Origin of the sequence: Streptomyces sp. 4F14, from assembly GCF_048159485.1 — a bacterium.
In the GTDB taxonomy this organism is placed as follows: Bacteria; Actinomycetota; Actinomycetes; order Streptomycetales; family Streptomycetaceae; genus Streptomyces.
Window position 1 is genome coordinate 1 of the sequence record NZ_JBLRVY010000051.1, and the last position, 52,779, is coordinate 52,779.

General features: G+C 70.4%; 77 protein-coding genes. 71 read left to right on the top strand and 6 right to left on the bottom strand.

The window, feature by feature from the left end; translation table 11 throughout:
• Positions 1-188: 188 nt before the first annotated feature.
• The 3 genes from ACLZOT_RS47875 to ACLZOT_RS47885 form a co-directional block, all read right to left on the bottom strand.
• Positions 189-1,400, bottom strand: coding sequence for a tyrosine-type recombinase/integrase (locus ACLZOT_RS47875; RefSeq protein ID WP_416975601.1), 1,212 nt, complete (start codon positions 1,398-1,400; stop codon positions 189-191).
• A 272-nt stretch (positions 1,401-1,672) separates the two neighbouring features.
• Positions 1,673-1,921 carry a hypothetical protein gene (locus tag ACLZOT_RS47880; protein WP_416975602.1) on the bottom strand — a complete coding sequence of 83 codons (249 nt, stop codon included), beginning with the start codon at positions 1,919-1,921 and terminating at the stop codon, positions 1,673-1,675.
• A gap of 193 nt (positions 1,922-2,114) precedes the next feature.
• A complete protein-coding gene (locus ACLZOT_RS47885; protein WP_416975603.1) occupies positions 2,115-2,480 on the bottom strand; it encodes a helix-turn-helix domain-containing protein in 366 nt (121 codons plus the stop codon).
• A 558-nt stretch (positions 2,481-3,038) separates the two neighbouring features.
• On the opposite strand from ACLZOT_RS47885, the gene ACLZOT_RS47890 reads away from it, so the two are divergent.
• From ACLZOT_RS47890 to ACLZOT_RS48050, 33 genes are all read left to right on the top strand, one after another.
• The gene (locus ACLZOT_RS47890) at positions 3,039-3,266 is read left to right on the top strand and encodes a hypothetical protein (RefSeq protein WP_416975604.1); all 228 of its coding nucleotides are present in this window, start codon (positions 3,039-3,041) and stop codon (positions 3,264-3,266) included.
• Positions 3,267-3,353: 87 nt separating this feature from the next.
• Positions 3,354-3,566 carry a hypothetical protein gene (locus tag ACLZOT_RS47895; protein WP_416975605.1) on the top strand — a complete coding sequence of 71 codons (213 nt, stop codon included), beginning with the start codon at positions 3,354-3,356 and terminating at the stop codon, positions 3,564-3,566.
• Complete coding sequence (locus tag ACLZOT_RS47900) at positions 3,563-4,042, top strand: hypothetical protein (protein WP_416975606.1); 480 nt, start codon at positions 3,563-3,565, stop codon at positions 4,040-4,042. Before ACLZOT_RS47895 ends, ACLZOT_RS47900 begins: the two co-directional genes overlap by 4 nt.
• Positions 4,039-4,965 carry a hypothetical protein gene (locus tag ACLZOT_RS47905; RefSeq protein WP_416975607.1) on the top strand — a complete coding sequence of 309 codons (927 nt, stop codon included), beginning with the start codon at positions 4,039-4,041 and terminating at the stop codon, positions 4,963-4,965. Before ACLZOT_RS47900 ends, ACLZOT_RS47905 begins: the two co-directional genes overlap by 4 nt.
• 76 nt (positions 4,966-5,041) lie before the next feature.
• Complete coding sequence (locus tag ACLZOT_RS47910) at positions 5,042-5,557, top strand: hypothetical protein (RefSeq protein ID WP_416975608.1); 516 nt, start codon at positions 5,042-5,044, stop codon at positions 5,555-5,557.
• A complete protein-coding gene (locus tag ACLZOT_RS47915; RefSeq protein WP_416975609.1) occupies positions 5,554-5,925 on the top strand; it encodes a hypothetical protein in 372 nt (123 codons plus the stop codon). The genes ACLZOT_RS47910 and ACLZOT_RS47915 overlap by 4 nt, the downstream gene beginning before the upstream one ends.
• A complete protein-coding gene (locus ACLZOT_RS47920) occupies positions 5,922-6,971 on the top strand; it encodes a YqaJ viral recombinase family protein (protein WP_416975610.1) in 1,050 nt (349 codons plus the stop codon). The genes ACLZOT_RS47915 and ACLZOT_RS47920 overlap by 4 nt, the downstream gene beginning before the upstream one ends.
• The gene (locus tag ACLZOT_RS47925; RefSeq protein ID WP_416975611.1) at positions 6,968-7,753 is read left to right on the top strand and encodes an ERF family protein; all 786 of its coding nucleotides are present in this window, start codon (positions 6,968-6,970) and stop codon (positions 7,751-7,753) included. Before ACLZOT_RS47920 ends, ACLZOT_RS47925 begins: the two co-directional genes overlap by 4 nt.
• Entirely contained in the window at positions 7,750-8,592 is an 843-nt protein-coding gene (locus tag ACLZOT_RS47930; RefSeq protein WP_416975612.1) for an exonuclease domain-containing protein, read from the top strand. Before ACLZOT_RS47925 ends, ACLZOT_RS47930 begins: the two co-directional genes overlap by 4 nt.
• Entirely contained in the window at positions 8,589-9,014 is a 426-nt protein-coding gene (locus tag ACLZOT_RS47935) for a hypothetical protein (RefSeq protein ID WP_416975613.1), read from the top strand. The genes ACLZOT_RS47930 and ACLZOT_RS47935 overlap by 4 nt, the downstream gene beginning before the upstream one ends.
• On the top strand, positions 9,011-9,277 hold the full coding sequence (locus tag ACLZOT_RS47940; RefSeq protein WP_416975614.1) for a hypothetical protein: 267 nt from the start codon (positions 9,011-9,013) through the stop codon (positions 9,275-9,277). Before ACLZOT_RS47935 ends, ACLZOT_RS47940 begins: the two co-directional genes overlap by 4 nt.
• On the top strand, positions 9,274-9,897 hold the full coding sequence (locus ACLZOT_RS47945; RefSeq protein WP_416975615.1) for a hypothetical protein: 624 nt from the start codon (positions 9,274-9,276) through the stop codon (positions 9,895-9,897). Before ACLZOT_RS47940 ends, ACLZOT_RS47945 begins: the two co-directional genes overlap by 4 nt.
• Entirely contained in the window at positions 9,894-10,535 is a 642-nt protein-coding gene (locus ACLZOT_RS47950; RefSeq protein WP_416975616.1) for an HNH endonuclease signature motif containing protein, read from the top strand. The genes ACLZOT_RS47945 and ACLZOT_RS47950 overlap by 4 nt, the downstream gene beginning before the upstream one ends.
• A 20-nt stretch (positions 10,536-10,555) precedes the next feature.
• Positions 10,556-10,969: a hypothetical protein gene (locus ACLZOT_RS47955; RefSeq protein WP_416975617.1), complete on the top strand. Its 414-nt coding sequence runs from the start codon at positions 10,556-10,558 to the stop codon at positions 10,967-10,969.
• The gene (locus ACLZOT_RS47960) at positions 10,966-11,205 is read left to right on the top strand and encodes a hypothetical protein (protein ID WP_416975618.1); all 240 of its coding nucleotides are present in this window, start codon (positions 10,966-10,968) and stop codon (positions 11,203-11,205) included. The genes ACLZOT_RS47955 and ACLZOT_RS47960 overlap by 4 nt, the downstream gene beginning before the upstream one ends.
• Before the next feature lie 121 nt (positions 11,206-11,326).
• Complete coding sequence (locus ACLZOT_RS47965) at positions 11,327-11,722, top strand: hypothetical protein (RefSeq protein ID WP_416975619.1); 396 nt, start codon at positions 11,327-11,329, stop codon at positions 11,720-11,722.
• Between the two features lie 3 nt (positions 11,723-11,725).
• Complete coding sequence (locus ACLZOT_RS47970; protein WP_416975620.1) at positions 11,726-12,535, top strand: DUF2303 family protein; 810 nt, start codon at positions 11,726-11,728, stop codon at positions 12,533-12,535.
• Entirely contained in the window at positions 12,535-12,849 is a 315-nt protein-coding gene (locus tag ACLZOT_RS47975) for a hypothetical protein (protein WP_416975621.1), read from the top strand. The genes ACLZOT_RS47970 and ACLZOT_RS47975 overlap by 1 nt, the downstream gene beginning before the upstream one ends.
• Positions 12,850-12,881: 32 nt before the next feature.
• Entirely contained in the window at positions 12,882-14,687 is a 1,806-nt protein-coding gene (locus ACLZOT_RS47980; RefSeq protein WP_416975622.1) for an AAA family ATPase, read from the top strand.
• Positions 14,684-15,463 carry a DNA-methyltransferase gene (locus tag ACLZOT_RS47985; protein ID WP_416975623.1) on the top strand — a complete coding sequence of 260 codons (780 nt, stop codon included), beginning with the start codon at positions 14,684-14,686 and terminating at the stop codon, positions 15,461-15,463. Before ACLZOT_RS47980 ends, ACLZOT_RS47985 begins: the two co-directional genes overlap by 4 nt.
• 64 nt (positions 15,464-15,527) lie before the next feature.
• Positions 15,528-16,025 carry a hypothetical protein gene (locus ACLZOT_RS47990; protein WP_416975624.1) on the top strand — a complete coding sequence of 166 codons (498 nt, stop codon included), beginning with the start codon at positions 15,528-15,530 and terminating at the stop codon, positions 16,023-16,025.
• Positions 16,026-16,103: 78 nt separating this feature from the next.
• Complete coding sequence (locus ACLZOT_RS47995) at positions 16,104-16,433, top strand: hypothetical protein (protein WP_416975625.1); 330 nt, start codon at positions 16,104-16,106, stop codon at positions 16,431-16,433.
• Positions 16,430-17,350 carry a hypothetical protein gene (locus tag ACLZOT_RS48000; protein WP_416975626.1) on the top strand — a complete coding sequence of 307 codons (921 nt, stop codon included), beginning with the start codon at positions 16,430-16,432 and terminating at the stop codon, positions 17,348-17,350. Before ACLZOT_RS47995 ends, ACLZOT_RS48000 begins: the two co-directional genes overlap by 4 nt.
• Positions 17,343-17,852, top strand: coding sequence for a hypothetical protein (locus ACLZOT_RS48005; RefSeq protein ID WP_416975627.1), 510 nt, complete (start codon positions 17,343-17,345; stop codon positions 17,850-17,852). The genes ACLZOT_RS48000 and ACLZOT_RS48005 overlap by 8 nt, the downstream gene beginning before the upstream one ends.
• Positions 17,849-18,106: a hypothetical protein gene (locus ACLZOT_RS48010; RefSeq protein WP_416975628.1), complete on the top strand. Its 258-nt coding sequence runs from the start codon at positions 17,849-17,851 to the stop codon at positions 18,104-18,106. The genes ACLZOT_RS48005 and ACLZOT_RS48010 overlap by 4 nt, the downstream gene beginning before the upstream one ends.
• 117 nt (positions 18,107-18,223) lie before the next feature.
• Positions 18,224-18,664 (top strand): hypothetical protein, encoded by a 441-nt coding sequence (locus ACLZOT_RS48015; protein WP_416975629.1) that lies wholly within the window; start codon positions 18,224-18,226, stop codon positions 18,662-18,664.
• A complete protein-coding gene (locus tag ACLZOT_RS48020) occupies positions 18,661-19,026 on the top strand; it encodes a hypothetical protein (protein ID WP_416975630.1) in 366 nt (121 codons plus the stop codon). The genes ACLZOT_RS48015 and ACLZOT_RS48020 overlap by 4 nt, the downstream gene beginning before the upstream one ends.
• A 166-nt stretch (positions 19,027-19,192) precedes the next feature.
• On the top strand, positions 19,193-19,669 hold the full coding sequence (locus ACLZOT_RS48025; protein WP_416975631.1) for a hypothetical protein: 477 nt from the start codon (positions 19,193-19,195) through the stop codon (positions 19,667-19,669).
• A gap of 3 nt (positions 19,670-19,672) precedes the next feature.
• Positions 19,673-20,113, top strand: a complete 441-nt coding sequence (locus ACLZOT_RS48030) for a hypothetical protein (protein ID WP_416975632.1) — start codon at positions 19,673-19,675, stop codon at positions 20,111-20,113.
• Complete coding sequence (locus ACLZOT_RS48035) at positions 20,113-20,268, top strand: hypothetical protein (protein WP_416975633.1); 156 nt, start codon at positions 20,113-20,115, stop codon at positions 20,266-20,268. Before ACLZOT_RS48030 ends, ACLZOT_RS48035 begins: the two co-directional genes overlap by 1 nt.
• A 53-nt stretch (positions 20,269-20,321) precedes the next feature.
• Entirely contained in the window at positions 20,322-20,594 is a 273-nt protein-coding gene (locus ACLZOT_RS48040; RefSeq protein WP_416975634.1) for a hypothetical protein, read from the top strand.
• A gap of 89 nt (positions 20,595-20,683) precedes the next feature.
• Positions 20,684-21,433 (top strand): hypothetical protein, encoded by a 750-nt coding sequence (locus ACLZOT_RS48045; RefSeq protein ID WP_416975635.1) that lies wholly within the window; start codon positions 20,684-20,686, stop codon positions 21,431-21,433.
• Complete coding sequence (locus ACLZOT_RS48050; protein ID WP_416975636.1) at positions 21,430-21,579, top strand: hypothetical protein; 150 nt, start codon at positions 21,430-21,432, stop codon at positions 21,577-21,579. The genes ACLZOT_RS48045 and ACLZOT_RS48050 overlap by 4 nt, the downstream gene beginning before the upstream one ends.
• 226 nt (positions 21,580-21,805) lie before the next feature.
• Here ACLZOT_RS48050 and ACLZOT_RS48055 read toward each other — a convergent pair whose 3' ends face one another.
• Positions 21,806-22,447, bottom strand: a complete 642-nt coding sequence (locus ACLZOT_RS48055; protein ID WP_416975637.1) for a hypothetical protein — start codon at positions 22,445-22,447, stop codon at positions 21,806-21,808.
• Positions 22,448-22,585: 138 nt separating this feature from the next.
• Here ACLZOT_RS48055 and ACLZOT_RS48060 point away from each other — a divergent pair, with 138 nt between their 5' ends.
• The 35 genes from ACLZOT_RS48060 to ACLZOT_RS48230 all read left to right on the top strand — a co-directional run bounded on the left by ACLZOT_RS48060 (position 22,586) and on the right by ACLZOT_RS48230 (position 48,804).
• Positions 22,586-23,128: a hypothetical protein gene (locus ACLZOT_RS48060; protein WP_416975638.1), complete on the top strand. Its 543-nt coding sequence runs from the start codon at positions 22,586-22,588 to the stop codon at positions 23,126-23,128.
• Positions 23,125-23,280: a hypothetical protein gene (locus ACLZOT_RS48065; protein WP_416975639.1), complete on the top strand. Its 156-nt coding sequence runs from the start codon at positions 23,125-23,127 to the stop codon at positions 23,278-23,280. Before ACLZOT_RS48060 ends, ACLZOT_RS48065 begins: the two co-directional genes overlap by 4 nt.
• A complete protein-coding gene (locus ACLZOT_RS48070) occupies positions 23,280-23,465 on the top strand; it encodes a hypothetical protein (protein WP_416975640.1) in 186 nt (61 codons plus the stop codon). Before ACLZOT_RS48065 ends, ACLZOT_RS48070 begins: the two co-directional genes overlap by 1 nt.
• A 10-nt stretch (positions 23,466-23,475) precedes the next feature.
• Complete coding sequence (locus ACLZOT_RS48075) at positions 23,476-23,664, top strand: hypothetical protein (RefSeq protein WP_416975641.1); 189 nt, start codon at positions 23,476-23,478, stop codon at positions 23,662-23,664.
• Between the two features lie 82 nt (positions 23,665-23,746).
• Complete coding sequence (locus ACLZOT_RS48080) at positions 23,747-24,595, top strand: protein transporter Sec31 (RefSeq protein ID WP_416975642.1); 849 nt, start codon at positions 23,747-23,749, stop codon at positions 24,593-24,595.
• Positions 24,595-25,239 carry a hypothetical protein gene (locus ACLZOT_RS48085; RefSeq protein WP_416975643.1) on the top strand — a complete coding sequence of 215 codons (645 nt, stop codon included), beginning with the start codon at positions 24,595-24,597 and terminating at the stop codon, positions 25,237-25,239. The genes ACLZOT_RS48080 and ACLZOT_RS48085 overlap by 1 nt, the downstream gene beginning before the upstream one ends.
• The gene (locus ACLZOT_RS48090) at positions 25,236-25,748 is read left to right on the top strand and encodes a hypothetical protein (RefSeq protein ID WP_416975644.1); all 513 of its coding nucleotides are present in this window, start codon (positions 25,236-25,238) and stop codon (positions 25,746-25,748) included. The genes ACLZOT_RS48085 and ACLZOT_RS48090 overlap by 4 nt, the downstream gene beginning before the upstream one ends.
• Complete coding sequence (locus tag ACLZOT_RS48095; protein ID WP_416975645.1) at positions 25,745-26,326, top strand: hypothetical protein; 582 nt, start codon at positions 25,745-25,747, stop codon at positions 26,324-26,326. Before ACLZOT_RS48090 ends, ACLZOT_RS48095 begins: the two co-directional genes overlap by 4 nt.
• A gap of 131 nt (positions 26,327-26,457) precedes the next feature.
• The gene (locus ACLZOT_RS48100) at positions 26,458-26,619 is read left to right on the top strand and encodes a hypothetical protein (protein ID WP_416975646.1); all 162 of its coding nucleotides are present in this window, start codon (positions 26,458-26,460) and stop codon (positions 26,617-26,619) included.
• Between the two features lie 196 nt (positions 26,620-26,815).
• On the top strand, positions 26,816-27,166 hold the full coding sequence (locus ACLZOT_RS48105) for a hypothetical protein (protein ID WP_416975647.1): 351 nt from the start codon (positions 26,816-26,818) through the stop codon (positions 27,164-27,166).
• Positions 27,167-27,237: 71 nt separating this feature from the next.
• Positions 27,238-27,756: a GcrA family cell cycle regulator gene (locus ACLZOT_RS48110; protein WP_416975648.1), complete on the top strand. Its 519-nt coding sequence runs from the start codon at positions 27,238-27,240 to the stop codon at positions 27,754-27,756.
• Positions 27,746-29,023: a PBSX family phage terminase large subunit gene (locus ACLZOT_RS48115; RefSeq protein ID WP_416975649.1), complete on the top strand. Its 1,278-nt coding sequence runs from the start codon at positions 27,746-27,748 to the stop codon at positions 29,021-29,023. The genes ACLZOT_RS48110 and ACLZOT_RS48115 overlap by 11 nt, the downstream gene beginning before the upstream one ends.
• Positions 29,020-29,232 (top strand): hypothetical protein, encoded by a 213-nt coding sequence (locus ACLZOT_RS48120; RefSeq protein WP_416975650.1) that lies wholly within the window; start codon positions 29,020-29,022, stop codon positions 29,230-29,232. The genes ACLZOT_RS48115 and ACLZOT_RS48120 overlap by 4 nt, the downstream gene beginning before the upstream one ends.
• On the top strand, positions 29,219-30,799 hold the full coding sequence (locus tag ACLZOT_RS48125) for a capsid protein (protein WP_416975651.1): 1,581 nt from the start codon (positions 29,219-29,221) through the stop codon (positions 30,797-30,799). Before ACLZOT_RS48120 ends, ACLZOT_RS48125 begins: the two co-directional genes overlap by 14 nt.
• Before the next feature lie 12 nt (positions 30,800-30,811).
• A complete protein-coding gene (locus ACLZOT_RS48130) occupies positions 30,812-31,927 on the top strand; it encodes a phage minor capsid protein (RefSeq protein ID WP_416975652.1) in 1,116 nt (371 codons plus the stop codon).
• A gap of 281 nt (positions 31,928-32,208) precedes the next feature.
• The gene (locus ACLZOT_RS48135; RefSeq protein ID WP_416975653.1) at positions 32,209-33,003 is read left to right on the top strand and encodes a hypothetical protein; all 795 of its coding nucleotides are present in this window, start codon (positions 32,209-32,211) and stop codon (positions 33,001-33,003) included.
• Between the two features lie 17 nt (positions 33,004-33,020).
• Entirely contained in the window at positions 33,021-34,085 is a 1,065-nt protein-coding gene (locus tag ACLZOT_RS48140; protein ID WP_416975654.1) for a major capsid protein, read from the top strand.
• A gap of 5 nt (positions 34,086-34,090) precedes the next feature.
• Entirely contained in the window at positions 34,091-34,540 is a 450-nt protein-coding gene (locus ACLZOT_RS48145; protein ID WP_416975655.1) for a hypothetical protein, read from the top strand.
• Positions 34,537-35,103, top strand: coding sequence for a hypothetical protein (locus tag ACLZOT_RS48150; RefSeq protein WP_416975656.1), 567 nt, complete (start codon positions 34,537-34,539; stop codon positions 35,101-35,103). The genes ACLZOT_RS48145 and ACLZOT_RS48150 overlap by 4 nt, the downstream gene beginning before the upstream one ends.
• A gap of 15 nt (positions 35,104-35,118) precedes the next feature.
• Positions 35,119-35,631, top strand: coding sequence for a hypothetical protein (locus ACLZOT_RS48155; RefSeq protein ID WP_416975657.1), 513 nt, complete (start codon positions 35,119-35,121; stop codon positions 35,629-35,631).
• A gap of 32 nt (positions 35,632-35,663) precedes the next feature.
• The gene (locus tag ACLZOT_RS48160) at positions 35,664-36,386 is read left to right on the top strand and encodes a hypothetical protein (RefSeq protein ID WP_416975658.1); all 723 of its coding nucleotides are present in this window, start codon (positions 35,664-35,666) and stop codon (positions 36,384-36,386) included.
• Positions 36,383-37,108 carry a hypothetical protein gene (locus ACLZOT_RS48165; RefSeq protein WP_416975659.1) on the top strand — a complete coding sequence of 242 codons (726 nt, stop codon included), beginning with the start codon at positions 36,383-36,385 and terminating at the stop codon, positions 37,106-37,108. The genes ACLZOT_RS48160 and ACLZOT_RS48165 overlap by 4 nt, the downstream gene beginning before the upstream one ends.
• Positions 37,102-37,416, top strand: a complete 315-nt coding sequence (locus tag ACLZOT_RS48170; protein WP_416975660.1) for a hypothetical protein — start codon at positions 37,102-37,104, stop codon at positions 37,414-37,416. The genes ACLZOT_RS48165 and ACLZOT_RS48170 overlap by 7 nt, the downstream gene beginning before the upstream one ends.
• 11 nt (positions 37,417-37,427) lie before the next feature.
• Positions 37,428-37,778 (top strand): hypothetical protein, encoded by a 351-nt coding sequence (locus ACLZOT_RS48175; protein ID WP_416975661.1) that lies wholly within the window; start codon positions 37,428-37,430, stop codon positions 37,776-37,778.
• Positions 37,775-38,209 (top strand): minor capsid protein, encoded by a 435-nt coding sequence (locus ACLZOT_RS48180; RefSeq protein ID WP_416975662.1) that lies wholly within the window; start codon positions 37,775-37,777, stop codon positions 38,207-38,209. Before ACLZOT_RS48175 ends, ACLZOT_RS48180 begins: the two co-directional genes overlap by 4 nt.
• 9 nt (positions 38,210-38,218) lie before the next feature.
• A complete protein-coding gene (locus tag ACLZOT_RS48185; protein WP_416975663.1) occupies positions 38,219-38,692 on the top strand; it encodes a phage tail tube protein in 474 nt (157 codons plus the stop codon).
• Complete coding sequence (locus ACLZOT_RS48190) at positions 38,692-39,225, top strand: hypothetical protein (protein ID WP_416975664.1); 534 nt, start codon at positions 38,692-38,694, stop codon at positions 39,223-39,225. Before ACLZOT_RS48185 ends, ACLZOT_RS48190 begins: the two co-directional genes overlap by 1 nt.
• 206 nt (positions 39,226-39,431) lie before the next feature.
• Complete coding sequence (locus tag ACLZOT_RS48195) at positions 39,432-42,488, top strand: phage tail tape measure protein (RefSeq protein WP_416975665.1); 3,057 nt, start codon at positions 39,432-39,434, stop codon at positions 42,486-42,488.
• Positions 42,488-45,613: a hypothetical protein gene (locus ACLZOT_RS48200; RefSeq protein ID WP_416975666.1), complete on the top strand. Its 3,126-nt coding sequence runs from the start codon at positions 42,488-42,490 to the stop codon at positions 45,611-45,613. Before ACLZOT_RS48195 ends, ACLZOT_RS48200 begins: the two co-directional genes overlap by 1 nt.
• A 9-nt stretch (positions 45,614-45,622) precedes the next feature.
• Positions 45,623-46,075, top strand: a complete 453-nt coding sequence (locus ACLZOT_RS48205; RefSeq protein ID WP_416975667.1) for a hypothetical protein — start codon at positions 45,623-45,625, stop codon at positions 46,073-46,075.
• A gap of 12 nt (positions 46,076-46,087) precedes the next feature.
• A complete protein-coding gene (locus ACLZOT_RS48210; protein ID WP_416975668.1) occupies positions 46,088-46,351 on the top strand; it encodes a hypothetical protein in 264 nt (87 codons plus the stop codon).
• Between the two features lie 66 nt (positions 46,352-46,417).
• Positions 46,418-46,957, top strand: a complete 540-nt coding sequence (locus ACLZOT_RS48215; RefSeq protein WP_416975669.1) for a hypothetical protein — start codon at positions 46,418-46,420, stop codon at positions 46,955-46,957.
• Positions 46,957-48,054 (top strand): peptidoglycan-binding protein, encoded by a 1,098-nt coding sequence (locus ACLZOT_RS48220; RefSeq protein WP_416975670.1) that lies wholly within the window; start codon positions 46,957-46,959, stop codon positions 48,052-48,054. Before ACLZOT_RS48215 ends, ACLZOT_RS48220 begins: the two co-directional genes overlap by 1 nt.
• A gap of 19 nt (positions 48,055-48,073) precedes the next feature.
• Positions 48,074-48,379: a hypothetical protein gene (locus ACLZOT_RS48225; protein ID WP_416975671.1), complete on the top strand. Its 306-nt coding sequence runs from the start codon at positions 48,074-48,076 to the stop codon at positions 48,377-48,379.
• Entirely contained in the window at positions 48,379-48,804 is a 426-nt protein-coding gene (locus ACLZOT_RS48230) for a hypothetical protein (RefSeq protein WP_416975672.1), read from the top strand. The genes ACLZOT_RS48225 and ACLZOT_RS48230 overlap by 1 nt, the downstream gene beginning before the upstream one ends.
• A gap of 308 nt (positions 48,805-49,112) precedes the next feature.
• Here the strand turns inward: ACLZOT_RS48230 and ACLZOT_RS48235 are convergent, their stop codons facing one another.
• On the bottom strand, positions 49,113-49,664 hold the full coding sequence (locus ACLZOT_RS48235) for a flavoprotein (protein ID WP_416975673.1): 552 nt from the start codon (positions 49,662-49,664) through the stop codon (positions 49,113-49,115).
• A gap of 99 nt (positions 49,665-49,763) precedes the next feature.
• Here ACLZOT_RS48235 and ACLZOT_RS48240 point away from each other — a divergent pair, with 99 nt between their 5' ends.
• The 3 genes from ACLZOT_RS48240 to ACLZOT_RS48250 all read left to right on the top strand — a co-directional run bounded on the left by ACLZOT_RS48240 (position 49,764) and on the right by ACLZOT_RS48250 (position 51,838).
• Positions 49,764-50,948 carry a helix-turn-helix domain-containing protein gene (locus ACLZOT_RS48240; RefSeq protein ID WP_416975674.1) on the top strand — a complete coding sequence of 395 codons (1,185 nt, stop codon included), beginning with the start codon at positions 49,764-49,766 and terminating at the stop codon, positions 50,946-50,948.
• Positions 50,949-51,068: 120 nt separating this feature from the next.
• Complete coding sequence (locus ACLZOT_RS48245) at positions 51,069-51,641, top strand: hypothetical protein (protein ID WP_416975675.1); 573 nt, start codon at positions 51,069-51,071, stop codon at positions 51,639-51,641.
• Positions 51,638-51,838 (top strand): hypothetical protein, encoded by a 201-nt coding sequence (locus tag ACLZOT_RS48250; RefSeq protein WP_416975676.1) that lies wholly within the window; start codon positions 51,638-51,640, stop codon positions 51,836-51,838. The genes ACLZOT_RS48245 and ACLZOT_RS48250 overlap by 4 nt, the downstream gene beginning before the upstream one ends.
• A 129-nt stretch (positions 51,839-51,967) precedes the next feature.
• Here the strand turns inward: ACLZOT_RS48250 and ACLZOT_RS48255 are convergent, their stop codons facing one another.
• A complete protein-coding gene (locus ACLZOT_RS48255) occupies positions 51,968-52,186 on the bottom strand; it encodes a helix-turn-helix transcriptional regulator (RefSeq protein ID WP_416975677.1) in 219 nt (72 codons plus the stop codon).
• Between the last annotated feature and the right edge of the window lie 593 nt (positions 52,187-52,779).

The following is a 52,779-nucleotide window of genomic DNA, read 5'->3' on the forward strand; positions in this document are numbered from 1 at the left end:
CTGTGCCCCCGGGCAGATTCGAACTGCCGACACCCGCTTTAGGAGATCGCGTAAAGCGATCATGAGACTCGCCGAGCGAATCCGAGTCTCGCCGAGTGTCGCCGACATGGGGCTTGACCTAGCATTTCGCGTCTCGCCGAGGCTCGCCGAGTCTCGCCGAGGGGGGTTTGTGGACTCGATGTGGACTCTCAAGATCCAACAGCCTTGAGCATTCGAACAGACCGCTTCTGCTGCGGCACCATCCTGCTCAGCACCTGAGCCGCCACGTCCTCCGGGGAATGCTGGTAGATCCACGTCACCTTCGATCCCCGGTCGTGCCCCATGATGGTCTGGACGTCCTTCTCCGGGACCCCGAGATCCTTGAGACGGGTGGCGAAGACGTGCCTCAGATCGTGGACGCGAGGCCAGTACTCCGTGCGGCCTGTCTCCGGGTTCTCGATGAGTCGCGCCAGGCCAGAAGCCTTGATCGCTGGAATCCACGTGCGCCGGAAGTTGTGCCGCGTCAGCACCCCGCCCAGCGGGCCCCGGAAGACCAACTCATCGGAGTGGAGGTCACGACCGTCACCGATCGGCGAGACGGTTAGAACGGGGCGGAACCGCTTGGCCATGATCTCCAGAACCTCGACGGCCTCCGGAGTCAACGGGACCGTCCGAAAACCCGCCACAGTCTTCGGCGCGGCCTGTCGAAACAACGTCCCTTTGTCCTCACTGAGCACCTCCTTTACCTTGAGGTGCTTAGCCTCCAGGTCCACGAACTCCCACCGCAGACCGGTCGCCTCACCCCAGCGGAGCCCTGTCTCCTCAAGGAACCGCAGCAGCGGCCGGTACCAGACCGCGCAGTGCTTACGGATGAGCGCGCACTGCTCCCTCGTCGGAGGCCGGGCCGCGTCCGGGTCCTTCTTGGGAGGCGCCTCCAACTCGATCTCCGCTGCCGGGTTGTAGGGAATCCGCTTGCCGTCCTTGACCGCCGCCCGCAGCATCGCGTTCAGCAGCTCCAGGACCTTCTTGCGAGTGTGGTAGCCCTTGATGTCGTTGGTGAGCCAGTTCTGTAGCTCCAGGTACTCCAGGTCACACAGCTTCCACTTCCCCCACTTGGGCTTGAGGTGGACGCTCCAGTTGGAGAGCTTTCGGTTGGTGGTGGTGATGGTCTTCTTCGGCTGCGCCGGCCACCACTTGTCCCACCACTTCTCCAGGGTGATCTCGCCGCGCGTCGGGTCGTTGTAGGTGCGGCGGCGTACGCGAGTGCGGACGTCGTCAAGAAAGTCGTCCGCCTCCCCCTTCTTCTCGAAGTTCTTCGCCTTCTGCTTTCCGGTCGGGTCCCTGTAGCGGGCCTGCCAGGAGCCGACACAGTCGCGCCGGCGCTTTCGGTCGCCGTACTTCTCGGTCGGGTATTCCTCCATGCAGAGGATGCAGCCGCATGCTTTGGTCCGGAGTTGCCGGGGGTTGTTGGTGGCCCTACGAGGCATTGCGCCCCCTGCGGGTGGTGGCGAGGAATGCCATCGCTTCCGCGCGGGAGGTCAGGGTCTTGCTTCGGTGCTTTCCGCCGGAGCGGTATCGCGCCCTCCACGGGCCGACACACGCGGAGTTCGGTGGGCGCTCGCCGTATGTCACGGGCGGATAGTCGGTGTAGCAGTCTGCGCAGCCACACCTGGGGCTGCCGACCTGCTGGGGCTCAGGCGCCAAGGCGCATCACCTCGTCCTGTCGCTGGTTGGGTATGCGGGGCAGTAGCCCGATGGGCTCCCCACACCAGCAGCGTGCACCCAACTCGGGCTGTTTGATGGCCAATTGAGAAAGAACGGCTCGGAGTGCTCGGAGGGCGAATTCGTGTCGCAATTCGGCGGGCAGGGTGATGATGTTCTGCTCGGCGTCCCAGGGCTCTTTGAGCCGGGCGAGAGGCGTGTAGCGGACACGGATGCACATGATTCCCCCCTGGTTACACGTGTGCTGTGTGGTGCCGGTGGGGGAGGACATCGGCCGTGCGCTCGACCGTACCGCGAGAGTGAGCGGAAAGCGACCGCCCTGTATAGATTCAGTAGCGGGGAGTGACGAAGTCCGCTTCTAGCTGAGACTCGCCCCAGCCATCGAGGGTTGTATGCGAGTTTCTGACATCCAATCAGCCGTTTTGGTCATTGCTGTCGGCTACCGCTCTGGCCTGGATCAACAGCATCTGCTGCTGCTCTTTCGTTAGGCGCTCGAACACGCCGAACAGCTCCTCCCTGCCATCGCGGGAAAGCGGGGCAGGCGGTCTCTTTCCAGCCGCAGCGAAGAGCCGCAGTTCGGTGAACTTGGGGTACGCACCCGCGAGTGCGCGGATGTGCTTTGCCCGGGGGAGCGCTCTGCCGTGGGCCCACGTGTTGACCGTGGAGACATGCACCCCGATGGCCTCAGAGATGGCCGGCTCCTTGACCCCGTATTCGTCCTTCAGGGCAGCGAGAACCTGGGCGAAGGTCTCGGGGGCGTCGGGCGCTGGGGTCTCCACGTGGGAAAGGGTGCCCTCACCTTCTACTTTCTGCAAGCCAAAGTAGAAGGCGTGGCGAAAACTTGGCGGCGCGCAACCTCTCCACTACGCGCCGTCGCACTACCTACCGTCTCACCATAGAACGTGCATTCGATTTTCGCACCACCCCGCCCGGCCGTGACACGGCGAGACTCGGCGAGACTTGACGAGACTTCGATTTCTAAAGTAGAAATATCGAAGCACCTCATCCGAGGGGCGAACCGGCCACACGAGGTCCACCTATGCCCAAGCTCCACCGCAGGGACGACGGACAGCCACTGAGAGACGCCATGACCCGGGCCGGACTATCCATCCCCCAACTCGCGGAAGCGACGCGACGGGTGGATCCGGACGGCAGGGGTGTCAGCCCGGCAACCGTCGGCCGGCTGGTGGCGAGGGGCAAGACGGCTCGAACCGCGTGCGAACTGCGGACGGCCTGGGTTGTCGCCGCAGCTCTGCACGAGGAGACGACCGCACCTCTCCAGGACCTCTTCGCCATGCCCTCACATTCGACTTCGAATATCGAAAGGTCAACCCCTGATGCCGAAGAAGAGTGACCGCCAGGTCGGCCTTCCGGCCGGACTGGTCCCGCTTCTCAGCCAGAAGGAGCTGGAGACGTACTACGGCGTCTCCGACTGGACCGTCCTCCGGTGGATTGAGGCGGGGATGCCCGTGGAGCCCTTCGGTTCGCGCGGTCGCCGCTTCGACCTGGGCGCGGTTCGCGGCTGGATGGCCGAGCACGGCCAGCAGCTCGCTGCCAGCGCCTGACCCCTGATGCGCCGAAGGGCCGCCCGACTGCCAGGCCCGGCGACCCCCGACTCGGCGCCCCTACCCATCACAGAAAGAGAGGCCACCGTGGCCATCAAGATTACCGACCCCGTGTCCGGCGACCTGGTCGCCCCCAACGGCAACATCTGGCGCGCGACCCGGCACACGCGGAACGGTGCGGTGCTGTACGTGATCGACGGCGTCGACCCGGAGAAGTGCCCGCGTCTGGTGATGTCGACGCGGATGGAGCTGGAGGAGATCTTCGGCGCGGAGCTGCCGTTGCTGGGCGGTGCCGCGTGAAGAAGACGCTCCGCGACGAGTGGCGTGTGATGGTCACTCTCAAGCCCCGCCGCCCCGCCGACCTCGGGCTGACCGGGCTCGACGACCTTGCCGAGTTCATCGCGCCGCCCGGGCCGATCACGATCGCCGTGCTGCCGCGCCGCCTCGGCAAGCTGTCGGCCGGCATGTCGGTGCCCGACCACATGATGAGTCGGAACGTCGACGAGGCGTACCGACAGCGCTGCGACGAGATCGCCGCCGAGCTGCGGGACCGCCCGCAGGTCGACGAGGTCACGGTCACCTGCACCGAGACCCACACCTGCTCGCACTGCGGGTTGCGCTGGGAGGTGCTGACCGCCGAGGAGGCGACCGACCCCGAGTGTCGGCAGGACGAGCACTCCGTCGATGGTGAGCCGGTCTGCTGCGAGGCGGGGATCGCCGAGTTCCGCGCCGAGCACGGGATTCCGGCTCTGGCGGAGACGGGCGGTGCAGCATGAGCGACTCGATCCTCGTCCGCATCACGCTCGACTCGTACAACATGGCGTCGACTGGCCAGCAGACGCGCGTGTACGTGCAGATCCCCGAGGTGGCGCGCAACTGGTGGCTGCTTCCTGAGGATGCGTTCCACCGCTTGAAGGACTGGGCGTGGCCCGAGGTGCTGGATGCGGTGGAGGGCCACATCGCCTACGGCGACGTCGCCTCCAACTCGGCTTCGACGGCGGCTTGGGCCGCGATCCAGGAGTGGATGCGGAACCCGGCGAACCGTGACGAGATGCAGGCCGCCTTCGAGGAGGACTGCGCGCGGCGGGACCCGGCGACGCGGAAGCTGCTCGCGGAGATCGCCGAGTTGAAGGCGCTCGCCGGGACCGCAACCGAGTACCGGCTGATGCTGCCGCCCCCCGAGTACACGCCGCTGATCGTGCGGCGGGACCCGGCGTACGACGGCACCCGGTGGGCGGTCCTGCACGACCCCGGTGACCTCGGGGTCCGGCGGGTACGGACGCAGTCGGGATGGCGGATGGCAGCGCTCCTGCACGACACCGAGGTGTACTGCTGGCCGGACGGGCAGACCGCTTGGTCGGAGGCTCGGTGGCTCGTCGGCGGGGCGGACGGCATCACGCGGGTGATCGCGCCGACGCAGGCCCTCCAGCCCGAGCCCGAGGCGCCCGCGCTGACGGTGTACCGCGCGCAGTGGGACTCGATCCCCCTCGACTTCTACACCACGCCGGACGCCGCGCGCGCTCACTGCGAGACGCACGCCCGCCGGGACCTCCCGGACGCCGCCTTCGACTGGGTCACGGACCCGGACGACGGTGTCGCCGAGCTGGTGGCCACGGTCGACGGCGAGCAGGGGCCGACCGGGTACGAGGTGACGCCGCTGGAGATCGCCTCGGAGTACGACGAGGAGGCCGACGAGTGATCACCTTCCTGTTCTCCCTCGCTGCTCTTGCCCTCTGGGTCCTCGGCTCGGTGGCCGTCGTGAAGGGGGCTGAGCGATGAACATCCGCCACGTGGTCGAGCACGCGCTCCTCTCCTACTACGCGGACAGCGCCGCCCCGGACGCCCTCGTCCGCGAGGTGCTCGCGCAGTACACCGCCGAGTGCGAGGCCGCGGTCCTCCGTCGGGCGGCCGACGCCATCGCCGCACTGCCGCAGGACTACGAGTGCGACCCCGGCCGGGGCGACGCAGTCGAGCGCCTCCGCCGTACGGCGGCCGGGATCGAGCGGGAGAAGAGCAGCCCCCGGGCCGACGCCACTCCCACCGAGGCCGACCACGCGTACCGCGACGGCTACGCCACCGGCCGCATGCACGCCGGGCCCGACGGGTGGCGGCTCGCCGAGTTCACCCCGGTGATCACCGCCAGCGACGGTACCGACCGGCCCGCCACCGAGCTGCGGCACCGCTCGTGCGGGGGCCTTGTCCAGGGCGTCGGCCCGCACTCCCTCGTCGACCTCATGGCCCTCGCCGCACAGCACGAGTGCCAGATCCCCAGGAAGGACGGCCGCCCGTGAGCGACCGCATCGACGGACCGTTCCCCATCAGCATCCGCGCCACCGACAAGGGCGCCGAGCTCGACGTCAGCCTCTACCTGATCCGCGCGCTCTTCACCGAGCTGTGCACCCAGGCCGCCGAGGACCCGCATGGCGTCGGCGAGGAGTTGGCCGCGATTGGCGAGTTGCTCGGCTCCGCGCTCCATCAGGGCCCTGACTCGCCTGCCCGCCACGAGTACGACACGCAGATGCAGCACCTCGTCGACACGTACGCGGACGGCGGCGTCATCCCGCTGTACGGGCGGGCGGTCGGCGAACTGCGGGACGCGTGCGCCCGGATCGCGGCTCCGCGTCCGGTGCCTGCGCAGGAGCGGAGGCGTACGGCATGACGACGACCGCGCGCGCCGGGGCCATCACGGCCCCGGCCGCCGGCCGGAAGGTCACCCCGACCGGCCGCCTCATCCTCCCCGCCGACGCCGACCGCGCCGCCTGGCTCACCGCCCGCCGCTCCGGCATCGGCTCCTCCGACATCGCCGCGATCCTCGGCATCTCCCGCTACGGCAACGCGCTGAGCGTGTGGCACGACAAGACCGGCGGACTCCCCCTGGAGTCCGACGACTCCGAACCCGCCCTCTGGGGGCGCGCGTTCGAGGAGACCGTCGCCCGCGAGTGGGCCCGCCGCAACCGCTCCGTCGTCCGCCGCGTCGGCCTCGTCGCGCACATCGACCGCCCGTGGGAGATGTGCACCCTCGACCGCCGCGTCCTGGAGTGCCCCCTCGCCGACGGCCGCGAGAAGTGCGCCGTCGAGATCAAGTGCCGCGACAAGATGAAGGCCGGGCAGTTCCGCCGGGGCGTCGCGGACGACGTCCTCGTGCAGACCCTGTGGCAAGCCATCACCTGCGGCTTCGACCACGTCCACGCCGCCGTCCTCATCGGCGGCAACGACTACCGCCAGTTCGTGGTCCGCGTCGCCGACCACGCCCAGCTCGTCGGCGACCTGCGGGCCGCAGGCGAACGGGCCTGGCAGCAGATCACCGACCGCCGGCCGCCGGTTCTCGCCCACGACGCCGACCCGGACGTCCTCCTCGACCTGTACGGCCGCCTCCACCCGGAGCGCGCCGGGACGGTCGACCTCACCCGCGACGTCGACACGCAGGAGGCCGTCGAGGACTACCTCGACGCGCACGCCGACCTGACCGCCGCGGAGAAGCGGAAGAAGGGCGCGAAGGCCCGCATCCTCGCCGGGCTCGGCGGCGCGGAGGCCGCGACGGTCCTCGACCGGCCGTACGTGTCGCTCGACGAGCGGTCCAAGGAGTGGACGGACACGAAGCGGCTCGCGGAGCGGTGGCCGGAGGCGTACGCCGACTGCGTCGAGGACCGCACCTATCGCCAGATCTCGATTCCCCGCTCTGTCCGTGAGGAGCACAACGCATGAGCACGATCCAGGAGCGGGCCGCGTCCGCCGCCGGACGCACCCTGACCGAGACCGAGCCCGGCACCTTCGCCGAGGCGCCGCCCGCCGACGACTTCACCCCGGCGCCGGACCCGATGGCCGGCTACGAGCCCGGCGACGGCGACCCCGAGATGGTGCCCGTCCACATCGCGTGGCTCCGCGTCCGCAAGGACGTCCGCGCTATCGCCAAGGGCGAGCAGTACAACGGTGGCGGCACCCGCTTCAACTTCCGAGGCGTCGACACCGTCGTCAACACCTTCGGCCCGGTGACCCTGCGGCACGGCGTGAACGTCTTCCCGCAGCACGTGGACGCGGTGTACCGCGACACCACCACCTCCAAGGGCAGCAAGATGCGCGAGTGCACCGTCACGGTGTCCTGGCTCATCGTCGGCCCCAAGGGCGACACCCTGACCTGCCAGACGCAGGGCGAGGCCCTGGACTCCGCCGACAAGGGAACGGCGAAGGCGCAGTCGGTGGCCTTGCGGGTGCTGCTGCTGACGGGCGGTCTGACCCCCACCCACGACAAGGACCCGGACACCTCGTACATCGAGCGCGGGGAGGCCCCCGTGCGGTCGGCTGCCCAGTACCTGGACGAGATCGCGCACCCGCAGACCAGCGCCGGGAGGCTGCGCCAGATCCACTACGAGCTGCGCCAGTCCGGGCAGTTGGGGGCCCTGGTGACGAACGAGGTCGGCGACGAGGAGCAGATCGGCACGATGGTCGTGCGGATCGGCAAGGAACGCGCCGCCGGGGGTGCCGAGTGAACGCCCCCTGGCACCTCCAGCGCATGGCCGCCCTCGACTTCGAGTCCAGCGACAAGGACCCCGAGACCGCCCGCATCGTCACCTGCGCCCTCATCCTCGTCGGCGGTGGACTGCCCACCGACACCCGCACGTGGCTCCTCAACCCCGGCATCCCGATGGAGCCCGAGGCCATCAAGGTCCACGGCATCACCGACGAGTACGCCGCCGAGCAGGGCCTGCCCGCTGAACGGGGCGTGGGCGAGATCGCGAAGGCCATTGCCGAGATCGTGGAAGGCGCGGTCCCGCTCGTCGGCCACAACATCGGCGGCTACGACCTCAACCTCCTCGACCGCGAGTGCCGCCGCCACCTCGGCGACGGCCTCGAAGAGATCGTCCGGCAGCCGCTGACGCAGGTCCTCGACACGATGGTCCTCGACAAGCAGGCCGCGCCCTTCCGTCGGCGGATCTCGGAGACCCAAGGCCCGTACCAGATGCGGACCACCGCCGAGACGTACGGCCTGCCCTGGGACGAGGACCAGGCGCACGGCGCGGAGTACGACGCGCTCCAGGCCGCTCGGGCGGCGTACAGGATGGGCGCGATCGCGCACACCCCGCACCGAGGGCGGCCGGACTGGGTGCTCAGTCTGCGGACGAACCGCTTCAACTCGCTGCGGGACGTGACGGCCGAGGAACTGCACGAGCGGCAGATCGGCTGGTTCCGCGAGAACGCCTCCAGTTACCAGGCGTGGCTGCGGAACCCGGCGAAGGCGGGCGAGAAGCACGACCCGACCGCGGTGATCGATGGGACGTGGCCGCTGCGCCCGGTGCCCGCGCAGCGTGAGGCGGGTGACGCGTCGTGAAGCTCCCGTTCATCTCCCGCCGCCGCCACAACATCAAGATCGCGGCCCTGCAACAGCGCGTCGCCGACACCGAGATCCGGCACGAAGACGCCGAGACCGAACGCCGGCGTCTCGCCAAGCTCCTCGCCCAGGCGGGCGACTTCAACGCGCGGCTCGTCGTCGAGCTGGCGGACGCCCGGGCCCGGCTCGCCCAGTACGAGGTGCGGCAGCCCCTCGCCGACACCGCCGCGGACACCTCGGCGTGGGAGAAGGCCGTCGCCGCGCACACCACCTGGGAGCAGGTCGGGGGCGTGCGGCTCATCGAGGGCGGCACCTTGCGCCCCACCCACCCTGCGCTGATCCTGCGCCGCGCCCTGGAGCGCTGCCGCGCCTTGGAGGCCCGCCTGGCTGTCGCCGAGGGCCGGAAGGGGGTCCTCCGGTGAACGACCGCATCACGCTCGGGGCCGCCTTCCTCACTGCGGCGTTGACCGGCGGAACCGCGCTCGTCCGCCGGCTTGTTCGCCCGGCTCCGTCCGGCCGTCACCGCGCGGGCGGCACGGAGGGGCTCGTGCGGCCGGTGGAGGCGCTGGACCAGGTCGAGGCGTACTGCCCGGCTGAGGACCGGCCCACCCTCCAGATCCGGCTGCGGCTCGGGGGCCAGCTGTGCACCGAGTGCCGCCACACCACCCCGGGAGGCCCTAAGTGACCGCCGCTCCCACTCTGTTCGGCCCCGAGGTTCCGGCCGCCATCACGGCGGCCGGGCCCCGGCCCCTCGTCATCGGCATCGACGCGAGCCTCAACAGCCTCGGCATCGCTGGAGCCGACTGGGCCGACGCCATCCGCCACCCCGGCCTCACCGGACACGCCCGCATCGACTTCCTCCGTCGAGAGGTCGCCGACCGCGCCAAGACCGCCGACCTCGTCGTCATCGAAGACGTCGCCCGCGGCGCCAAGGGCTCGGCCGTCCACCAGCTCGCCGGCCTCTGGTGGGTCCTCACCACCGAACTCCACCGCCGCGGCATCCCGTTCGCCGTCGCCAACCCCCAGAGCCGCTACACCTACACCACCGGCGTCGCCAACCCTGCAAAGGAGCACCCGCGCGACAAGCGGGCCCGCATCGGCAAAGGCATGGTCTGCTCGTTCGTCAACGAGAGGCTCGGCATCTGGTGCGAGGGCCCCGGCAAGTACGACGCCGCTGATGCCGCCGTGTTCGCCGCGATGGGCCTGGACTGGCTGGGCTACCCGCTGCTCGAACTCCCCGCCCAGCAACGGCGCGCGCTGGACGGCGTTCACTGGCCCACGCAGACCGTGGCGGTGGCGCAGTGATCCGCCGATGCAGTCTGAACGACTGCTCGAACAAGCACTACGGCAACGGCTACTGCCAGAAGCACTACCACCGAGCCCGTCGACACGGCGACCCGCACGCGCCTGGCATCCGCGGCCATCGGCCAATCCCCGTTGGCGAGCGGATCGCGGCCCGCACGGTGCTCGATGGCGGCTGCTTGATGTACCAGTCGAAGCGCAAGACGCGGAGCGGTCACGTCACGATCTACCGCGACGGTCAGTACATCGGAGTGCACCGCGCGGCGTGGGAGCTGGCCAATGGGCCTGTGCCCGCCAACCTGTACGTGCTCCACCGCTGTGACCGGCCGCGCTGCGTCAACGTCGCTCACCTGTTCCTCGGCACTATCGCGGACAACAACGCCGACCGTGACCAGAAGGGGCGACATGTTGCCCTGAGGGGTTCGGCGAACGGAACCGCGAAGCTCGATGAGGCAGCGGTGGCACAGATCAAGCTGCGGTTGACCGAGGGCGAGTCGACGTATGCCGTGGCAGACGCTTTCGGCGTCACGCAGTCCGCGGTGTGGCTGATCAGGGCGGGGCGGACGTGGAAGCACGTCGAGCCCGCTGCGGAGCTGGCCGGCGTGCAGTGGCCCGACTGCGAGGCGGTGACGGCCCGATGACCCCTGACCAAGCTGCCTGGGTGCGCGATTACGCCTGGCCCTCAGACCTGATCCGCACCGAGTACCAGCATGAGCAGGTCTGTTCGTGTGAGTGGCTCTGCGAATGCGAGAAGGGCAACTGCAACTACTGCCTCACCCCCGACGGCGTCCCGGCCGAGGACGTGGCGGTCGCCTTCGTCTACGGCTCCCGCTACACCGCCTGGAGCTTCTACAAGGGCGGCCTTCAGCACAGGAAGTCCCTCGCCAGCGTCCTGTACCTGCCGACGCAGCGGCCGTGCCGCCTGCTCTGCCAGTGCACGCACGAGGGGCGTCGTAGCGGACCCGTCACGACGCTTCTCAAGCAGTCAGTCCCCGCGGTCCATGCGCCGGCCGCACGGCGGGCACGGCCGGCGCCGGTCGGCCAGCTCGGACTCTTCGAAGGGGCATCGGCATGACGGCCCGCCGAATCGACTCCGTCCTGTTCGTCGACTGCGGGGAAGGCTACGAGATCCGCTCCGGCGACCGCGCCGGCCAGATCCGCTGGGTCGAGCAGCCCCGCGCCCGCTACGAGTGCCTGCACTGCCAGGCCGTCGAAGGTCCCGTCCACGGCCCGCTCAAGGTCGCGAAGTTCGTGGCCACGATCCGGGACGCGCACATCTGCCGCTCCAGGAGCCATGCCCAAGCCGCCTGACCGGCGGCCGACCCCCACGGCCGCCACCCGGGCCCGCCCCGCTTCCCCCTCAACCCCCCGGGGCGGGCCCAACCCCCACAAACCACACCAGCACCACCAACCAGAAAGGCACCACCTCCCGATGACCGTCCAGCACGACACCGGCGAAATCCAGCAGGCCCCCGTCGCCGCCTTCCTCGGCAGCCACCTCAACGGCCGCACCGACGAAGAACTGAGCAGCGAGTTCCACACCCTCCTCGACTCCGTCCGCGCCCACGGCAAGAAGGGCTCCATGACCATCACCATCGTCGTCGACCCGCCCGCCAACGGCGTCGAGTCCGCGCCCCTCCCGATCGGCATCGAGTCCACCGTCAAGGCCCCCAAGCCGACCCCGGTCAAGTCCCTCTACTTCCTCAACGCCGACGGCCAGCCCGTCCGAGAGGACCCCCGCCAGATGTCCGCGGGCGTGTACCGCACCACCGACGGCACCACCGAGTTCCGCATGGCCGACACCTCCACCGAGTACAAGGACGCCTGACCCATGACCAACACCGACAACACGCAGGTCATCGTCGACACCGCGATCCGCTCCGCGGCACACCACGAGCTGGAACCCGGCAAGTTCTACGTCTTCAACACCCCCAACGGGATCGCCGACGTCGACCTCACCGGCCCCGAGCACACCGGACAGCCCCCGCGGAAGAAGGGCACCACCACCGTCCGCGACGCCCGCTCCTGGAGCACCTACTTCACCAAGCACAGCAGCCAGGACAGCGAGGTCTACGCCGACAGCGAGCGCCTCACCGTCACCGCCGTTCTCAACGCCCACGGCACAGACGATCCGTCCTGGGGCGACCACCGTCTCGTCCTCGCACTCCGCGCCACCGATGCGTGGAAGCAGTGGATGCAGACCGACGGCCAGCTCCTCGATCAGGAGACGTTCGCCGAGTTCCTGGAGGGCCACCTCCCCGAGCTCCTGAAGCCGTCCTCCGCGGACATGCTGGAGATCGCCCAGTCCCTCCAGGCCACCAGCAAGGTCGACTTCCAGTCCGGTGTCCGTCTCAGCAGCGGGCAGCGGCAGCTCCAGTACGTCGAGACGACGACCACCAAGGCCGGGCAGAAAGGCCAGTTGACCGTCCCCGACACGTTCGTCGTCGGCCTGGTCCCGTTCGAAGGCAGCGAGGGCTACCAGCTCACCGCCCGGCTCCGCTACCGAATCACCGAGCGCGGCCTGCGGATGGGCTACAAGCTGGAGCGCCCGGCCGATGTCCTGCGCGCCGCCTTCGGTGACGTCGTCGACGCGATCGACGGGGACATCGAGCAGCCGGTCATGAACGGGATCCCGGCCTGATGGCGGGGCGCGCAAGCAGGAAGAGCGGCGCCGACTCCCGCTGCCCGTCCTGCCGCGCGCCCCTCCTGGCCCAGTGGGTGGGAGGCGTCGCAGCCCTCCAGGCACGCGTCGACCTCCCGCCCGCCGGCGACCAACTCCCGTACCGGATCGCGCTCGCGGCGAGCACCCCCGACGACCTCGTCTGGTGCCTGCCCCGCCGCGCACACGGCCCCCTGCGGCTCCGCTGGACCACCGGCCGCCACCCACCCGACTGCCCCCACCAGCACCTCACCTCACACCACTGCCCGCCCGCCGAACCCACCACGCTCTTCTGAGGGGAAACCGCCTCGTGGACAACGTCCGCCACATGAACCGCGACACGGCGGGCGACGACGACCTCACCCGGGTACCCCCCTGCGACCTCGAAGCCGAGGAATACGTCATGGGCGTCGTCATGCATGAGAAGCAGGCATACGACGAATGCGCCCTCCTCATCAACCGGGAAGACATCTACAAAGCCCAGCACCAGCTCATCTGGGACACCGTCACCGGCATCTACGCCACCGGCCAGCGCTGCCACCCCGCCCTCGTCCGCGCCGAGATCGAGAAACAGGGCCTCCTCCACCGCGTCGACAACGGCAACCTCATCTACAAGCTCGGCGGACAGCCTCTCCCCTGGGCCATGGCCGCCGCCTTCGCCGAGCGCATCGCCGAAACCGCCCGGGAACGCCGCTACGACACCCACGCCACCACCCTCAAAGCCGCCATCGGCCGAGGCGCCTCCAGCGAACAACTCGCCGCGCTCGTCGCCGAGTTCCAGCAGGGCGAGCAGCTCCGCGAGAACTCAGGCCGCGGCCCCTCCCACCTCGTCGCCTCCCTCCTCGACTGGGACGCCTTCTTCACCACCGACTTCGGCGCGATCCAGCTCCTCCTCGGCAAGCTCATGGGCCCCGGCCAGCAGATCACCCTCGTCGGCGACGGAAAGGCCGGCAAGAGCCTGTTCACGCAGGAGTGGATGTGGCGCATGGCCACCGGCCAGCCCTTCCTCGACGACCAGCCCCAGCCCCCGGTGCCGATCCTCTACCTCGACGCCGAGAACGGCCAGGAGCAGGTCCAGGAGCGCTTCCTGTCGTTCGGCGCGGGCCCCCGCAACATGGGATCCCTGCGGTACGCCAGCTTCCCGCCGATCCGACCCCTCGACACCGCAGGCGGCGGCGCCGACGTCGTCGCCCTGGTGAAAGCCACCGGCGCCCAGCTCGTCGTCATCGACACCGTCTCCCGCTTCATCTCCGGGCCCGAGAACGACGCCGACACCTGGCTCAACCTGTACCGCCACACCCTCCTCCCCCTCAAGCGCGACCGCATCTCGTCGATCCGCCTCGACCACTTCGGGAAGGACAAGGAACGCGGAGGCCGCGGCTCCTCCGCCAAGACCCAGGACGTCGACCACGTGTGGGAACTGTCCTACCAGGGCGGCGGCACCCTCTCCCTGAAACGCACCCACACCCGCACCGGCATCGGCCCGGACCAGTTCACCCTGCTGCGGCAGTCCCAGCGCGACGGCGACAACTGGGCCGTCGGCGGCACCCGCCACGTCCTGATGACGTGGGAGACGGAGCCCGACGCTGCTCACGGCCTCGCCGCGATGCCCGGCACCGTCGAACACATCGTCCATGCCCTGGACCAGGCCGGCGTGCCCAACGACGCGGGCAACCGGGCCGTCCGCCAGAAGCTTGCCGATCTTCAGGTTCCGGGCGGAAACGACAAGATCGCGGAGGCCGTCCGCCGCCGCAAATCCAGGTCCGAAAAGCCCGGTTTCGACGTTTCCGGAAAGCGTTCCGGAGACCGTTCCGACGGACGTTTCCCGGAAACGTTTCCCGGAACGCACCCCGGAACGGAAGAAACCCCAGGTCAAACGTTTCCCGGAACGCTCGCGGAAACACCCGGAACGCCCCCCGTTCCCCACGTTCCCCCCTCGAAGAGGGGGAACGGGGAGGGAACGCCGGAACCACAGGAAACAGAAACCCCCCTCTGCACCGTCTGCGACAAGCCCCTCCACGGCTACCGACTCGACCGCGGATACACCACCTGCCTCGCCTGCGACCCCGACACCGGCAGCCACCCCGACCGACCCCAACACCCCACCACCCACACAGAAAGACGACCCGCATGACCGCGCCCGACACCCTCGCGCTCGACCTCGTACCCCCGCCTGGCGGCCAGATCCTCCACCAGACCGACCGGGCCACGGTCATCTGGGGCGACTGCCGCGATCCAGCGGTGATCACCCAAGTCCCAGACGACTACGACCTGTTGTGCACCGACCCGCCCTACGGCATGGGCTGGCAGTCCAGCCATGGCAAGAACTTCCAGCCGATCGAGGGCGATGACGGCAGCGTCGACTGGCCGGCTGTGCTCGGCCAGTGGGCACGCAAACTCCGGTGCTACCGGCATGTCTACGTGTTCGGCTACGCCGGTGACCAACTTGCCGAGCCTCTCGGCCTCGGCCCCACGGCAGAGATCGTCTGGGACAAGACGATGCTCGGCATGGGCAACCTCAGCGTGCCCTGGGGGCCCGCGCACGAGACGATCACCTTCGGGGTCTCCACCCTCAATCCCCGGCACGGAGGCAAGGCCGCGCGTAAGGGTGCTCTGACGGCACGGATGCGCCAGGGCTCGGTCGTGCGTGTCCTGCGCCCCAACTCCAGCAGAGTGCGGCGCCACCCGACCGAGAAGCCGGTGCCGCTGATGGCGCAGCTGATCGAATCCTCCACCGTGCGCGGGGATCTCGTCGTCGACCCCTGCGCCGGAGTGTGTTCCACCGGCGTGGCCGCGGTCCTCGAAGGCCGCCGCGCGTTCTGCGTCGAATACGAGCGTGGCTATGCCGAGCTCGGCGTCGACCGCATCAGGGCCGCCGAGAAGATCGCCGACCTCATCGACGCCACCTGACCCGCACCGCAGACCACACACGGCCACCTCGGTTACAGCCAGATTCGCGCGAAAGGAACCAGCCATGACCCAACTCACCCCGAACCCCCACAGCCCGTACGCAGACGCCAACCCCAACGTCCGCCACATCTTCCCGTCGCCGATCTTCTTCCCCGACGCCAAGCCCGGCGTCCTCGCTCTCACGGCCTGTGAGGGTATGGCCGTCGTGCCCGAGGAGACGACCGAGACCGGGCCGGACGCCGTGCTGCCCGAGGGCCTGTGCGCGGACTGCGTGGCCGTGATGCAGGGCGGTCGGCCCCCGGCGCGGCCGTCGTCGCGGTGCGGGGAGTGCAGTACGGCGACATGGCACGGGGCTTTGTGTGCGGTGTGCCGTCAGGAGGCGCACGAGGCGTGGTGGCCGACCCGTGACGCCGCGTGCGGGAAGTGCAAGACGCCCTTCGACCCCGCCGACACCCGCTTCGACGGCCAGGCCCAATACCACGCCACCCCGTACTGCCGCGCCTGTGTCGATGCCTGTCACGACACCGAGATTGCGGATCACCGGTGCGTGATCTGCGCGTGAGCAGCAGGCCGGCCGCCCGCTGTCGGAACCAGCGGGCGGCCGTGCCTCCAACCCCATCACACCGATCCGGAGATGACCATGAAGATCACACCCCAGCAGGCCGACGCCCTGCACGAGGCCGTCGCCAGCGACCTCCTACCCGCTCTGCCCGACCCCCTCGACTGCGAGAACGGCTACTGGTGGATCGAGAAGCTGCGCGGTACCGGCTGGAAGGAGGTCGCCGGGCTCGACGACGGCAGCCTCCTCGGCGACTGGCCGTACCAGGTTGTGGCGCATTACGCCGATCCGGAGCGGGAGCTGTACGGGCTGGCGGTCTACACCGAAGGCGACGTGTCGGTGGAGGGCTTCCGCACGCGGGAAGCGCGGGACGAGGCGACCCGCGCGTACGCCGAGGAGGACGGGGAGTGAACCGCGAACCCAACCCCGCATCCCCGCCCGCCGACCGGACGGCCCTCCGCGATCGCATTGCCGAGGCGCTCGTGCGCTGGGCGTACTGCGGCCAGGACCCGGACCCCGAGACCGGCATCCTGGAAACCGTCCGCGTCAACGCGTACAGCCGCGCCGACGCGGTGCTGGCCGTACTGCCCGAGCCCGCGAGTAGCGCCCCGACCCTGGCCGCCGCTCTCGAAGGACTCCACACCCTCATCGCCACCAGCAGCCGCGACTGGGGGACCTACCGCGTCGACGCCTGGCTGTGGGCTGTCCTCTGCGGCTGGAACTGCGAGCAGGCCGAGCATGACGAGACATGCACGCACGGCGCGCTGGAGGAGACGGCCGCAGTGCACGGCTGGGACGCGGCGACGGTGGCGAAGGCCCGCCGATACCGGGCGGCGGTCCGCGCGGCCACGGCGGGTTCCGCCGACGCGGTACTGCCCGAGCCCGCCGACCGGGCCGCCGTGCTGGACGAGGCCGCCGACGCCATCGACCGCGAGACGCAAGCACTCAGGGACGCCGAGGTTCTGGAGCGGACCAAGTTCCGCCCATGCCGGGACGCGTCCGCGCAACTGCGCCGCATGGCCGCCGAGGCGCAGCAGAAGCCCACCGACGCGGACGTCGTCGAGGCGCACCGACTCGCCCTGTCGTTCACGCTCGGCATCGACGCCGACGCCGACGCCGAGGCGCGCGCCGCCGACACGCAGGACAGCGAAACCCCCGACACGCTCCCCGCCTGGCTGCGCCGACGCTTCTCGACCCGAACTGGCACGTGGGAAGACATCGGCGACAGCGAGAGGACGTACTGGGAACACCAGGCCCGCGCCGTACGCCGTGCCGTCGCGCGAGGCGGCTTCAAGACTGCCGTACCGCAGGAGGCCGACCGTGGCTGACACCCCGCGCCTCACCGACACCGAGATCGCCGCCGAACTCGCCCCACTCACCCGCGTCATCGCCACCGCCCTCCACGACACCCCCGTACGCCTCGGCAGCCCCCACGGCGCCGCCGACCTCGCCGCAACCATCGCCGTCCGCGTCGCCGCCTACATCGGCCGCGAAGTCCTCCCACCGCCCGACGAAGAGACCAAGAACCTGCGGATGCGCACCCGCATCGCCGAAAGCGAACTCCGCACCCTCCGCGCCGGCATCCGCGCCCTCGGCGGCGACCCCAACACCATCCAGACCCTGTGGGCGCAGATCCGGCTCCGCAGCCGACAGTGGGCCGACGCGAAACGGCAGTGCGCCCAGCAGCAGGCCGCCATCGACCACGTCCGCACCCTCGTCGCAGGGATCGCCCACCCCACCTCGGCAGGCATCAGCGACTACGACCTCGGCCGCCACAACCTCGCCACCGACATCCTCACCGCCCTCGACCGAGCCCCGGAGCAGCCGTGATAGCCGAAGCGATCGACACCCTCATCACCCTCGGCTGGGCGATGGCCGGCTGGCTCATCGTCCTCTCCGCCGTCTTCACCGTGCTCATCCTCGCCACCAGCACCATCGGCGCCTACGCCGCAACCCTCGCGTGGCGGCACCTGATCCGTCCCTCCTGGGCGTACGGGCGCACCCAGGCCCGCAACCTCGCCGCACGCCACCTCAGGCGCCCCACAGGCCACACAGCGCCTCACGACTACCGGGAGGCCGCGTGATCGCCCGCGCCATCGGACTCGGCATCGCCCTCAGCCCGTTCATCTCCGCCGCCCTCCTCGGCCTCGGCCGGGGCGGACGCGCCCTCACCAACCGCCTCACCCGAAAGGCCCGCTGACATGGGATGGTCCAGCGCCAACGACATCTTCGACCCCGTCGCCCGAGCCCTCCGAGACTCCGGCGCCCCCGACCAGACCAAACGCGACGTCCTCGGCAAACTCATCGCCCAGCTCCAGCACAACGACTGGGACACCGAAGACGAATCCCTCGAAGACTTCCTTGACGACCCCGCCATCGTCGGCGCCTTCGCCGACAAGGGCGTCCACCTCTCCGACCGGCGCTGCTGCCGCGCCGCACACGCCAAGGACCCGCACGCACACCTGATGGCCATGCGCCACGAGGACGTCAGCGAAGACGAGATGCGCGCCGCCATCGAGGCGTACGCCCACCACCTCGCCGACCGAATCCGTGCGACCCGCGACGACACGCGCGGCGCCGTCCAGGCCATCAAGGTCATGGACTTCGCCGCCGACCTGATCGATCCGGCGGTGCGCCTGTGAGCAGGTACCGCCGCACCGCCCACACCCTCCTCGCCGCCGCGCTCCTCGCCTTCACCAGCGCCATCTACCTCGTCCTCGGCCCCGCCCCCTGGCTCATCGTCCCTGCCCTCCTCGTCACCATGACCCTCGCCTGGGCCGCCGGTTCCTCCTACGCCCGCGACCACCGCCACCGTCAAGAGCACGAGTGGGCACGCCGGACCGCACTCGGACACCGGCCGCCGCCGCTGCACCCGTGCTGCCTCCTCGCCGAGGACTCCGACGGCGCCGCCCACGACCCACACCGGTGCACGCGGGACCCGGAGCGGGAGGCGTTCGACCAGATCGTCGCCCGGTACGACACCGGCCACGGGACCGCAGCGTGAGCGGCCCGTCGTCGACTCCCCGGGGCGAGCACGCGCCCGCCCCGGGCGCCACCTGGGAGCACCAACTTGCTCGCACCGAGCAAGTCGTCGACGACGACGCCCCCGACCCCGCTCCGCCCAACAGGGCCACCAGGCGCGCCGCCGCGCGCGCAGCACGGAGGCAGAAGTGACCACCACCCGCTACCGCAAGCTCCCCGTCGAGGTCGACACCATCCAGTGGACCGGCGACAACGAGGCCGACGTCCGGGCCTTCACCGGCGGCGCGAGCCGCTTCTACGCCCTCGACGCGGAGGACCGCGAAGGCTCCGACGACCCCGAGGCCACCGCCACCGTCTACGACAAGCTGCACTCGACCTGGGTCCTCGTCTACACCGGCCAGCACATCGTGCGCGGCGTGAAGGGCGAGTTCTACCCGATCGCCGAGGACGTGCTCGCCGAGACGTACGAGCGTGTGCAGGGCGACCCAGCGTCGACGGAAGCGACCGAGCGAGACACCGCTGCTTGCGTCAGCGACCTCTACGAGCAGTGGGTGAAAGCCGGGCCGCCGCCGCTCGGCGCGTCCATGGCCCGCTGGTGGGACGCCCGCCTCGCCGAGCTGCACAACGCGATCCATCCGACCGCCAATCAGACCAAGGAGAAGTGAGCCATGGCCGAGTACTCCCACGAACAGAACTTTCGCCTTGCCAAGAAGATGCTCGACCAGCAGGGCCAGATCGCCGACCTCACCAAGGAGCGGGACGGCGCGTACCGCGAGCGCGCCCACCTAGTCGCACTCCTCGCCGCCATGACCGACGACGCCGTCATCACCCCCGCGCACGACATCGACGAGGACGGCTGGGCGCTCCTGTACCTCACCCTCGGCGGCCGTCAGGCGAGCTGGCACATCAGCCCGCGCGACCACGACCTCTTCGCCCACGTCGAACGCGTCAACGCCGACGACCCGCGCGCCCAGTGGGACGGCCACACCGCCGAAGAGAAGTACGCCCGGATCGCCGAGTGGGCGGCCGAGCTGGCGCAGCGCTGCGGCCCGGCCTGCTCCGAACAGCACGCCGAGACCGGACGCTGCGAGATCGCGAGGAACCGATGATGCCGACCTTCATCCTCGGCCTCGTCCTCGCCGCCCTCTCCGGAGGAATCACCTACGGCCTGACCACCGACGGCCAACTCGCGGCGATCGTCGGCACCATCGCCGCCGTCCTCACCTGGCTCGGCATCGCCACCCTGCTCATCGCCGACGACTGACCCACGACGAAGGGGCGCGTCTTCCCCGACGCGCCCCCGACAGGAGCCCACCCGTGCACTGCCGTATCGCCGCCGCAGAGATCGCCCGCACCCTCACCGTCCAAGGACACGCCAACTCCCTCACCGGCGCCGCCTGGCGTCCCGGGCATCGAGCCACCCAGGCCAGCCCCCGTACGGTCCGCCTCTGGCACGACGGCCCCGACGAGGCCGATCACCTCAACCGGTACGCCGACGCCCTGAGGAAGGCGGGCTACACCGCCACCGTCGAACGGACAGCAACGAAGCGGCCCAGCCTCCGCATCACCCAGCACCAGGCCAAGGACTGACCACACGACGAAGGGGCGTGCTCTCGACCTCCCCAGGCCAGCACGCCCCTACCGGTGACATCACCGTACCCCGCACCACGGAGCGCACGATGACCACCATCGCCACCCACCTCCGCACCATCGCCATCCACTGGTCGGACCTCCACGACGCCGTGGGGCAACCCGCCGTCCACAACGGATTCGGGGCAGGACTCCGCGGCTACCTCGCCCGCCTCAACGCCGCCGACGACGAGCAGCTGGAGTACGAGCGCCTCCAGGCCGCCCACCTCCGCAGCCTCGAACGCGACCCCATGCAACTCGGCGCCCGCCCCATCCCGATCCGCGTCACAATCCTCGAAACGATGGCCGGCATCCACGCCGACCTCCTCCAGTGCGCCGACGCCATCGCGGAGACCGCCCAGCGCGCGCCGATGAAGCCCCCGGCCCCCCGCCGCGCCGCCTACGCCCACACCCGCGCCGAACGCGTCGCCTGGGAAGACCACGCCCGCCGCGTCCGGGCCGCGCAGGACGACGCCGCTGACCGTCGTCGCTGGCGGTGGACCGGAGTCAGGCCGGATGCCCCGTATGCGGCGCTGTGGCTGCTGGGCAGGGTGCAAGGAGCGCCGGGCCCGTTCCGGCCGCTGACGGATGGGGAGTTGCGGCGTGTCGGCGGCGTGGCTCGGTCGGCGGCTGATCGGGTCGAGCGCGCCCTGGACATCGCGGCGCAGCGGCGGACGCTGGAGCAGCGGCACGACTGCGGTGGGGCGATCGACGTGCACGGCGGGGAAGGGCGGGCGCCGGTCGCGCACTGCACGGGGTGCGGGAGGGTCTGGGCGGAAAGTGGGACGATCGCAGCATGAGGCCAGAGGACTACCGGCGAGAGCTGGACCACCAGTTGCAGCGAGAGGCGGCCCGGGACCGTAGGAGGCTCGCGCTGCGACTGGTCGGCTGGGTGCTGCTCCTCGCGGCACTCGCCGCCGTGGCATGGGTGACCGTGGCATCCTGAACGTGCGCGTCCGTCTGCTCGCGGGAAACCCGGGCACCCGAGAACCAGTCGGCCAACAGCCGGGCGCGCACCCCCGCTTGACAGCCGTGCCACGATGACCCCAGTCGCGTGCTCTCCAGCTCCGGCGGTACGCGACCGCTACTCGCTGTGCGGACAGCACGACGGCCCCGACCTCGGTCGGGGCCGATCGCGTACGCGGGCTACGGGCGCCACTCCTCGCGGGCTGTCACAGCCTCTTCAGATACTGGCACCGAGCACACGATGACATCGGGCACACCTCGTCGCCCCGATTCGTCTTACGCCAGTACTCGCAGCCATCCGCCATCGGCAACGTCTCGGGATCTACCGTCCCGGAGTGATGCGGCTGCGCCCCCACCCGCCGCACTCCCTCCTCCTGCAACGGCTCCGGGGGAAGTGCGGCCGGGCGCGCCGTCGGACTCTGTGGCGGTCCGTACCCCGCAGCCTCCAACTCGCGCTGGAGGTGGCCGGCGTCGCCACCCGCGCCGTCGTTCGCATCGGCGATCCACTGCCACACGATGCGCAGCACCGCATGTGCATCGGCGCCGTCCAAAGGCTTCCCGCTGGGCATGTTCTTTCCTCGTTCCGTCCGTGGCTGCTTGGCAGGCCCCCGACCGCGCCGCCGTCCCTGGATGTATGGCACGAGCGGCTCGTACGGGAGCATCCGCGTCTTGCCGACGACGCGGTAATCGTCAGGACCGATTGGCCAGCCGGACGCCGGGTCGCGGGCCAGCTTCCGCAGCCCTTCCGCCGTCATGCTCTGGGCGATTCCGTCTGCGACGAGCCGTTCGGCCGCCTCGGCGAAGGACAGCATCGTCCGCTGCTCCTCTCCTGGCGTGTCTTCGGGCATGGCTCATCCTCCCAGACTTGTTGTGTTGAGCGCAACAAGTCGCTATGGTCGTACAGGCACCAACAGAACGGCCCCGACCGGGCTCTCACACACCGGTCGGGGCCAGCCACTTCGCCTGAACCACCAGGAGAAACAGCCATGGAACACGGTAACGGCAACACCCAGACCCAGCCCACCCCGCGCCGCCGCGTCATCGCCACCGGCTACATCCCCCCGGCCGCCCGCGCCGCGATCCGCCGCCTCGAATACGCCCTCACCCCCACCGCGCCCGCCGCCCGCATCCCCGAGCTCTACCAGTCCATCGGCCACCGCATCCTCGCCACCCGCCACATGACCGACGTCGAACTCCTCGGTGTCGCACGCGTCCGCTCCATCTACCTCCTCACCGTCCGCCACCGCCACAGCGACCGCCCCTACAGCATCTACGCCTACCGCCAGCCCACCCCCATCGAATGCGACCCCGACCTCGCCAACCCCCGCCGCCCCGGCGAATGGATCCAGATCCACTGGCGCGACGGACAGCACGACGAACTCGACCACCTCACCGCCGACGCCATCGCCTGGGCCCACCGCCACGCCGCCACCCGCATCGCCCACCTCCACCAGCGCACCGCCGACCACTACCGGCACGACGCCGAATGGCGCGCGCTCGACGCCGCACGGCAGGCGGCCACCCGATGAGCGAGCCCCAGCCCCAGCCCGAGCCGGACCGCACCCCCCGCCCCAACCCGATCCTCGCCCAGCCCGCGACCGTCGCCGACTGCGCCCAGGACTACGAGGCCGCCGCCGACGTGCGACGCCGCCTCGACCAGCAGATCACCGGAGGCCAGTGATGGCCTGGTTCCGCCGCGAGCAGACCACCGTCGACTACTGGGGCACCCCCGTCACCGGCCCGGCCGACCGCTTCCGCCGCGCCAAGACCACCGGCGCCCGCAAAGCCGCCCGCGCCGGCCAGGCATGGGAAGACCGCGACCGCGCCCAAGACCGCAAAGGCCCCTGGTACCGGCCCGCCCGCTGAGGAGACACACATGGACGCCCGGATCGAATACCACACCAAGGAAGCCGCGGACCTCCGCACCACCGCCGCGACCGCACCAGGCACCCCCGGCGCACGCCAGTGCCTCGCACTCGCCCGCGACCACGACGCCCTCGCCGACGCGGCACGAGCCGGTGACTACCCGTCCCCCGCCGACCACATCATCGGCACCGACATCTGACCCACCCCAGACCGCCGGTCTCCCGCGCGTACCGCATCCCCCACGGCCGCGGGAGGCTGGCGCCTCCTCAGCGGAGCAGCCCGTGAAGACCTGCAAGATCCCGACGACTCGCCTGGTCCCCCACACCGTCGACGGCGAGACTGAACTCGTCGAGGACACCCAGTACATCGAGGTCCCCGTCCCGCCCCGCGACTGGGACGCCCTCGTCCGCACCGCCGTCACCATCGGCGCCGTCGTCCTCGTCACCGCCTCCCTCGTCTGGACGACCACGTCCGTCGGCGCCCTCCTCGCGATGGCCACCATCGCCGCCGTCGCCTACGCGGCCGGCGTCGCCTTCGATGCGTCCTGGATCCTGTGCATGGGCGCCGAGTGGCTGCTGCGCTACGACCCCGACCGGGCCGCCGTACCCCGCCGGGCCGGACACTTCGCGCTCGCCATCTCCATGGGGGCCGTCTACGCGCACGGCCAGCTCTCGGGCGAGTGGGTGGTCGGCGCCGTCGGCGCGGCCGTCTCCGCGCTCGCCAAGGGTGGCTGGATGATCGCCATGCGCGTCCACGCCCGCCCCCTCGACCCGCGCACCCAGCAGTGGGTCGCCAAACGCCGCGCCGCCGTCGACGGCCAGCTCGCGATGATCCCCGTCCGGCGCGAACTCCAGCGCGGACAAGCCCTCATCGACGCCGAGCAGCGCTCCCTCACGGACGGCGAATCCGCCGGTCCGGACCGTCTGGACGAGTCCGCGGACGATCCGGACGCCGACGTCCTCACAATCCGACCCGGCGCCGTGACCACCAAGGACGCGGTCCAGGACGCCTGGGATTCTGGAATCCGCGACCGGGACGCCGTCGTCCGCGTGGTCGCCAAGGCCACCGGCCGGGCCCCCTCGCCGGACACCGTCGAGCGCTACCTCCGCGCCCTCCGGATCGGCGCCTGATGGGTGCGCGGCCGTCCCCCGACGGCGACGAGCTGCGCGCCCTCCACCACCTCCGCCGCCTCGGCGCTCGCCCCTTCGGCCACCAGGACACATCCATGCCCGCCCAGCCCGACCGTCGCCCCGTCACCCCGACCCGGATCATCCCCGCCGGAGCCCCGCTCCCCGACCGGGCACCCGAGCCCGGCGAGATCCCGCCCTGGCGCACCCCGCCCACCCCTCCGCCCGCGCCACCCCCGCCACCGCCCGCCCCGGTCGAGATCCACCACGTCCACGTCCACCAGGTCGTAGTGGTCGAACCCGAGCCCGAGGAGCAGCCCCCGCTGTGGGCGCGCGCCTGGGACTGGCTGTCGGAGCGACTGGTCACCTTCCGAATGCTGCTCCCCATCGTCACCGCGCTCACTCCGTGGGCCGGTGGCCGCAGTCCCGTCGGAGCCTGGGCCCACACCCTCCACCAGGCCCGCACCGAGGCCAGCATCGGCGCCGCCTACGTGATCGCCGGAGTCGCCCTCGCCGCGGCCTGGGGCCTCGACCGCAAGACCGGCCGCGTTTTCCCCCGCTTCCTCCTCGTCACCGCCCTGCTCGGCAGCCTCGGCGTCCTCGACTGGTACGACCCGATCACTGCCCTGACCGGAGTACTCCGATGACCGGCACCACCACACTCACCCTCGGCGGACTCCTCACCGCACTCATCGTCCTCATCGCCAACGCCCACCCCTGGTGGACCGGCAACCGGCAGTGGACCCAGATCTCCTCCTTCACCAAGGGCTTCACCGCCGCCGCCTGCGCCGCCGCCTGCCCCGGCGGGCTCCTCGGCTGGGCCCACAGCCGCGCCGGAACCGTCGCCAACGGAGCCGGCGGCCGGACCGCGACCGCCACCACCGGCACTAACGCCACCGCCGACCTCACCAGCGGCCAGCTCGCCGGTCTCTCCGCCGCCGGGGCAGTCATCGTGGTCGCGGCCTTCACCCTTGCCGTCCTCTCTTACAAGGCCGCGGGCAAGAAGGACAAGCGGCGCCTGATCGGCGGCGCCTATGTCGGCAGCGTCCTCTGCCTCACCGCAGGCGTGGCCGGCGCGCTCTCCTGGCTGCCCGACGCCCTCAACGCGGCCGGCGCCGGGGTCGTCAATGCGGTCGAGGGGGCGGGCATCCTGTGAGCCGCCTCGCACGCCCCGCCGCCCGCCTCGCCGCCGGGTCCGCCGCGCTCGCCCGAAGCCTCGGCGTCCGCGCCGCCGCCTGGGTCGCGCGCGGCCGACGCCACGACCTCACCGGCTGGCGCGCGGCCCTCGGCTGCTGGGCCCGGCTCGCCCTGCTCACCCTCGGCGGCTACCTCCTCTGGCGTCTCGTCCGCGCAGTCCCCGGCGTGATGTGGCTGCTGACCGGCGCCTGGATGGTCACCGCGTGGCGGGCCGGACGTCCCCCCGCCGAGGAGACCCCCGCCAACACCCCGCAGCAGCCGGGGGAGGCGGTCCGGGCGCTCCTCCTCGACCTCCTGGGCGACGCCCCCGCGATCCACCTCCGCACCGTCCTCGCGTACCTCCAGGAGCAGGGCCAGTGGGAGGGCCGCACGGTGGGCGACCTCCGCGCGCACCTGGAGGCCCTCGGTATCCCCGTCCACCCCAAGGTCAAAGCGCCCGGCTCCAAGGCCCCCACGCGGGGTGTACGGAGGGCCGACCTCACCCCTGCCCCGGCCGTGGCCCCGGCGTCGTCTACCACCCCGTCTACCGCCGCTTGACCTGCACGTCTACCCGCGCGTCTACCGCGATCTACCCGGGATCTCCCGGGCCATCTACCCGGGACGGCCGCCCGCCTGGCAGCTAGCCGACCGCCCCGGCCCCATCCCAACCAAGAGACAGGACCGCCATCATGCCCCTCTTCAACCGCGCCGAGACCCAGAAGCTGACCGAGGTCGTCGCCTCGCTTCCGCCGCGCGTCGCCGACTGGACGCCCGAACAGCGCCAGCAGCACGCCGAGCAGTCGGACCGCGCGATGCGCGAGCAGGCGGGCGTCGACCCCGGCGCTAGCTGATCACTACTCTCAGGGCCCGCCGCACATTCCCCCCCGATGCGGCGGGCCTGCTGCGTGTCCGGGCCCACAGAAACCTGAACCTTGCTTGACGTTCTGGTCGATCATGCCGCACCATGGGCCGCAGATCCGGCATGCCCGGAAACGATCAACCCCGGTACGGCATGATCCCCCTCAACACACCGTTCCAGGGGGGAACATGATCAGAAGCCTCACCGCCGTAGCGCTCGCCGCGCTCGCCCTCACCGCCTGCTCCAGCAGCAGCGACACCACCGAGGACAAACCCAAGGCCGTCGACGCCACCAAGCTCGACGACGCGGGCAAGCTCGCCTGCGACGACTTCGCCAAGGACTACAAGGCCGCCGTCACCAAGCAGGCCCGTCTCGACCTCGCCAACAAGGTCAACAAGTGGGCGCCGACCTCGAAGACCGACCGCATCGCCGACAGCAGCAAGGTGCTCGCCAACGGCGCGAGCGGCACCGACGGCGCCTGGAAGATCGCCGCTGACACGTTCGCGCAGGCGTGTCTCGACGCGGGCTGGAAAGCCTGACCAACACCGACCCTGGCCCGGCGCTTCCCCCACGGACGCCGGGCCTTCGCACGCCCAAGGGGAGGTCAGCCGTGGCCGAAGCGCCCGTCCCCTTCAGCGACGAAGAGATCGCCGAGCTGAAACGCCTCCACGGCCTCGGCCTCAGCCGCAACCGCATCGCCCGCGAACTCGGCCGCTCCGGACGCGCCGTCAGCGTCCACTCCGACCGCCTCGGCCTCACCTACGACCGCACCCTCACCGCCGCAGCCACGGAGGCCAAGATGCAGGACGCCAAGGCCCGCCGCGCCGCGATCATCGAGCAGCTCTACGACACCGTCGAAGAGGAACTCGCCTACCTCAACGGCGGCCGGTACGACCTGGTCGAGGTATCCGCCGGCACCGCCGTGAAGTACAGCCCCACGCGCCTCCCCGCTCAGGACCGCAAGGCGCTGCTCACCGGGATCGGCTCCGCGATGGCCACGGCCACCCGCCTCGAAGCGCTCGACACCAACAACGGCGTCGATGAGGGCATCAGCCTCCTCGGCCAGCTCGCGACCGGGCTCACGGCGGCGTACAACGCCATGAACGAGGGGGCGGGTGATGCTCCGTGACCTCAAGCTTCCGCTTTCCCCGGCGCAGATCCGCTCGATCATAGAAGCCCAGGACGTCCCGATCGCCCTGTGGTCGGGGGCGGTGTCCAGCGGGAAGACGATCGCCTCCCTGATCGCGTTCCTGCTGCGGCTCGCCGTCGCCCCGGACCACGGACTGATCGTGATCGTGGGCCGCACGCTCCAGACGATCGAGAGGAACTTGATCGACCCGTTGCAGTCGAAGTTCCTGTTCGGGCCGCTCGCGAAGCACGTCCACCACACCACCGGGTCGACGACCGCGACGATCCTCGGCCGCACCGTCCACCTCATCGGTGCGTCCGACGCGCGCGCGGAGGGCCGAATCCGCGGGGCGACGATCGCGCTCGCCTACGTCGACGAAGCGACGCTGGTGCCGTACGAGTTCTGGATGATGCTGCTGTCCCGGCTCCGCGTCGGCGACCAGTCCCGGCTGCTGGCGACGACGAACCCGGACGGCCCGTTCCACTGGCTGCGCAAGGAGTTCATCCTCCGTAAGGACGCCGTGGGGCTGACGCACTGGCACTTCACCCTCGACGACAACCCGGGCCTCGACCCGCGCATGGTCGCCCGACTGAAGGCGCAGTACACCGGGCTCTGGTACCGCAGGTTCATCCTCGGCGACTGGTGCCTCGCGTCAGGCGCGGTCTACGACTCCTTCGACGACGTCAGGCACGTGGTCGACATCCTCCCGGAGATGCGCCGGTGGATGTGCGTCGGCGTGGACTATGGGACCGTCAACCCGTTCGTCGGCCTGCTTGTCGGGCACGGCGTGGACGACCGCCTGTACGTCGCCTCGGAGTACCGGCACGACTCGCGTGCCGCGCACCGGCAGCTGACGGACGCCCAGTACAGCAAGGCTGTGCAGGGCTGGCTGCGCGAGTACGGTCACAAGGGTGCTCAGGGGGTTCAGCCGGACTGGCTGTTCGTCGACCCGTCCGCGTCGTCGTTCATGACTCAACTCTGGTCCGACGGTGTGCCGGGAGTCGCGAAGGCCGACAACGACGTGAAGGACGGCATCCGGTCGGTGAGCATGGCGCTCGCGGCCGACCGGCTGTCCATCCACCGCTCCTGCGAAGGGCTCCTCGGGGAGCTGCCGTCGTACTCATGGGACGAGAAGGCAGCGCTCGCGGGCGAGGACAAGCCGCTGAAGGCGAACGACCACTCCTGTGACGCCCTCCGCTACGCGCTGCACAGCTCGGTGAACGAGTGGCGGCACCTGATCCGCGCAGACCTGGAGGTGGCCGCATGACGCCTGGAGAGATCACGCTGCCGGTGCACGTCCGCGTGGGCGAGATCGGCGGGCACTGGGGATCGATCACCTTCACCCCCGAGGACGGCCCGGTCACCGAGGACAAGATCCGCGCGCAGGCTGCGGCGTTTTTCCGGGAGGCCGCTGACCGGCTGGAGAACCCGGACGCCTACGAGGACAACGAGGGGGTATCCGATGCCGCTCCCTGACAAGAACATCCCGTGGCCTCCCGTGCACCCCGCGATCCAGGCCGACATGGCCGACTGGGCCGCCTGGTTCTCCGCGAACCCAGACCGGCTGGCGTACCGGTACTTGAACCGGCACCGCGACAACAGCAGGTTCGGCGCCCCGCAGAACCGGCCGAGCCAGTACCGCGGCGGTGTGGTCGGCCGGGTTTCCCGCTGGTTCTGGGGCGAGCCCACCCCGCTCGGCGAGAAGCGCGCCAACTTGCACATGCCGCTCGCCCGCGACGTCGCCCGCACCTCCTCGGACCTGCTGTACTCCGAGCCGCCAGTCCTCAAGGTCGAGAACGCGGCGGCCCAGGAACGCCTCGAACAGCTCATGGACGGCGGCCTGATCCGCACTCTCATCGCGTCGGGGGAAGCCACGGCAGCGCTTGGAGGGTCCTACCTCCGCATCGTCTGGGACGAGGACATCCGCCCCGGCCCGTGGGTGTCCCTCGTCCACGCCGACGGCGCCGCCCCCGTCTTCGCGCACGGCGACGTCCTCAAGTCCGTGACCTTCTGGACCGTCCTCGTCTGCGACGGGCAGCGCGTCGTCCGCCACCTGGAGCGCCACGAGCCCGGTCTCATCCTCCATGGCGTGTACGACGGCACCGAGGACAACCTCGGCAAGCCGCTTCCGCTGGAAGCATTTGAGGAGACCAGGAACCTCCTGCCCTCGCGCCAGCTTCCGGCTGCGGCGACGGACCGGCTCGCGGTCTCCTACGTCCCGAACACCATGATCGCCCCCGACTGGCGGGACATCCCCGGCGCCGCCGGGCTCGGAACCTCCGACTACCAGGGAGCCGAGACATTCCTCAGCGCGATCGACGAGACGTACACCAGCCTCATGCGGGACATCCGCCTCGCCAAGAGCCGGATCATCGTCCCGCAGGGCTACCTCCTCAACCAGGGCCCGGGAGCGGGCTCGGTGTGGGAGGACCGTGAGGTCTATGCGCCGATGAACGTGCCGCCCACGATCGACCAGCAGATCGTGGCGAACCAGTTCACCATCCGCTACACCGAGCACCTGGCCACCATCGAGGACCTAGTGGGCAAGGTGATCCGGAACGCCGGCTACTCGGGGAACACATTCGGCGACGACGCTGCGGGCGCTGCGGTCACGGCGACGGAGATCAAGGCCAGGACCGCCCGGTCGATGACCACCAGGGCCCGGAAGGCGGAGTTGGCGGCGACCGCGATCGCGGACATCGTCGAGACGCTGCTGATCCTGGAGGCGTCTGGCTGGTTCAAGGGCGTTGCGCCGGTCGAGGTGGAGCGGCCAGCCGTTCAGTTCGCGGACTCGGTGCAGGACGACATCAAGACCCTCGCGGAGACGGCGGCGTTGCTGCGGCAGGCCGAGGCCGCCTCGGCGGAGACGCTGGTCGCGATGCTCCATCCGGACTGGACGGACACCGAGAAGAAGGAGGAGGTGGCCCGGCTGCTGGCGCAGTCCGGCCGCCTGGTCGAGGACCCGCTGACGCTCGGCGCGGACCGGCCCGCCTTCGGTGAGCAGCCGGAGGACGATCCGGACGGCGAGTCGCAGGTCAAGTAGCGGGAGGGCCCGATGCCGGTCAGTCCCGACATGGCCGAAGACCTCGCCTCCGCGATCTCCAGCCTCTACGAGCAGGCCGAACTGGCGCTCATCGAACGCGTCACGCGCGCGCTCGCGGAGGGTCTCGACTCCCCGCTGTGGGCCGAACTCAAGCTCGCCGCGATCGGCAACCTGAGGGTAGCGATCGAGGAGATCATCACCGCCCTCCAGACCGACGCGGCCGGCGCGATCCACCAGGCCGTCGCGGAGGCGTACGACCGCGGGCAGCAGGCGGCGATCGTCGAACTCGGTGCGGTGGCGACGGGGCCGGCGCTGGCGGCGGCGGAGGCTCTGCCGTCGGCGGCGGCTGTGGACCGGCTGGCGGCGGCGCTCGTGTCGGAGACCGGCCCGGTGCACATGCGGATTCTGCGGCAGGGGCTGGACGTGTACCGGCAGGTGATCGCGGAGGCGACGTCGGCGCCGCTGCTGGGTGCAACGACGCGCCGTCAGGCTGCGGCTCGCGCGCTCGGCCGGTTCGCGGACCGCGGGGTGACCGGGTTCATCGACCGGTCCGGGCGGGCGTGGAACCTCACGTCGTACGTGGAGATGGCCTCGCGGTCGGCGCTCGGCCGCGCCGTTGTCGAGGCGCATACCGACCGGCTGGCCGCTGCGGGTATCGATCTGGTGCTGGTGTCGGACGCCCCGGAAGAGTGCCCCCGCTGCAAGCCGTGGGAAGGGAAGGTCTTGAGGCGCGACGGCGCGTCCGGGGCCGGGACGGTGGAGGTCGAGCACGCCACCGAGGACGACCGCATGGTGCGGGTCCGGGTCGCCGGGTCGCTCCCGGAGGCGCGCGCGGCCGGGCTGCTGCACCCGAACTGCCGTCACAGTGTGGGCATCTACTTGCCTGGTGTGACGCGTCCGAGGCCGAAGCCGCCGAGCAGGGCGTCGTACGAGCAGACGCAACAGCAGCGGTACTACGAGCGGCAGATCCGGGCGTGGAAGCGGCGGGCCGCCGGGGCGATCGACGACAAGGCGCGTACGGCGGCGAACGCGAAGGTCCGCGCCTACCAGGGTCGCGTCCGTGAGCTGGTCGCCGATACCGGCCTGCCGCGCAAGAGCCATCGCGAACAGCTCGCGGGCTCCCGCTGACTACGTCTCTTCCTGCTGCCCGTGCTCGCGGTCCCACTGCTGCAACTGGGACACGGTGCAGGACGGGCAGAAGGGATCACTTCTCCTTCTCTTTGGAGTCGCTGCTCCCCACCCCGATATCTCGGTAACGGTGCGGACCAACGGTCCATCACAACGGCGGCAGGAACCTGGGGCGTTCTCGCGATAGCTCATGCCCCGACGGTAACCCCGCCCACTGACAACCGAGCAGAGACTTCCGGCCGCCGCACGGCAGGCCGGGCAACCCGAAACGGGAGAACACCATGCAGGTCCCTTTCAAGCAGGACGCCTTCCGGCACCCGCTCGCGACGCACTCCGCGCTCGACGTACTCGGCTACCGCCGCAACGGCTCGCCGATCTACGCCATCGCGGGTGGCAGCGGCGAGGGCGAAGGCGGCTCCGGCACCGGCGGACAGTCCGGAACCGGTGAGTCCGGCCAGTCCGGACAGGGCGACGGCGGCGGTTCCGGCACCGGCGGTGACCAGGGCGGACAGCAGTCCGGACAGGGGTCCGGACAGTCCGGATCGGGGTCCGGCGAGGCCGCCGACTGGGAGGCCAAGTACCGCGAGGCCGTCGGCCACTCCCGCGAGTGGGAGAAGCGCGCGAAGGCGAACTCGAGCGCTGCGGAGGAGCTGGAAAAGCTCAAGGCCGCGAACCTGACCGATCAGGAGAAGGCCGTCGCTGCGGCGGAGAAGGCGGGCCGCACGGCCGCCGCTCAGGAATCCGCCGCCGAGACCGAGAAGCTCACCGGCCAACTCCGCGAGCTGACCGTCCGCGACGCCGTACGCGAGCGCGCGGAGCAGCACGGCGCGAAGGCGTCCGCTCTCCTCGACTCCGTGTCCTTCCGGCAGAAGATCGCCGACCTCAACCCCGCCGACAAGACCTTCGGCGCGAATTTGGACGACGCCATCAAGGCCGCCGTCAAGGACAACCCCGCCTTCTCCACCCAGACCGCCGGACGCTCCGGCGGGGACCTGTCCGGCGGCACCGGCGAAGGCGCCGCCAAGCAGCGCACCGGCTCCCTCGCCGGAGCAATCGCCAACCACTACCAGACCTGACCCTCAGGGAGCACCTCATGCCCGTGACGCTCGCCCAGGCGCAGCTCAACACCCAGGCGGACATCGACTTCGCCGTCATCGACAACCTCCGCCGCAACTCGTGGCTGCTCAACAACTTCGTCTGGGACGACACCGTCACCCCCGGCACCGGCGGCGACTCCCTCACCTACGGCTACACCCGGCTCCTCACCCCGTCGAAGGCCAGCTTCCGACGCTTCAACGAGGAGTACGTCCCGTCGCAGGCCACCCGCGAGCGGAAGACCGTGGAGCTCCACCCGCTGGGCGGCAGCTTCTCCGTGGACCGCAAGCTCGCCCGGCTCGGCCCGGCGGCGACCAACGAGATCATGTTCCAGATGGCGCAGAAGCTCACGTCCGTCCGGACGCGCTTCCAGCAGGAGCTGATCCTTGGCGACACCGCCGTCGACGACGCCGGCTTCGACGGCCTCGACAAGGCCCTCGTCGGCCAGACCACGGAGTTCGTCCCCCTCGCAGAAGGGGTCGCAACCGGCTACCTCGACTGGTCGCCCGGGACCGTGGACACCGAGGACAAGGCCATGTCGGCCTTCGACTTCTTCGACGACTTCCTCGCGCGCATCCTGGGGTCGCAGACCGGCTCCGGCGACACCAACGCCGACGGGTCCATCCCGGCAGGCACCAAGGCGATCCTCGGGAACACAAAGAGCATCGCCCGCATCAAGGCTCTGGCCCGCCGTGCCTCACAGTTCACTGAGGAGAAGAACAGCCTCGGCCAGCTCATTGAGCGCTACGGCAACTGGGTCCTCGTCGACCTCGGCGACCGCGCCGACGACTCCGGCCCGATCATCCCGATCCGATCTGCGGACGTGGACGGCGGCGGCGCCGGCGGCGTCATCACCGGCCTCACCGACATCTACGCCGTGTCCCTGGGCCTGGACGCGTTCCACGGCGCCGCGATGGCCAGCACCCCGCTGGTGGAGACCTTCCTCCCGGACTTCACCCAGCCCGGCGCGGTCAAGAGCGGCGAGGTCGAGATGGGGCCGGTCGCTGCGGTCCTCCGCAACACCAAGAGCTGCGGCGTGATCCGCAACGTCAAGGTCAGGTGAGCAGCGTGACGACGAGGTACAAGATCGAGGCCCCGGTGCGGTCGTTCACGGGCGAGTCCGTGGGCGTCCAGTTCACCAGGGGCACCGGCTATGTGACCGACGCCGACAAGGCCGGGCGCGCGGCGCTGGAGTACTTCCGCCGCCACAGCTACGGCGTCGCCCCGGTCGACGAGAAGACCGAGGAAGAGCGCGTCCAGGAACTGGTCACCGGCGCCCCCGCGCAGCGCAAGGCGCCGCCGGCCGACGACGGCCCCTTCGACCCGGCCAGGCACGGCGTCGACGACGTCCTCGCGTACGTCGGCGAGGCCGACCTCGACGAGGCGACCCGCGTCCTGGACGTGGAGGCCGTCGCGACGAAGCCGCGCGTCGGCATCACCAGCAAGCGCGAGGAGATCCTCGCCTCGAAGGCGCCTGCGGCTTCGGCCGGGGACGACACGAAGGGAGCCGGGCAGTGACGCTCCTCGGCGCATTCAAGGGGAACCCCCGCAACGACCTCAGCTGGCTCAACACGGCTGGCCGACCGGACCCGGAGGTGACGTTCCACCGGGCGAACCTCCCGCGTGTGGGCCTGGACGACATCCCGGCCGCGGCGACCGGCGTCATGTGCTCGGTCGCCCTGTACCTCCAGGACGGCGACGCGATCAGCAACCTGACGTTCATCAGCGCGGGGACGGCCGGCGGTTCGCTGACGAACCAGATCGCCGCCCTGTACTCGGGCGCGGGCGCGCTGCTCGCGCAGTCCGCAGACAAGACGTCGGAGGCGTGGGCGGCTGACACGGCGAAGACGTTCGCGCTCGCCTCCCCGGTGCGGGTCACGAAGAGCGGCGTGTACTACGCGGCGCTGGCGGTCGCGGCGACGACGGTTCCGACGCTGGTGGGCTCGGTCGGCGCGAAGCCGTTCCTGTCGGGTGAGGGGAACCTCGCGCAGACGTCGGGCTCCGGGATCACTGCGACGGCCCCGGCGACGATCGCCACACCCGCCTTCAAGCGGCACGTGCCGCTCGTCATCGCAACCTGATCGGAGGACGGGATCATGCCTCTCTCTGGAACGATGCTCGCGGTCAGCGCCTTCGCGGAGCTGACCTCAGCCCTCGACCTCGGCACAGGCCGGGCCGCGCAGTCCCTGTCCCGGTCGATGTCCTTGACCAACGGCACGGGAGTGGGGAAAGCCGACCGGCTGTTCTCCGACCGGCGGACGCTCGCGGCCAGCGCGACGGAGGATCTCGACCTGGCGGGCGTGCTGCTCGACGCGTTCGGCGCAGCAGTCACGTTCGCGCGGGTCAAGGGGATCATCGTCGCGGCGGCGGCCGGGAACACGAACAACGTCGTCGTCGGCAACGCGGCCAGCAACGCGTGGGCCACGCTCCTCGGAGCGACGTCCACGGTGACGCTGCGGCCGGGCGCGTTCGTCGCGGTCGGGACCGGCGTGGCGGATGCGACGGGCTACGCGGTCACGGCCGGTACCGGCGACCTCCTGAAGATCGCCAACAGTGGCGCCGGGACGTCGGTGACGTACGACGTCCACATCATCGGCGCGTCCGCGTAACCGAATCAGCCGTGCGACGAAGGAGGGGCGCGATGGCAGCGACTGGCTACGTGTCCGCGGCCGGTGACACCCGCAAAGTGGACCGGGCGGGCGACGCCATGACCGGCGAACTCGCCCTCCCGGATTCCTTCCCGGACACCCCGCTCTCCGCCGCGTCGAAGGGCTACGTCGACGACGTCGCGGCGGGCAAGGTGAGCGGTCCGCCCTCAGCAACCGAGGGCAGCGTCCCGCGCTTCGCCGGGCCCACCGGGAAAATCATCGCCGGATCTACGGTGATCATCGGCGAGGACGGGTCCGTCACCATCATCGGCGGCCTCCTCCTCGACGGCGCCGACCTCACCGTCCTCGGCACGGGCAAGGGCTACCGCTTCCGCCGGGGCGGCGGCGCCCTCGACCTGGAGGCAACCGGCGCGGACCTCCTCATCTCCACCTGGTCCGACGAGTCGTTCGGAGACGACGGCGGGACACAGCGCTCGTACGCCCGCCTGTCCGCCGACGCCCACAACACCCAGTGGGCCGGACGGTTCGAATCGGTGGCCGGCCTGTACGGGGCTGCCGTCCACACCCTCGACCCCACCACCGGCATCGCCGGACTCGGCGCCAAGAACGGCCTCACGAACATCCGCGTCGCCGGACTCAAGGACACCCCAGGGGCACCGGCCGTCGGCGCGTGGGCGGCTGGGGACGCCGTCCTCGACTCGGCCGGTGCGTGGCACCTGTGCACTGCGGGCGGATCACCAGGGAGCTGGACATGATGGACGTCATCGCCGGCCGGACCGCCGTGCTTCTCTCACAGTGGTACAGCTACGAGGGCGGCCCTCTCGTCGACCTCGACGCCACCCCCACAATCGGTATCACCCGCGTCGTCGGCGGCGCGGTCGTCCTCGCCCCGACCGCCAGCGGTGTCTCCCACCCGGGGGTCGGCTCGTACGGCTACGGATGGACCCCCGCGACCGACCTCTCCCCGGGCCTGTACCTGGCGTTGTGGAGCGGCACAACAGACGGCAGCCCGGTCACAGCGTCTGAGACCGTCAACGTCACCGCCCCTGCTGCCGGGCGCGTGTACGCGACGGTCCCGGAGTACGAGGCGTACCCCGGCGGCACCACCCCGGCCCCGGCTGGCACCGCGGCCCGGCTGGCGCAGGCGTCGCGGATGCTGGATCGGCAGGCGCTGCGGGGCGCCTTGTTCGATCACGATGAGACCGGCATGCCGACCCACCCGCTCGTGCTCGCCGCGTTCCGGGACGCGGTGTGCGCGCAGGTCGCGTGGTGGGCGCAGGTAGGCGATCCGTCGGGGGCGGATGGGGTGGGCTGGGGGTCGGTGTCGATCGGTTCGGTGTCCCTCGGCCGGTCGGTCACGGCGGTGTCCGGGGATGATGCTCCGGCCCGTCAGATTGCCCCGGCCGCGTGGGACGCGCTGCTCTCCCCGGACCTGACGGCGTGCATCTTCCGGATGGGGGCGGTGTTCTCGTGCTGATCCCTCGCTGGCTGATGCGGCATGAGGTGACGATCGCGCCGTACCTCGGCGACACCAGCAAGGGCCCCCGCTACGGGCCCCCGACGGTGGTGCGGTGCTTCGTCGACGAGCAGACGAGGGGCGTCCGGTCTCCGGCCGGGGAGCAGGTCACCTCGACGTCGACGGTGTACGCCGACCCGGGCACGACGGCACCGCAGTTCTCGCTGGTGACGCTGCCGAGTGGCCGGACGACGAAGGTCATTCAGACGAAGGACCGCAACGGCGGCGGCCTGCCCACTCCCGACCATATGGAGATCCAACTCGAATAGCGGGAGGCCCCATGCCGCAGAACTTCCGGCTGAGATTCGACGGGGCTGCGGCAGAACGGCAGATCCGGGAAGCCGCCGCCCGGGGCCTGTTCCTCGCAGCGGAGCACGTGCTCCAGGTCTCCGACGAGGTCGTCCCCCTTGATGAAGCGGCGCTCCAGAGGTCGGGGGCGGCCAGCGTGGACGAGCCTTCGCTGACCGCGATGGTCAGCTACGACACGCCGTACGCGGTGGTCCAGCACGAGCGGCTGGACTTCCGGCATGCGCCCGGCCGGACCGCGAAGTACCTGGAGAACTCGCTCAACTCGGAGCGGGAGCAGGTGGCGGCGATCATCGCGGCGCAGGTGAGGCGGGCGCTGCGGTGAGCTACACGTCCAGCCTCCTCGACGGCATCGGCGCACTCCTCGCGGACGCGGGGATCGGCGTCTACCGACCCGACGACGTGATCACTGACCCGGACACCGGGATCTTCCGTGGCGTCATGCCGGACAACCCGGAGCGGGCGATCGCGATGACCGCGTACCCGGTCGAGGACACCGACCTCACCGACGCGATCACCGCCATCCAGTTCCGCCTGCGCGCGGGCCGCGATCCCGACGCGATCGACGACCTCGCCGACGCGCTCTTCGACGCCCTCCACAACCGGCAGCACTACCAGGTCGGCAGCGGCATCCACGTCGCCCTGTCGTGGCGGCAGTCCCAGGCGTGGATCGGCCAGGACGCCCACGGCCGCATGGAGCTGACCTCGAACTACTACTTCCGGGCCGTGCGGCCCAGTCCACATCTGAACGACTAGGAGGACCGCATGTCCACCCCCACCCCGATCACCGCGCTCGCCCGCCGCTGGCGCCTGGAGATCGACATGTCCGCAGCCAAGGACGGCTCCGACTGGCAGCTCGTGCCCGGTGTCACGGAGTTCACCCCGGCCGCCGAGCCCAACATCGAGGACAGCAGCGACTACGACTCCGGCGGCTGGGCAGGCAACACCAAGACCGGCCAGTCCTGGGAGCTGGGCACCACGATCAACCGCAGGATCAACGACCAGGTCAAGGTGTACCACCCCACCCACGAGGCCCTGCGCGCCGCCGCTTACGGCTTTGGGTCGGCGTCCCAGGTCCACGTCCGCTACTACGACCGCGACGGTCTCCCCGAGGCGTACGAGGGCACAGCGATCGTGACGTGGGCACCGTCCGGCGGCGAGTACACGGCGCTCGACCAGGTCGAGGTGACGCTGACCGGCGACGGGCCCCTCGCTCTCATCGCGAACCCGGTCGCCTGATGGCCGGCGGCACGTTCGAGGCGCTCGACGCCTTCCTCTCCGACGGCCTCACCCTGCCGGTCCGGGGAGCAGACGGCGTCGTGCGCGAGTACTACATCGCCGACCCGTCCGCCGAGGCCGGTATCAAGATCGAGCGGATCACATCGCTCGCCGCCCGTCTCGCGGCTGGCGGGGCCGCCCCGGAGCGTCCCGTCCTCGACGACGACGAGGAACTCGACCTGTACAAGCTGTGCCTCGGCGATGCCTACGGGCGCCTGCGCGCGGAGACGTCGTGGTCGGTGTTCAAGCACGTCTCGCTGACGGTCATGCTGTGGATCACCTCCGACGAGGACACGGCGCTGGAGTATTGGCGCACGGGCGAGGCACCGGGAAAAGCGGCGAGGAACCGGGCGGAGCGTCGGCAGATGTCGCGCGGCTCCTCGGACAAGGCCGCGGCGAACGGGACCCGGTCACCGGCCTCTACGAGTGGTACGAGGGCGGCATCCCGGCGCCGAAGCAAGGCCGGTCGCGGCAGGGGCCCCCAGTCGATCTGAGCTGGGCCAAGCTTCTGGGTTCCTGGGAGCTGATCGAGGCCGACCTCCACGAGACGTACGGCATCGACGTCGAGTCAGGCGTCCTCCGCCAGCGGACATGGCGCTGGCTCCAGCTCCGCATCCTCGGCCTCCTCTCCACGGAGAGTCGACTCCAGCGGCACCTCAACCCTCCTGAGAAACCAGCACGATCCCGAAGGGGGTAAGCCGTGGCGCTCCAGGTCGGCGAACTCAACGGAATCATCACGATCGACGACCGGGGCGTCACCCCGGCTCTTCGCCGCGCCGAGAGTGCTCTGCGGCAGTCCGGCCAGCGGATGGGCTCGGACGCCGACCAGAGCGGGGAGCGTGCGGGCCAGCAGCTCGGCGACGGCATCGTCCGGGGCGCCGATGGCAGGCTCCGCAACGCGCGCGGACGGTTCGTTGCGGCCGGCCGTCGGGCGGGGGACGCGGTCGGCGATGGCCTGAGCGACAGCGCGGGCGCAGGCGCGGACGAAGCAGTCAGCGAAGCCGGGGGCCGTCTGGACAAGCTGAAGATGATCGCGGCGGCGGCCGGTGCGGCTGCGGGCGCGGTGCTGATCGCGGGGATCACCGAAGCCCTGAATCAAGGCCAGATCACGGGCCGCCTGGGCGCCCAGCTGGGGGCGACTCCGGCGGAGGCGCAGCGGTACGGGAAGCTCGCGGGCAAGCTGTACGCGGACGCGGTGACCGCCGACTTCCAGGGGGCGGCGGACGCAATCAGCGCGACGATGCGCGCGGGTATCGCCCCACCACAGGCGACCGAAGCTCAGATTCAGTCGCTCGCCACGAAGGTCTCGGACCTCGCGTCGACCTTCGAGCTGGACTTGGGCCAGACGGCAAATGCCGTCGGTCAGATGATCAAGACCGGGCTGGCGAAGGACGGCACGGAGGCACTCGACGCGCTCACCGTCGGCCTCCAGAAGATGGGGCCTCGCGCGGACGACATCGCCGACACCTTCAACGAGTACTCGACGATCTTCCGGCAGATGGGGATCGACGCGACCACGGCGACGGGTCTCCTTTCCCAGGGGATGAAGGCGGGCGCGCGCGACACGGACGTCGTCGCCGACTCGCTCAAGGAGTTCGTCCTGATCACCCAGGGCGGCGGCAAGGAAGTCGACGCGGCATTCAAGGCGATCGGCCTCAACGGCAAGGAGATGCAGAAGGCGTTCGTCGAGGGCGGCCCTGCGGCAGCGAAAGCACTCGACCAGGTCTTCGATGGCCTACGAGGCATGTCCAGCGAGACCGACCGTAACGCCGCAGCCCTCACATTGTTCGGCACCAAGAGCGAGGACACCCAAAAGGCGCTCATGGCGCTGGACCCGTCCTCTGCGACCAAGGCGCTCGGCAACGTCGGCGGTGCCGCTGGCCGAATGGGCGACAGCCTTCGCGACAACTCGGGCGTCCGCCTTGAGCAGTTCAAGCGGGGCCTCCAGCAGGGCTTCGTCGAGTTTCTCGGCGGCACTGTCATCCCGGTGGTCATCCGCTTCGGCGGGGTCCTGAAGGAGCACGGCGGCGAGATCAAGACTGCCGCGATCATCATCGGCGCAATCCTCGTCCCGGCGCTGGTGGTGCTGGGCACGCAGGCGCTGATCGCGGGCGGCCGGATGGCAGCCGCGTGGGTGCTGGCGCTCGGGCCGATCGGCTGGATCGGCCTCGCGATCGGCGCCCTCGTAGTCCTGGTGATCGCGTACTGGGATCAGATCAAGAGCGCGACGATCGCGGTGTGGAACTGGATCGTCAAGGCTGTCGTGTGGGCGAAGGATGCCCTGGTCAGCGCGTTCCTGAACTTCACGCTGATCGGCCTGATCATCAAACACTGGTCGACGATCAAGAGCGCCACGGTCTCCGCGTGGAACGCCGTCGTCGCCTGGGTGAAGGGCGTCCCGGGGATGCTCTACCAGGCGTTTTTGAACTGGACGCTACTCGGCCTGGTGATCAAACACTGGACGGCCATCAAGACCGCCACGGTCTCCAAGGCGATGGAGATGGTCGCGTGGGTGCGCGGTCTGCCGGGCCGAATCAGCTCCGCCATGGGCAACCTCGGCTCGCTGCTCGTCGGCAAGGGCCGAAACGTGGTCGAGGGCCTCTGGAACGGCATCAGCTCAATGGGCGGCTGGATCAGCGGCAAGCTGATCGGCTGGGCGAAGTCGGTGATTCCCGGCCCGATTGCGAAGGCCCTGGGCATCCGGAGCCCGTCGCGGGTAACGAAGGCCCAAGGTAAGTGGATCGCGCGCGGTCTGATCGATGGCCTCACGGGGTCGACGAAGCAGATCAAGGCCGCGAGCGGCAAGGTCAGCGACATCCTCGCCGACTCCCTACGCCCGGGGAAGGCCCGGTCTGCGGCGCTCAAGTCGCTCGGCACCGGCACGAAGCGGCTCCTGGCGCTCGCCTCGCAGGAGGAGAAGGTCGCCGCGCGGCTGAAGACGGCGCAGAAGCAGTACGCCGACCTCATCGCCGCACGCGACAAACTCGCGGCCGACGTGAAGAAGGGCGTCCTCGACGGCGCCGACATCACCAAGCAGGACACGGGCGGCTGGCCGCAGACCGCCGACACGATCCTCGCCGGACTCCAGGCGAACCGCGCGGCGGCTGACCGGTTCGCGGCGAACCTGGGCCAGCTCCGCAAGAAGGGCGTCAGCGCCGACTTGATCACGCAGATCGCGCAGGCCGGGGTGGCGCAGGGCTCGTCGGCCGCAGCAGCGCTGGCAAACGCCTCCTCCGCGCAGATCAAGTCGATCAACGCGGAGCAAACAGCGCTCGTCCGCGCGGCCGGGGCGGCGGGGGCGACCGCCGGGGACGCGATGTACGGCGCCGGCATCCAGGCCGCTGCGGGCCTGATCCGGGGTCTTCAGTCGCAGCAGCGGGCGATCGAACAGCAGATGCTGAAGATCGCCCAGAGCATGACCAAGAGCATCCGGAAGTCCCTCGGGATCAAGAGCCCGTCGCGCGTGATGGCGCTGGTCGGCCGGTACACCGCCCAGGGCCTGATCAAGGGCGTCGAGGGCGAGCGGGCGGCGGTCACCCGCAGCATGAGCAGCCTCGTCGAGACCCCGGCCCCCGGCTCGTACGGCGGGACGGGCAGCCTCGGCGGGCGTTCGGGCGGGCAGCAGCGCGTTGTCCTGGAGCTGAGGTCCTCCGGCCGGTCCGAGGACAACTACCTGATGGAGCGGATGCGGCGCGGCATCCGCAAGCGGGGCGGCGGCGACGTCGACCTCGTCCTCGCCGGACAGAGGAGCAGCTGATGGCGTTCCCCGAAGACCCGCTCGGCACGCGGGTGGAGTTCCAGATCGGCGGGGTGTGGACCGATGTCACCCAGCATGCACAACTGCGGGATCTGATCACCCACACCCGCGGGCGCACGGGCGAGGGCGCAGCGGTCGACCCGGCCACCTGCTCCCTCACGCTCAAGAGCCCGGACGGCCTGTACTCGCCGAGAAACCCGCAGAGTCCGTACTACGGGCGCATCGGCCGCAACACTCCGATGCGCATGTCCGTCAACGCGGGCCAGCAGCGGCTGCTCCTGACCGGTGGGACCTCCCGCGCATCGACCCCGGACACTGCTGCCCTCGACATCGCGGGCAGCATCGACGTCCGCATCGAGGTACAGCTCGCCGACTGGACCGCGCGGAACGTCGAGTTGTGCGGCAAGTACAACCTGACCGGCAACCAGCGCTCCTGGCTGCTGCTGATCAGCGCCTCAGGAGGACTGGCGTTCCGTTACAGTTCCGACGGCACTGGCCCCGCCACCCTTGAGTTCGGGTCCACGGCCCCCATTCCGGTGCCAGCGTCCGGGCGGGTCGCGCTGAGGTCCACCTGGAACGCGGCCAACAACGTGTTCACCCACTACACCGCGCCGTCGATCGCCGGGCCGTGGACCCAGCTGGGCGTTGCCAGCAGCCCTGGCAGCGCCAGCAGTATCTTCAACTCCACGGCCGGCCTGGAGGTCGGGGACATCAACACTCCGGGGCTCGCAGCTCCGGTCGGCGGCGTGTACGCCGTCCAGCTCCGCAACGGCATCGACGGAACCGTGGTCGCCTCGGCAGACTTCACCACCCCCGCCGTCGGTGCCACCAGCTTCGTCGACGTGACAGGTCTGACGTGGACGCTGGCGAACGACGCCGCGATCAGCAATAAGCGGACCCGCTTCGTCGGCGAGTACTCGGACTGGCCGGCGCACTGGGGCAAGAGCGGACACCTCATCACCGTGGAGGGGGAGGGTGCCGGCATCCTGCGGCGTCTCAACCAGGGGAAGAAACCCCTCGCGTCCACACTCGCACGCCGGATCCCGTCCGATCCGGCCCTGCTGGCGTACTGGCCGCTGGAGGACAGTACGGAGGCCACCCAGGCGTACAGCCCTGTACCCGGGGTCGGTCCGATGCGGCTGACCAACGTCGACTTCGCTGCGGACGACACCCTGGGCGGGTCCTCGGCGCTGCCGGTGCTGAAGCCGGGCGCAACCCTGTCGGCCTCCGTGCCCGCACCTGCGTCGGGGACCGGGCCGTGGCACGTCGAGCTGGTCAACTACATCCCCACAGCTCCGGTCGCGACGACGACCTTGTACGAGATCGCGTGCTCGGGCACGGGGAACCGCTACCGGGTGCGCGTCGCGACGAACAGCGTGCAGCTCCAGGTCGTCGACGTGAACGACAACCAGCTCCTGCTGGTCGGCAGCACGGCAGGCTCGTCCCCTCCGTTCTTCGGGAACTGGAACCGCGTCCGCGTATTCGCCCGGCAGAACGGCGCCAACGTCGACGTCGACCTCGGCTGGCTCAACACAGCAGCCGGTGCCGGAGGCCACTTCATCGCCGGGAGCTTCGCCGGGACCGTCGGCCGCGTCACCGGAATCCGCTCCGCCTTCGGCACCGGCCTGGAAGGCACTGCCATCGGCCATATCGGCGTCTTCCAGGCGACCGACACCCCGATCTACAACGGCGCGGAGAACGGATACGTGGGCGAGACCGCCGCGGGCCGCCTTGCCCGGCTGTCCGCCGAGGAGGCCCTGCCGATCGCCGTGGTCGGCAGCCCGAGCGACACGGCCGCCATGGGGCCGCAGCGTCCGGGAACCCTGCTGGCCCAGCTCGACCAGTGCGAAGCCGCGGACGGCGGCATCCTCGTCGAGGACCGGGAGCGGCTGGGCCTGCGCTACCGGTCCCGGACCACGCTGTACAACCAGGCGCCCCGCCTGACCCTCTCGTACGGCACGCGCGGCCTGGGCACCCTGGAGCCGGTCGAGGACGACTCCATCCGCAACGACATCACCGTCACCCGCATCGGCGGCTCGTCGGCGCGCGCGGAGCTCACGACGGGGGCCCTGTCCACGCAGGACCCGCCCGCCGGGATCGGGCGCTACGACGACAGCCTTGACCTCAACCTCCGGTCCGACGACCAGACGGAGCCGATCGCCTGGTGGAACCTGTACTTGAGGACATGGGACGAAGCCCGCTACCCGGTGGTCACCCTGCGTCTGCACCGCAATCCGGCGCTCATCCCGGCGGTCCTTGAACTGGTCGAGGGTGATCTGATCCGCATCACGGATCTCCCTGGCTGGCTCCCGCCCGGGCCTTTGGACCTCCTCGTGCTGGGCTACACGGAGCGGACCGGAGTCCGGACGTGGGAGATCGACCTCGTGTGCGCGCCGGGGGCCCTGTGGAACGTGGCCGGGATGGCGGTGGACGAGAACTTCGAGGACACCGCCTACGAGATCCCGTACACCAACGGCGGCAACTTGCCGTGGCTGAGGACCAGCACGCAGGCCCACACCGGTAGCTGGAGTCTCAGGTCCGGCGCGATCACCCACAACCAGACGAGCGACGCGGTCGTCGCGGTCCCGGCCGGGGCGACGGAGATGCGCGTCTGGTACTGGACGAGCAGCGAGACGTCGGGCCCCGGATTCGTCGGCGACCGCCTCCTGGTCCTCGTCGACGGAGTCCAGGTCCTCACCGCCCAGGGCACCACCCCGTGGACCCAGGCCATCGTGGACGTCACCGGCCGATCGCAAGTCGTCTTCCGGTACGCGAAGGACAACTCCGCGAGCAGCGGCAGCGACTTCGTCGCGATCGATAACCTGTCCTTCACCGGTCTCTCGCCAACGCGAGTGGACACCGACGGCAGCACCCTCGCCGCCGGCGTGAACGCGACAGCCGCAACCCTGTCCGTCGCCGGACCCCTGTGGGTCACCTCCGCTGCCTACCCGCAGGAGTTCCCTCTCGACGCCCGCCTCGGCGGGGAAGTCGTGCGGGTCACCGCGATCAGCGGGGCGGCGAGCCCGCAGACGTGGACCGTCGTCCGCAGTCTCAACGGCATCGTCAAAGCCCAAGCGTCGGGTGAGGCCGTGAGCCTCACTGCTCCCGCGTACGTCGCCCTGTAGGAGGTCTCCATGCCCTCGTGGCTCCCCGGGATGCGGATCACCGCCGACCGCATCTCCGTCTCCTCCGCTCAGGCCGAGGACCCCACTCTCGGTCGGACCACCACCTCCACCACCTACACCGACGTCACGGCGGGCGCCTTTTCCTGCTCCGTCGTCGTGCCGATGTCCGGCGTAGTCATGGTGTCCGTACGGGCGACCGGCCGTAACAGCACGACGACCAACACGATCACGTCGTGGCAGGGGGTGGGCAGCGTGTCCGGGACGGTCTACTCGCCGAACGACTCCGCCGCGCTGATCTGGTCCGGCAACAACGTCACCAACTTGTCCCTCGGCTTGCGCTACCGGCTCTCCGGGCTCGTACCTGGGGAAACTCTCACCGTCACGACCAAGCACCGCGTGTCCGGTGCCAGCACCGCGACCTTCGACCACCGCAGCATCCAGCTCGAAGGCGCCCCCGCCTGATCGGAGTTCCCTATGCCCGTCGTGGTCATGCGCTACGAGTCCAAGCAGTACACCGGCACCAACGGGGCCGAAATCATCGAGTGGCTGTGCGGCACCGTCGATCTGTACAGCGACGACGGGACCGAGCTGGTCCTGAACTTCATCGGCTCGCGCCGCCACATCCCTGTCGGCGGGTGGGTCCTCGCGGGCGGCGGCGGGAACGGCACCTTCCGCAGCTTCCAGGGGGACGCCTCGGCCGCCGACTACGCCAACAACTGGCTGGAACTCCCGGCCTGACCCACTCTCGCCCCGTCCACCCCGCGCCGTCCGGCTGCGGGGTTTTCGCATGTAAGGAGCCCCACAGTGGCCGCCGATCTCCACCCCGCCGTCGCCGCGATGCTGCGGAACTTCCGCTACGACCACCTCCCGGCCAGCCTCCAGGAGGTGAGCCGTCCCTTCCACGACCTCGCGCACCAGCTCGCCGGGTCGCTGTCGGGCCCGGAGCTGACGAAGGCCCTCGACGACCTCTGGTCCGCGAAGAACTGGGCCGTCGTCGCGGCCAGCAACCAGGAGCGGGAGGGCATGGTCCCGAGCCCGCCCGTGCCGAGGACCGGCGACGTCGTCCTGTATCAGCTCACCGACGCCGACGCCGCAGGGATCAACCGGCGCCGGAAGGACTTCCACGAGAACGGGTCCGCCGACAGCCGTACGGGCTTCATCGGCCACTTCGGCAACCGGGTCGAGGAAGGGGCCGTCTTCCCGGCCCTGGTCGTTCAGGTCCACGCCGAGGGCACGGTGACGTGCAACCTCCAGGTGCTGCTCGACGGGAACGACGCGTACTGGGCGACCTCCCGCGCCGAGGGCGACGGTCCCGGCCGGTGGTCGAGGAAGGCGGGTGCGTGATGCGGCTCGTCACGCGCGCCCAGTGGGGTGCGAAGCCGTCGAAGTACCCGCTGGCGTACATCAAGTCAACGCTCGGCGTGAAGATCCACTACGAGGGCACGTACGTCCCCAAGTCCCTCGCAAACCCCGACGCCCACAGCACGTGCGCGGGCCGGATGCGGGACCTCCAGGCCAGCCACCTCGCCAACCCCAAGGAGGACTACAGCGACATCGCGTACAACGCGGTCGTCTGCCCCCACGGGTACATCTACGAGGGCCGCGGGCTGCACCGGAAGACCGGCGCCAACGGCACCGCGGCCCTGAACGTGGCGGACTACGCGGTGTGCGCGATGCTCGGCGACTCCGGCCTCGTCCAGCCCACCGCCGCCCAGCTCGACGGCCTCGTCGACGCGATCGAGTGGCTGCGCAGCGGGGGCGACGCGGGGGACCGGGTGCGCGGCCACCGCGACGGACACCCGACCTCCTGCCCGGGGGACCCGCTGTACGCGTGGGTGCGGGCGGGGGCGCAGCGGCCCGACGGCACAACGCCCGGGAGCGGTACCGGTGGTGGCGGTACGGGGGTCGCCCGCTACCAGGTCACGATCAATGGCCTGCCGTACGGGTACGGGGCGGTTGGGGATCACGTCCTGGCCGTCGGCAAGGCGCTCGTCGCCAAGGGCTTCGGGAAGCGCTACAAGGTCGGCCCGAGCCGCGAGTGGACCGACGCCGACACTCTCAACTTCAGCGACTTCCAGCGCTCGCTGGGCTACTCCGGGACGGCGCCGCACGAGGACGCCGACGGTGTCCCAGGACCGGTCAGCCTCCAGGGGCTCCTCGGCACCCTGCCCGGGAAGACGCCGTCCTCGCCGGTCCCGCCGTTCCCCGGCCGGAGCGCCTTCGTCCTCGGCAAGACCAACCCCGCCGTCACCGTCCTGGACCAGGCGCTGATCCGACACGGGTTCGCGAAGTACCACGACGGCAACGGCTACCAGCCGGGACCGCGGTTCACCGAGTTCACGCGGAAGAACGTGGCCGCGTTCCAGCGCTCCATACCCGCGCTCGCCGGCGACCCGGACGGCTACCCCGGCCCCGAAACCTGGCGCCACCTCTTCTCCTGACCCTCGAAAGGGATCTCACATGACCGTCGACCTCGACCGCGCCTACTGGCTCGGCCTCCTCGTCTCCGTCGTTCTCCCCGTCCTCGTCGGCCTGGTGACCACGAGAGTCACCCACGCCGGCGCGAAGGCGGTCCTTCTGCTCGCCCTGTCCACGATCAACGGGTTCGTCGTCGAGTACGCCGCGCCCGGCCCGGGGTACAGCGTGGGCACGGCCGCGGTGCTGGCCCTGGTGGCGTTCGCGACCGGCGTGCTCTCACACTTCGGGCTGTGGAAGCCCGTGGGAGTGAGCACGCGGGCCCAGGACTCGTTCGTCAAGGCGGCCTGATGTGGGGCGCGGCGGCGGGGCGGTTCTCTCACCGCCGCGCCTTCCTCGTCGTGATCGGCGCGGGCTGGGCCGGGTACGGCGGCCTGGGCATCATCGGCAACCCCCGGTACGGCACGATGCGGGGGCTGGCGGATATCACCCGCTACGTTCCGATGGACGCACTCGGTTGGATGTGGGTGGTGTGCGGGGCGTTCGCGGCGCTCGCCGGACTGCTGGTGGGGTGTCCGCGCGCGCAGGCGCTCGGGTACGTGGCGCTCGCGGTTCCGGCCGGCCTGTGGGCGGGGGCGTTCGCGGCCTCGGCGGCGACCACGTTCCCGGAGGCGGTCGGCAGCGCGTGCGGGTGGGGGGCGTTCACGGTCGGCGTGGTGCTGGTCAGCGGGATGGACGATCCGCTGCCCCGGCATCTGAGGAAGGTGAGACGCTGATGGACGTGGGGGCTCTGGTCGGGGGTGGTGTCGCGCTGGTGGTGGGCGTGCTGTCGTGGACGCAGTCGCGGGCGACGAACCGGCGCTCCGATTTCATGGCGATCACGGAGCGGCTGGACCGGGAGCTCAAGGAGGAGCGTACTCAGCGGAAGCTGTTGACGCGGGCGTATCTGGATCTGTGGGGGTGGGCTCGGCGGGTTGGGCCGGACACTCCGGCGGGACCTGCTCCAGAGCCGCCTACGGATCTGGATCTGACGCCTTGGCGACCGTAAGACTCTGGCCCCCTCCTACGGGAGGGGGCCGCTTCGTCATGCCCGGGGGGCGAGCCGCTCCGCCGCATCGAGCAGCAGGCCCCACGGATACTCGCCCGGCCGCCCCTGACCCGGCCGGTTCGGGACAAACCCGCCCTCGCCGTACAGCACGGTGACCCCCATCTCCCGCAGCTCGGCGACGCTCCGCTCGAACTGCCGGTGCTGCGCATACGCCGAGTTCGCGCACGGCATGACCGCGATCGGGATCCCCTTCCCGATCCCCTCCGCTACGACCCCGATCACGAAATCTCGCGTCAGACCGAGCGCCCAGGCGTTCACAGAGTTGAAGGTGGCCGGCGCGACCGCGATCACGTCAGCCTTCGGCCACACGTCCGGCTCACCCGGCTGCTTGTACTCGCTCCGTACTGGATGCCCAGTGAGCCTCTCCAGCTCCGGAAGCTGAGGCTCCAGCCAGCGAGCGGCCGTCGGGGTTAGGCCAAGGCACACGTCGAAACCGCGTGCCTGCGCGTCCGCGATGACAGCGGCAACGTTGAGAACAGGCGGAGCCGCTGAGCCGAACAGGTACAGCACGCGAGAGGTCGAGGTCATGGCGCCTATCGGATCACATGCAACCGCCCCCGATCCGAGTGGATTCGAGGGCGGACGCGAGTACCGTTCCGAGTGGCTGCAAGGAACGAGGAGACCAGTATGCCCTCATTCGACGACGACCACATCGGTACTCGCATCCGCGAGCAACGGAGACTGGCCAGGCTCAGCCAGCGGGAACTTGCCGCACGGACACCGTTCTCGTACAGCCTGCTCAACCAGGTCGAATGCGGCGCCCGGCCAGCCACTCAGAACTTCGTTGCGGCGGTCGCGACGGCGCTCAAGGTCGACGTCACCACCCTTACAGGACAGCCCTACGTGACCGAACTCCAACGCGATCGGCTGGCCGAGCTCGTGCGGCCGATCCGTGAAGCTCTCGACCTCTACGATCTCGGCACCAACCCCGACCTGGTCGCGCGGCCAACCGCCACGCTGGTTGCCGAGTCGGACCGGCTGTGTGCCGAGGTGCGCGCTACTCACCTGCGGAACGCGGCCCGTGCCCTGCCCGGCGTGATTGCCGAACTGACCCATGCTGCATGGGCCACCCCATCAACCGAGGCGTGGAAGGCTCTTGCCTCTACCTATCGCACGGCGCACGACATCGCAGTGAAGCTCGGCTACTACGACCTGTCGACGGTGGCCCTGGACCGGATGGCGTGGGCCGCCGAACGCGCCTCCGATCCGTGTCTGGGCGCCGTCCGCCAGTACATGCGAGCCCTGGTCTACTTCAGGGAGGGCGAGTACACAATCGGGCAGCGGCTGATCGCTGCCGGGCACAACATCGTCGGCCAGGCGCAGGAAGGGCGGGAGGGTTCCGCGGTGGCCGGGCAGCTTCACCTGGGCGCGTCCGTCATCGCGGCCCGCGCCAACAACGTGACCGGGGTGGTACAGCACATCAGCGAAGCACGGAAAATCGCTAAGCGGATCGGCGACGCGAGCGACGTGCACTGGCTGTCGTTCGGGCCCGTCAACGTGGCTTTGCACCGCATGTCCGCCGCTGTCGAGATGGGCCAGTACGACAGCGCCCTGACGCAGGCCCGCCGCGTACGGATCCCGTCGGCCCTGGCGACGTCTCGCCGCGCGCACTTCTTGATCGACCGGGCGCGAACCGAGATGGAGACCGGGCACACGGAGGCCGCCCTCGACCATCTGATGCAGGCCCGGAAGGCCGCCCCGGAGCAGACCCGTTACCACCCAGGCGCGCGGGAGACGATCCGAGGACTCGTTCATACGGCCCGGCGGACGCCGGACACGCTGAACTACATGGCCGCGTGGGTCGGCTTGTAACCGCGCTCACAGCGCTCACAGATTTGTGAGCGTTGTGCCCCTTGCCAGCCTCTACGGTCGCGGTGTGAGACGGATCACCGTGACCGTGGAGGCGCACGCTCTCCACCGAGGGGAGCCTGTATGACCGCCGACCACCGCCCGACCGGCCCTGGGATGTTGTCCCCGGCGGCGTTCCCCACCGTGGCGATCCCGTTGTACGACCCGGAGCGGAGCAGCCCGGAGGCGATCAGGGAGTGGTTCGCCGACTCCTGCCCCGACGGGACCACGCCCAGCAGGGAGCCGGGCTCCGGCGTCACCATGTTGCCGCTCGGCGAAGTCATCACGGCCGTACGGATGAGCGCCCGCCTGGTGCACGCCGCCGCCGGGACCGAGGACCCCGAGGAGCTTGCGGCCTACCTGGCGGAGACGCTGCGCGGCCCGGTCATCCACGACGCCGCCGGTGACGGCCGCCCGTACTACGTCCTCACCCCGCACCGGGACCGCGAGTGGCTGCTCCCGGCGGATGCCGCCCACCTCACCGCCGGCACCTGGCTCGCCATCCCCGACCTTGACCAGCGGGGCCCGCGCGCCGCCCACTGGGTGACCCCGCCGCGGTACCCGGGTGACCTGTGCCGCATCGACCACGTCTGCGAGTTCATTCTCCAGGGGCTCCGAGGTATGGCCCCGGCCGCCGCCGAGGAGGGCGACCGATGACGGAGCGGACGTGTTCCCCCAAGCCGTTCGACCTGACCGTGTGGCCCCCTGACGAGCCGCCAGTCCCCGGATGCGCCCGCTGCGCCGAACTGTCCCGGCTGCGAGGCGAGGCCCGCCGCGCAGACGACGGGTCGCGCGCGTCGGACTGCACCGTGATGATCCGCACCCACGACACCGGCCACGCCGGCACCCCGTGATCTCCTGCTCTCTCCCGTGACGGCGGCGGCGCCGAGCGGTAGAGGGCAGGTACGGCGGCCGCCCGCACGTCCCCCACGGAGAGGCGGCCAGGCCCGCCGCCGCGCGTACCCCCGTACGCCGGCGGCGGGTCACCTCACGAGGTCGGGCAGTTCGATGCCGAAGACGTGGGCCAGCAGCAGAAGGTCTTCCAGGTTCGGGATGCGTTGTGCGGTCTCCCACCGGTGCACGGTTCGGTGGTCACGACCGATCGCCTGCCCTAGGCGAACTTGAGAGAGGCCGACGCGGAGACGTTCCTCGCGGATGCGTTCCCCGACTTGCCAGCGGCGGGTGAGTACCCAGTCGGGCATGGGGTCGAGTGGCACTCGACCAAGCTGTATGGATCATGGTCTGGTGTCTTTGCCCAGCCAGGCAAATTTAGTGATCTTGCTGGTGGGGGACACCGTAGACACCGCTTACCACCTTGTTCCGCCCGGGCTGGTGCGCGGTACGGAAGCGGCCGGCGGGCGTGCGCGTCTCCGCCTTTCGGCCGTTAGACGCTAAGACTCAGTCAAGGCGTCCCGCCCCGGGGTCCACTGGACCCCGGGGCGGTTTACTTTGGACGCCAGAAGGCCCCCACCGACTTCAGCGATGGGGGCCTCTGCCCGCTCCGGTCATCCTCCCCGACGACACAGAGCAGGTACACGAGAGGCGCGTCTCAGGCGCGCGCGGGGAGACGGCCTGCCCCTCTCGGTGTAACCCACTCTACGTGGATACGGCACGCAGTCCAGTGCCTTTCACGGGTCTACCTTCAAGATCGCGTGGGGTTGTGGACTCTATGTGGACTCCGGGTACGCGAAGGGCCTCCCGTTCGAACGAACAGGAGGCCCGCTTATCGCTCTGACCTGCACTCTAGGTCTGTGCCCCCGGGCAGATTCGAACTGCCGACACCCGCTTTAGGAGA

Coding starts and splice junctions, on each gene's coding strand:
- ACLZOT_RS47875 (WP_416975601.1), bottom strand. CDS start 1,400: ATGGAGGAATACCCGACCGAGAAGTACGGCGACCGAAAGCGCCGGCGC.
- ACLZOT_RS47880 (WP_416975602.1), bottom strand. CDS start 1,921: ATGTGCATCCGTGTCCGCTACACGCCTCTCGCCCGGCTCAAAGAGCCC.
- ACLZOT_RS47890 (WP_416975604.1), top strand. CDS start 3,039: ATGCCGAAGAAGAGTGACCGCCAGGTCGGCCTTCCGGCCGGACTGGTC.
- ACLZOT_RS47905 (WP_416975607.1), top strand. CDS start 4,039: ATGAGCGACTCGATCCTCGTCCGCATCACGCTCGACTCGTACAACATG.
- ACLZOT_RS47910 (WP_416975608.1), top strand. CDS start 5,042: ATGAACATCCGCCACGTGGTCGAGCACGCGCTCCTCTCCTACTACGCG.
- ACLZOT_RS47920 (WP_416975610.1), top strand. CDS start 5,922: ATGACGACGACCGCGCGCGCCGGGGCCATCACGGCCCCGGCCGCCGGC.
- ACLZOT_RS47925 (WP_416975611.1), top strand. CDS start 6,968: ATGAGCACGATCCAGGAGCGGGCCGCGTCCGCCGCCGGACGCACCCTG.
- ACLZOT_RS47960 (WP_416975618.1), top strand. CDS start 10,966: ATGACGGCCCGCCGAATCGACTCCGTCCTGTTCGTCGACTGCGGGGAA.
- ACLZOT_RS47965 (WP_416975619.1), top strand. CDS start 11,327: ATGACCGTCCAGCACGACACCGGCGAAATCCAGCAGGCCCCCGTCGCC.
- ACLZOT_RS47970 (WP_416975620.1), top strand. CDS start 11,726: ATGACCAACACCGACAACACGCAGGTCATCGTCGACACCGCGATCCGC.
- ACLZOT_RS47975 (WP_416975621.1), top strand. CDS start 12,535: ATGGCGGGGCGCGCAAGCAGGAAGAGCGGCGCCGACTCCCGCTGCCCG.
- ACLZOT_RS47980 (WP_416975622.1), top strand. CDS start 12,882: ATGAACCGCGACACGGCGGGCGACGACGACCTCACCCGGGTACCCCCC.
- ACLZOT_RS47985 (WP_416975623.1), top strand. CDS start 14,684: ATGACCGCGCCCGACACCCTCGCGCTCGACCTCGTACCCCCGCCTGGC.
- ACLZOT_RS47990 (WP_416975624.1), top strand. CDS start 15,528: ATGACCCAACTCACCCCGAACCCCCACAGCCCGTACGCAGACGCCAAC.
- ACLZOT_RS47995 (WP_416975625.1), top strand. CDS start 16,104: ATGAAGATCACACCCCAGCAGGCCGACGCCCTGCACGAGGCCGTCGCC.
- ACLZOT_RS48015 (WP_416975629.1), top strand. CDS start 18,224: ATGGGATGGTCCAGCGCCAACGACATCTTCGACCCCGTCGCCCGAGCC.
- ACLZOT_RS48030 (WP_416975632.1), top strand. CDS start 19,673: ATGGCCGAGTACTCCCACGAACAGAACTTTCGCCTTGCCAAGAAGATG.
- ACLZOT_RS48035 (WP_416975633.1), top strand. CDS start 20,113: ATGCCGACCTTCATCCTCGGCCTCGTCCTCGCCGCCCTCTCCGGAGGA.
- ACLZOT_RS48045 (WP_416975635.1), top strand. CDS start 20,684: ATGACCACCATCGCCACCCACCTCCGCACCATCGCCATCCACTGGTCG.
- ACLZOT_RS48050 (WP_416975636.1), top strand. CDS start 21,430: ATGAGGCCAGAGGACTACCGGCGAGAGCTGGACCACCAGTTGCAGCGA.
- ACLZOT_RS48055 (WP_416975637.1), bottom strand. CDS start 22,447: ATGCCCGAAGACACGCCAGGAGAGGAGCAGCGGACGATGCTGTCCTTC.
- ACLZOT_RS48060 (WP_416975638.1), top strand. CDS start 22,586: ATGGAACACGGTAACGGCAACACCCAGACCCAGCCCACCCCGCGCCGC.
- ACLZOT_RS48065 (WP_416975639.1), top strand. CDS start 23,125: ATGAGCGAGCCCCAGCCCCAGCCCGAGCCGGACCGCACCCCCCGCCCC.
- ACLZOT_RS48070 (WP_416975640.1), top strand. CDS start 23,280: ATGGCCTGGTTCCGCCGCGAGCAGACCACCGTCGACTACTGGGGCACC.
- ACLZOT_RS48075 (WP_416975641.1), top strand. CDS start 23,476: ATGGACGCCCGGATCGAATACCACACCAAGGAAGCCGCGGACCTCCGC.
- ACLZOT_RS48085 (WP_416975643.1), top strand. CDS start 24,595: ATGGGTGCGCGGCCGTCCCCCGACGGCGACGAGCTGCGCGCCCTCCAC.
- ACLZOT_RS48090 (WP_416975644.1), top strand. CDS start 25,236: ATGACCGGCACCACCACACTCACCCTCGGCGGACTCCTCACCGCACTC.
- ACLZOT_RS48100 (WP_416975646.1), top strand. CDS start 26,458: ATGCCCCTCTTCAACCGCGCCGAGACCCAGAAGCTGACCGAGGTCGTC.
- ACLZOT_RS48105 (WP_416975647.1), top strand. CDS start 26,816: ATGATCAGAAGCCTCACCGCCGTAGCGCTCGCCGCGCTCGCCCTCACC.
- ACLZOT_RS48115 (WP_416975649.1), top strand. CDS start 27,746: ATGCTCCGTGACCTCAAGCTTCCGCTTTCCCCGGCGCAGATCCGCTCG.
- ACLZOT_RS48120 (WP_416975650.1), top strand. CDS start 29,020: ATGACGCCTGGAGAGATCACGCTGCCGGTGCACGTCCGCGTGGGCGAG.
- ACLZOT_RS48125 (WP_416975651.1), top strand. CDS start 29,219: ATGCCGCTCCCTGACAAGAACATCCCGTGGCCTCCCGTGCACCCCGCG.
- ACLZOT_RS48130 (WP_416975652.1), top strand. CDS start 30,812: ATGCCGGTCAGTCCCGACATGGCCGAAGACCTCGCCTCCGCGATCTCC.
- ACLZOT_RS48135 (WP_416975653.1), top strand. CDS start 32,209: ATGCAGGTCCCTTTCAAGCAGGACGCCTTCCGGCACCCGCTCGCGACG.
- ACLZOT_RS48140 (WP_416975654.1), top strand. CDS start 33,021: ATGCCCGTGACGCTCGCCCAGGCGCAGCTCAACACCCAGGCGGACATC.
- ACLZOT_RS48155 (WP_416975657.1), top strand. CDS start 35,119: ATGCCTCTCTCTGGAACGATGCTCGCGGTCAGCGCCTTCGCGGAGCTG.
- ACLZOT_RS48160 (WP_416975658.1), top strand. CDS start 35,664: ATGGCAGCGACTGGCTACGTGTCCGCGGCCGGTGACACCCGCAAAGTG.
- ACLZOT_RS48165 (WP_416975659.1), top strand. CDS start 36,383: ATGATGGACGTCATCGCCGGCCGGACCGCCGTGCTTCTCTCACAGTGG.
- ACLZOT_RS48175 (WP_416975661.1), top strand. CDS start 37,428: ATGCCGCAGAACTTCCGGCTGAGATTCGACGGGGCTGCGGCAGAACGG.
- ACLZOT_RS48185 (WP_416975663.1), top strand. CDS start 38,219: ATGTCCACCCCCACCCCGATCACCGCGCTCGCCCGCCGCTGGCGCCTG.
- ACLZOT_RS48190 (WP_416975664.1), top strand. CDS start 38,692: ATGGCCGGCGGCACGTTCGAGGCGCTCGACGCCTTCCTCTCCGACGGC.
- ACLZOT_RS48200 (WP_416975666.1), top strand. CDS start 42,488: ATGGCGTTCCCCGAAGACCCGCTCGGCACGCGGGTGGAGTTCCAGATC.
- ACLZOT_RS48205 (WP_416975667.1), top strand. CDS start 45,623: ATGCCCTCGTGGCTCCCCGGGATGCGGATCACCGCCGACCGCATCTCC.
- ACLZOT_RS48210 (WP_416975668.1), top strand. CDS start 46,088: ATGCCCGTCGTGGTCATGCGCTACGAGTCCAAGCAGTACACCGGCACC.
- ACLZOT_RS48220 (WP_416975670.1), top strand. CDS start 46,957: ATGCGGCTCGTCACGCGCGCCCAGTGGGGTGCGAAGCCGTCGAAGTAC.
- ACLZOT_RS48225 (WP_416975671.1), top strand. CDS start 48,074: ATGACCGTCGACCTCGACCGCGCCTACTGGCTCGGCCTCCTCGTCTCC.
- ACLZOT_RS48230 (WP_416975672.1), top strand. CDS start 48,379: ATGTGGGGCGCGGCGGCGGGGCGGTTCTCTCACCGCCGCGCCTTCCTC.
- ACLZOT_RS48235 (WP_416975673.1), bottom strand. CDS start 49,664: ATGACCTCGACCTCTCGCGTGCTGTACCTGTTCGGCTCAGCGGCTCCG.
- ACLZOT_RS48240 (WP_416975674.1), top strand. CDS start 49,764: ATGCCCTCATTCGACGACGACCACATCGGTACTCGCATCCGCGAGCAA.
- ACLZOT_RS48245 (WP_416975675.1), top strand. CDS start 51,069: ATGACCGCCGACCACCGCCCGACCGGCCCTGGGATGTTGTCCCCGGCG.
- ACLZOT_RS48250 (WP_416975676.1), top strand. CDS start 51,638: ATGACGGAGCGGACGTGTTCCCCCAAGCCGTTCGACCTGACCGTGTGG.
- ACLZOT_RS48255 (WP_416975677.1), bottom strand. CDS start 52,186: ATGCCCGACTGGGTACTCACCCGCCGCTGGCAAGTCGGGGAACGCATC.